At 60.7% G+C, this 57671-nt stretch carries 47 protein-coding genes, 2 tRNA genes and 4 pseudogenes (1 of these 53 running past the window's edge); 33 read left to right on the forward strand and 20 right to left on the reverse strand.

Annotated elements, in window-relative coordinates:
• The 3 genes from AVKW3434_RS21995 to AVKW3434_RS22005 all read left to right on the forward strand — a co-directional run.
• Nucleotides 1-1460: RHS repeat-associated core domain-containing protein (locus tag AVKW3434_RS21995; protein WP_284407511.1), on the forward strand; the 1460-nt coding region annotated here is incomplete at its 5' end.
• The gene (locus AVKW3434_RS22000) at nucleotides 1457-2029 is read left to right on the forward strand and encodes a hypothetical protein (RefSeq protein ID WP_284407512.1); all 573 of its coding nucleotides are present in this window, start codon (nucleotides 1457-1459) and stop codon (nucleotides 2027-2029) included. The genes AVKW3434_RS21995 and AVKW3434_RS22000, both read left to right, overlap by 4 nt.
• A gap of 420 nt (nucleotides 2030-2449) precedes the next feature.
• Nucleotides 2450-2773: a DUF7716 domain-containing protein gene (locus AVKW3434_RS22005; protein ID WP_284407513.1), complete on the forward strand. Its 324-nt coding sequence runs from the start codon at nucleotides 2450-2452 to the stop codon at nucleotides 2771-2773.
• A 192-nt stretch (nucleotides 2774-2965) separates the two neighbouring features.
• On the opposite strand, the gene AVKW3434_RS22010 is transcribed toward AVKW3434_RS22005, so the two are convergent.
• A complete protein-coding gene (locus tag AVKW3434_RS22010; RefSeq protein WP_284407514.1) occupies nucleotides 2966-3214 on the reverse strand; it encodes a hypothetical protein in 249 nt (82 codons plus the stop codon).
• Between the two features lie 15 nt (nucleotides 3215-3229).
• On the opposite strand from AVKW3434_RS22010, the gene AVKW3434_RS22015 reads away from it, so the two are divergent.
• The 11 genes and pseudogenes from AVKW3434_RS22015 to AVKW3434_RS22065 all read left to right on the forward strand — a co-directional run bounded on the left by AVKW3434_RS22015 (nucleotide 3230) and on the right by AVKW3434_RS22065 (nucleotide 13987).
• Nucleotides 3230-4819 carry an RHS repeat-associated core domain-containing protein gene (locus AVKW3434_RS22015; protein ID WP_284407515.1) on the forward strand — a complete coding sequence of 530 codons (1590 nt, stop codon included), beginning with the start codon at nucleotides 3230-3232 and terminating at the stop codon, nucleotides 4817-4819.
• 9 nt (nucleotides 4820-4828) lie between these two features.
• Nucleotides 4829-5257 carry an NTF2 fold immunity protein gene (locus AVKW3434_RS22020; protein WP_284407516.1) on the forward strand — a complete coding sequence of 143 codons (429 nt, stop codon included), beginning with the start codon at nucleotides 4829-4831 and terminating at the stop codon, nucleotides 5255-5257.
• A gap of 114 nt (nucleotides 5258-5371) precedes the next feature.
• Nucleotides 5372-6319 carry an IS5 family transposase gene (locus AVKW3434_RS22025; RefSeq protein ID WP_284407517.1) on the forward strand — a complete coding sequence of 316 codons (948 nt, stop codon included), beginning with the start codon at nucleotides 5372-5374 and terminating at the stop codon, nucleotides 6317-6319.
• A 180-nt stretch (nucleotides 6320-6499) separates the two neighbouring features.
• Nucleotides 6500-7489, forward strand: coding sequence for a Bug family tripartite tricarboxylate transporter substrate binding protein (locus AVKW3434_RS22030; protein ID WP_284407518.1), 990 nt, complete (start codon nucleotides 6500-6502; stop codon nucleotides 7487-7489).
• A 126-nt stretch (nucleotides 7490-7615) separates the two neighbouring features.
• Nucleotides 7616-8386, forward strand: coding sequence for an AP2/ERF family transcription factor (locus AVKW3434_RS22035; RefSeq protein WP_284407519.1), 771 nt, complete (start codon nucleotides 7616-7618; stop codon nucleotides 8384-8386).
• Nucleotides 8387-8576: 190 nt separating this feature from the next.
• Entirely contained in the window at nucleotides 8577-9239 is a 663-nt protein-coding gene (locus AVKW3434_RS22040) for a DsbA family protein (RefSeq protein WP_284407520.1), read from the forward strand.
• A 44-nt stretch (nucleotides 9240-9283) separates the two neighbouring features.
• Nucleotides 9284-9736 carry a TIGR03757 family integrating conjugative element protein gene (locus AVKW3434_RS22045; protein ID WP_284407521.1) on the forward strand — a complete coding sequence of 151 codons (453 nt, stop codon included), beginning with the start codon at nucleotides 9284-9286 and terminating at the stop codon, nucleotides 9734-9736.
• Nucleotides 9737-9801: 65 nt separating this feature from the next.
• Nucleotides 9802-10686 (forward strand): annotated as a pseudogene (locus AVKW3434_RS22050) (TIGR03756 family integrating conjugative element protein); the annotation flags it as partial.
• On the forward strand, nucleotides 10683-12104 hold the full coding sequence (locus tag AVKW3434_RS22055) for an integrating conjugative element protein (RefSeq protein WP_284407523.1): 1422 nt from the start codon (nucleotides 10683-10685) through the stop codon (nucleotides 12102-12104). The pseudogene AVKW3434_RS22050 and the gene AVKW3434_RS22055, both read left to right, overlap by 4 nt.
• Nucleotides 12101-12451, forward strand: a complete 351-nt coding sequence (locus tag AVKW3434_RS22060) for a hypothetical protein (protein WP_284407524.1) — start codon at nucleotides 12101-12103, stop codon at nucleotides 12449-12451. Before AVKW3434_RS22055 ends, AVKW3434_RS22060 begins: the two co-directional genes overlap by 4 nt.
• 18 nt (nucleotides 12452-12469) lie before the next feature.
• On the forward strand, nucleotides 12470-13987 hold the full coding sequence (locus AVKW3434_RS22065; RefSeq protein ID WP_284407525.1) for a conjugal transfer protein TraG N-terminal domain-containing protein: 1518 nt from the start codon (nucleotides 12470-12472) through the stop codon (nucleotides 13985-13987).
• Nucleotides 13988-13999: 12 nt separating this feature from the next.
• Here AVKW3434_RS22065 and AVKW3434_RS22070 read toward each other — a convergent pair whose 3' ends face one another.
• Genes AVKW3434_RS22070 through AVKW3434_RS22080 form a run of 3 tightly spaced genes read right to left on the reverse strand, consistent with a single transcriptional unit; the run spans nucleotide 14000 to nucleotide 15054 of the window.
• Nucleotides 14000-14362, reverse strand: a complete 363-nt coding sequence (locus AVKW3434_RS22070) for a DUF3742 family protein (protein WP_284407526.1) — start codon at nucleotides 14360-14362, stop codon at nucleotides 14000-14002.
• Between the two features lie 27 nt (nucleotides 14363-14389).
• Entirely contained in the window at nucleotides 14390-14809 is a 420-nt protein-coding gene (locus tag AVKW3434_RS22075; RefSeq protein ID WP_284407527.1) for a type II toxin-antitoxin system VapC family toxin, read from the reverse strand.
• Entirely contained in the window at nucleotides 14806-15054 is a 249-nt protein-coding gene (locus AVKW3434_RS22080) for a FitA-like ribbon-helix-helix domain-containing protein (protein ID WP_284407528.1), read from the reverse strand. Before AVKW3434_RS22080 ends, AVKW3434_RS22075 begins: the two co-directional genes overlap by 4 nt.
• A gap of 240 nt (nucleotides 15055-15294) precedes the next feature.
• Here AVKW3434_RS22080 and mobH (AVKW3434_RS22085) point away from each other — a divergent pair, with 240 nt between their 5' ends.
• Nucleotides 15295-17178, forward strand: coding sequence for a MobH family relaxase (gene mobH / locus AVKW3434_RS22085; protein WP_284407529.1), 1884 nt, complete (start codon nucleotides 15295-15297; stop codon nucleotides 17176-17178).
• Here mobH (AVKW3434_RS22085) and AVKW3434_RS22090 read toward each other — a convergent pair.
• From AVKW3434_RS22090 to AVKW3434_RS22105, 4 genes are all read right to left on the reverse strand, one after another.
• On the reverse strand, nucleotides 17175-19016 hold the full coding sequence (locus AVKW3434_RS22090; RefSeq protein ID WP_284407530.1) for a tyrosine-type recombinase/integrase: 1842 nt from the start codon (nucleotides 19014-19016) through the stop codon (nucleotides 17175-17177). The two genes, mobH (AVKW3434_RS22085) and AVKW3434_RS22090, sit on opposite strands and share 4 nt — an antisense overlap.
• A 224-nt stretch (nucleotides 19017-19240) precedes the next feature.
• A tRNA-Gly gene (locus AVKW3434_RS22095) sits at nucleotides 19241-19316 on the reverse strand.
• Nucleotides 19317-19439: 123 nt separating this feature from the next.
• Nucleotides 19440-19513: transfer RNA gene (locus AVKW3434_RS22100), tRNA-Cys, on the reverse strand.
• Nucleotides 19514-19808: 295 nt separating this feature from the next.
• Nucleotides 19809-22421, reverse strand: coding sequence for an AAA family ATPase (locus tag AVKW3434_RS22105; RefSeq protein WP_284407531.1), 2613 nt, complete (start codon nucleotides 22419-22421; stop codon nucleotides 19809-19811).
• A gap of 665 nt (nucleotides 22422-23086) precedes the next feature.
• On the opposite strand from AVKW3434_RS22105, the gene AVKW3434_RS22110 reads away from it, so the two are divergent.
• The 7 genes from AVKW3434_RS22110 (at nucleotide 23087) to AVKW3434_RS24300 (ending at nucleotide 29427) form a co-directional block, all read left to right on the forward strand.
• The gene (locus tag AVKW3434_RS22110) at nucleotides 23087-23830 is read left to right on the forward strand and encodes a hypothetical protein (protein ID WP_284407532.1); all 744 of its coding nucleotides are present in this window, start codon (nucleotides 23087-23089) and stop codon (nucleotides 23828-23830) included.
• A gap of 157 nt (nucleotides 23831-23987) precedes the next feature.
• The gene (locus tag AVKW3434_RS22115) at nucleotides 23988-24200 is read left to right on the forward strand and encodes an AlpA family transcriptional regulator (protein ID WP_284407533.1); all 213 of its coding nucleotides are present in this window, start codon (nucleotides 23988-23990) and stop codon (nucleotides 24198-24200) included.
• 44 nt (nucleotides 24201-24244) lie between these two features.
• Nucleotides 24245-25120, forward strand: a complete 876-nt coding sequence (locus tag AVKW3434_RS22120) for a ParA family protein (protein ID WP_284407534.1) — start codon at nucleotides 24245-24247, stop codon at nucleotides 25118-25120.
• Nucleotides 25104-25364 (forward strand): hypothetical protein, encoded by a 261-nt coding sequence (locus AVKW3434_RS22125; protein WP_284407535.1) that lies wholly within the window; start codon nucleotides 25104-25106, stop codon nucleotides 25362-25364. Before AVKW3434_RS22120 ends, AVKW3434_RS22125 begins: the two co-directional genes overlap by 17 nt.
• Nucleotides 25357-26970, forward strand: a complete 1614-nt coding sequence (locus AVKW3434_RS22130; protein ID WP_284407536.1) for a ParB family protein — start codon at nucleotides 25357-25359, stop codon at nucleotides 26968-26970. The genes AVKW3434_RS22125 and AVKW3434_RS22130 overlap by 8 nt, the downstream gene beginning before the upstream one ends.
• 15 nt (nucleotides 26971-26985) lie before the next feature.
• A complete protein-coding gene (locus AVKW3434_RS22135) occupies nucleotides 26986-27546 on the forward strand; it encodes a DUF2857 domain-containing protein (RefSeq protein ID WP_284407537.1) in 561 nt (186 codons plus the stop codon).
• Nucleotides 27547-27669: 123 nt separating this feature from the next.
• Entirely contained in the window at nucleotides 27670-29427 is a 1758-nt protein-coding gene (locus tag AVKW3434_RS24300; protein WP_502869155.1) for an STY4528 family pathogenicity island replication protein, read from the forward strand.
• 15 nt (nucleotides 29428-29442) lie between these two features.
• Here the strand turns inward: AVKW3434_RS24300 and AVKW3434_RS22155 are convergent, their stop codons facing one another.
• The 3 genes from AVKW3434_RS22155 to AVKW3434_RS22165 all read right to left on the reverse strand — a co-directional run bounded on the left by AVKW3434_RS22155 (nucleotide 29443) and on the right by AVKW3434_RS22165 (nucleotide 31176).
• On the reverse strand, nucleotides 29443-29820 hold the full coding sequence (locus AVKW3434_RS22155) for a DUF3742 family protein (protein ID WP_284407538.1): 378 nt from the start codon (nucleotides 29818-29820) through the stop codon (nucleotides 29443-29445).
• Between the two features lie 84 nt (nucleotides 29821-29904).
• On the reverse strand, nucleotides 29905-30537 hold the full coding sequence (locus AVKW3434_RS22160; RefSeq protein ID WP_284407539.1) for an RES family NAD+ phosphorylase: 633 nt from the start codon (nucleotides 30535-30537) through the stop codon (nucleotides 29905-29907).
• A gap of 12 nt (nucleotides 30538-30549) precedes the next feature.
• Nucleotides 30550-31176: an integrase gene (locus AVKW3434_RS22165; RefSeq protein ID WP_284407540.1), complete on the reverse strand. Its 627-nt coding sequence runs from the start codon at nucleotides 31174-31176 to the stop codon at nucleotides 30550-30552.
• Between the two features lie 316 nt (nucleotides 31177-31492).
• On the opposite strand from AVKW3434_RS22165, the pseudogene mobH (AVKW3434_RS22170) reads away from it, so the two are divergent.
• A pseudogene (gene mobH, locus AVKW3434_RS22170) lies at nucleotides 31493-33093 on the forward strand (MobH family relaxase).
• 592 nt (nucleotides 33094-33685) lie between these two features.
• Here the strand turns inward: mobH (AVKW3434_RS22170) and AVKW3434_RS22175 are convergent.
• Nucleotides 33686-34612: an alpha/beta hydrolase gene (locus AVKW3434_RS22175; protein WP_284407541.1), complete on the reverse strand. Its 927-nt coding sequence runs from the start codon at nucleotides 34610-34612 to the stop codon at nucleotides 33686-33688.
• A gap of 118 nt (nucleotides 34613-34730) precedes the next feature.
• On the opposite strand from AVKW3434_RS22175, the gene AVKW3434_RS22180 reads away from it, so the two are divergent.
• Nucleotides 34731-35627, forward strand: a complete 897-nt coding sequence (locus AVKW3434_RS22180) for a LysR family transcriptional regulator (protein ID WP_284407542.1) — start codon at nucleotides 34731-34733, stop codon at nucleotides 35625-35627.
• Between the two features lie 443 nt (nucleotides 35628-36070).
• Here the strand turns inward: AVKW3434_RS22180 and AVKW3434_RS22185 are convergent, their stop codons facing one another.
• The 6 genes and pseudogenes from AVKW3434_RS22185 to AVKW3434_RS22210 form a co-directional block, all read right to left on the reverse strand.
• Complete coding sequence (locus AVKW3434_RS22185) at nucleotides 36071-37141, reverse strand: lipid A deacylase LpxR family protein (RefSeq protein ID WP_284407543.1); 1071 nt, start codon at nucleotides 37139-37141, stop codon at nucleotides 36071-36073.
• Nucleotides 37142-37157: 16 nt separating this feature from the next.
• Complete coding sequence (locus AVKW3434_RS22190) at nucleotides 37158-37805, reverse strand: universal stress protein (protein ID WP_284407544.1); 648 nt, start codon at nucleotides 37803-37805, stop codon at nucleotides 37158-37160.
• A gap of 280 nt (nucleotides 37806-38085) precedes the next feature.
• Nucleotides 38086-39213 (reverse strand): ABC transporter permease, encoded by a 1128-nt coding sequence (locus tag AVKW3434_RS22195; protein WP_284407545.1) that lies wholly within the window; start codon nucleotides 39211-39213, stop codon nucleotides 38086-38088.
• A 1-nt stretch (nucleotide 39214) separates the two neighbouring features.
• Nucleotides 39215-41962, reverse strand: a complete 2748-nt coding sequence (gene rbbA, locus AVKW3434_RS22200; protein ID WP_284407546.1) for a ribosome-associated ATPase/putative transporter RbbA — start codon at nucleotides 41960-41962, stop codon at nucleotides 39215-39217.
• A gap of 13 nt (nucleotides 41963-41975) precedes the next feature.
• Nucleotides 41976-43061, reverse strand: coding sequence for an HlyD family secretion protein (locus AVKW3434_RS22205; RefSeq protein WP_284407547.1), 1086 nt, complete (start codon nucleotides 43059-43061; stop codon nucleotides 41976-41978).
• 10 nt (nucleotides 43062-43071) lie between these two features.
• Nucleotides 43072-44483: pseudogene (locus tag AVKW3434_RS22210) on the reverse strand (efflux transporter outer membrane subunit).
• Between the two features lie 386 nt (nucleotides 44484-44869).
• On the opposite strand from AVKW3434_RS22210, the gene AVKW3434_RS22215 reads away from it, so the two are divergent.
• On the forward strand, nucleotides 44870-45535 hold the full coding sequence (locus tag AVKW3434_RS22215; RefSeq protein ID WP_284407548.1) for a TetR/AcrR family transcriptional regulator: 666 nt from the start codon (nucleotides 44870-44872) through the stop codon (nucleotides 45533-45535).
• Between the two features lie 511 nt (nucleotides 45536-46046).
• Here AVKW3434_RS22215 and AVKW3434_RS22220 read toward each other — a convergent pair.
• Nucleotides 46047-46205 (reverse strand): annotated as a pseudogene (locus AVKW3434_RS22220) (DUF932 domain-containing protein); the annotation flags it as partial.
• A gap of 483 nt (nucleotides 46206-46688) precedes the next feature.
• Between AVKW3434_RS22220 and AVKW3434_RS22225 the strand changes: the two are divergent.
• The 8 genes from AVKW3434_RS22225 (at nucleotide 46689) to AVKW3434_RS22260 (ending at nucleotide 57184) form a co-directional block, all read left to right on the forward strand.
• Nucleotides 46689-47744 (forward strand): efflux RND transporter periplasmic adaptor subunit, encoded by a 1056-nt coding sequence (locus tag AVKW3434_RS22225; RefSeq protein WP_284407549.1) that lies wholly within the window; start codon nucleotides 46689-46691, stop codon nucleotides 47742-47744.
• Nucleotides 47745-47753: 9 nt separating this feature from the next.
• A complete protein-coding gene (locus tag AVKW3434_RS22230; RefSeq protein ID WP_284407550.1) occupies nucleotides 47754-50900 on the forward strand; it encodes an efflux RND transporter permease subunit in 3147 nt (1048 codons plus the stop codon).
• Complete coding sequence (locus AVKW3434_RS22235; protein ID WP_284407551.1) at nucleotides 50897-52345, forward strand: efflux transporter outer membrane subunit; 1449 nt, start codon at nucleotides 50897-50899, stop codon at nucleotides 52343-52345. Before AVKW3434_RS22230 ends, AVKW3434_RS22235 begins: the two co-directional genes overlap by 4 nt.
• 9 nt (nucleotides 52346-52354) lie before the next feature.
• Entirely contained in the window at nucleotides 52355-53041 is a 687-nt protein-coding gene (locus AVKW3434_RS22240) for a paraquat-inducible protein A (protein WP_284407552.1), read from the forward strand.
• A gap of 127 nt (nucleotides 53042-53168) precedes the next feature.
• On the forward strand, nucleotides 53169-53678 hold the full coding sequence (locus tag AVKW3434_RS22245) for a paraquat-inducible protein A (protein WP_284407553.1): 510 nt from the start codon (nucleotides 53169-53171) through the stop codon (nucleotides 53676-53678).
• 91 nt (nucleotides 53679-53769) lie between these two features.
• Nucleotides 53770-55341, forward strand: coding sequence for a PqiB family protein (locus AVKW3434_RS22250; RefSeq protein WP_284407554.1), 1572 nt, complete (start codon nucleotides 53770-53772; stop codon nucleotides 55339-55341).
• Between the two features lie 253 nt (nucleotides 55342-55594).
• A complete protein-coding gene (locus tag AVKW3434_RS22255; protein ID WP_284407555.1) occupies nucleotides 55595-56386 on the forward strand; it encodes a pilus assembly protein TadG-related protein in 792 nt (263 codons plus the stop codon).
• A 117-nt stretch (nucleotides 56387-56503) separates the two neighbouring features.
• Nucleotides 56504-57184, forward strand: a complete 681-nt coding sequence (locus tag AVKW3434_RS22260) for a hypothetical protein (RefSeq protein ID WP_284407556.1) — start codon at nucleotides 56504-56506, stop codon at nucleotides 57182-57184.
• A gap of 475 nt (nucleotides 57185-57659) precedes the next feature.
• Here AVKW3434_RS22260 and AVKW3434_RS22265 read toward each other — a convergent pair whose 3' ends face one another.
• On the reverse strand, nucleotides 57660-57671 hold the 3' end of the coding sequence (locus AVKW3434_RS22265; RefSeq protein WP_502869157.1) for a DUF2145 domain-containing protein. The gene runs 921 nt beyond the window's last position; 12 of the gene's 933 nt are visible here — the last part of the coding sequence; its start codon lies beyond the right edge, outside the window — the gene reads right to left on this strand; it ends in the stop codon at nucleotides 57660-57662.

Raw genomic sequence — 57671 nt, forward strand, 5'->3', positions numbered from 1 at the left:
GACGGCTGGTGCACCACCGCGCCGGTTACCGTCCCAGCGGCAACGTGCAAAACAGCCGGGCGGGAACGGTACTGGAGCGGGTCTATGCCTACGACCTCTCGGGCCAACTGGTGGCGCGGGGCGACACGCTGCGCGGGCGCCAGGACTTCCGCTACGACCCCACGGGCCGCATCCTGGCCGCCCTGCCGGGTGCCGGCAGCCATCAGCCGCGGGAACTGTTCGCCTTCGATCCGGCGGGCAACCTGCTGGATGGCAATGAGGCGCAGGTCGGGCGGCACAACAGCAGCGAAGCCAGGGCCGGCCTGGGCGTCGTGCGTGATAACCGGCTGCGCTTCTACCAGGACCTGCACTTCGAGTACGACGTGCATGGCAATGTGACCAAGCGGACGCGCGGCAACCGACAGGGCGGCAACGCGAGCGTGACGGCACTGCGCTGGAATGCCGATCACCAACTGGTGGAGGCCAGCACCACGCGCCATGGGGTGACGCAGACCACGCGATATGCCTATGACGCGCTGGGGCGGCGGGTGTCCAAGGCGGACTCCTTCGGTGCCACGCACTTCCTGTGGGATGGCGATCTGATGGTGCTCAGCCAGCGGGGAGGCAAAGAGGCACTGTTCGTGTACGAGCCATCCAGCTTCGTGCCGCTGGCCAGCATCCAAGGCACCGAAGAAAACCGGCAGACCTACTGGTACCAGTGCGATCAGATCGGGGCGCCGCTGGAGTTGACGGATGCCCAGGGGCGCATCGCCTGGGCGGCGGATTACAAGGTCTGGGGGGAAGCCACGCTGCGGCCCGTGGCGAGAACGGGGACCGATGACGGCCCTGCCCGTCGCCGTATCGGACATGGGCCGGATGCCGGTTGGAGCGAGGGTGCCAGCGCCCGTTCATCCGCCCCGCCGCCGATCGAGCAACCCTTCCGATTCCAGGGCCAGCAGTTCGATGAGGAAACCGGGCTGCATTACAACCGGTTCAGGTATTACGATCCGGCTGTGGGAAGGTTTGCTAGCCAAGATCCGATTGGATTAATGGGTGGGTCAAATGCATTCGCATATGCGTCAAATCCGCTTGGGTGGATTGATATTTTTGGACTTCAGCGTTGCCCCAAGAGTTCATATCCAACATGGATGAAGCGAAGAACGGGACAAGAACGCCACCATCTAATCCCGCACGAATTAAAAGATCATTCAATATTCTCGATGTCTGGAATGGATATCAACTCAGCGCACAACATGATATACCTACCAAGGGACGACGATGGCTCTGGAAAGGCCACTCATTCGAGATTCAAGCTGGGAGGCTGCCCTCATAATCAATACAACCAAACAATTGAAGACAAACTCAACAAAATGACTGAAGTAGCAAAAAAAGAAAAATGGGATAAATACAGAATTCAAAAAGAGTTGTTAGATTTGCAAAAAAATCTTCGCGCCACTCTTGGTCAAGGTAATTTGCCATGAAAAGTTTGTACAGAATAGCCCCTAATACGCGGACCACGAAACGCCACGTTATTTTTACTGAAGGCGTTCAAAAAAAACTGGAGGAAATAATATGGGAAAATGTAAACGAAAAAAAAATAGACTCTCGCTGGAAGATAACTGGGGCGGCACAAGAAAGCTACAGTGACTCCAACATCGAAGAAATGGATTACATTCCAGCATTTACATCCATTCCTTTATTTTCTCAGAATTTTGTTACGCAATGTGCTTTAGAAATGTCGGCAGATGTGGATTTTATTCCATGCACCATCATTTCAAGAACAAAGAAAAATCATCAGTATTACATTGCGAGAACTAGAAGATTTCTCTCACTTATAAATCACGACGAGACCGATCTAAAGGAGAAAGAGAACTTACTCTCTCCCGTAATTTTTAACAAAATTCAGGATGATTTTTTTCTAGCGCGAGATACGATACAAAAAACGATGCTGATCGCTTCCGAAGAACTAAAAAAAATGTGTGACCGTAAAAAAATTAACATACTATTTTTTGAGGTTAAATACGAAAAAAATAGCGATGCCAATTCTTAAAATTTCATTCGCAAATGGCCAAGCGCGAAAAGAAATAAAGTTACAGCGTAAAGTACGGGAAATCAGGATATCTTGATAAGTTCCCAAAAGACGTCCGTCCCAACACGGCCGCAGCCAAACTCCGGATCGCGCCAATTCAATCGGCAAAAGAATTCGCCGTGTTTTCCCACTTGCGGCTCAGAAGCAATTGCTATCAATTACGAAGCAACCAGACCAATCAGCACTAGGGCATCGTGAAACCTGGCCCTAAAGGCGGAATTGCAACGACCAGCCCTCCGGGACTAACATGGCACCATAGCGCGCAAGATCCGACACAAATTGATTAATTCCTCGGGGCCAACATCGGTCCCCAGGCCCAGTTCAAGAAACACTTCACCCAAACCAACAAGGCGGCTTTAAAAAGCTTAGCTGCAAATAGTCATGAAAAATCTTATCGAACTAAAAGATGCTCTTGCATCAATAGAAAATCAAAACGGCTGGCTTTATTGCAAAAAAAATAAAGAATTAAAAGAAAATTCGGAGGTTTTCTTTTACATAGCCGATTTAAATCTCTCACCAGATGAGGAAAAAGCTGTAAGGCATGGATACTCAACAGAGGGCTTTTACCCCTACCTTACCAAAGAGGACATCGAAGACGTAATAGAGAATTTGAATGAGCAACTAGAAAAGCCCAGCACCAAGGATTACATAAACGCATTAATTTTCTTCCACGAAAATGATGCATTCATAGAATGCATGAAATAATCATATCTTTTATTTTCAATGCAATGACCGCACCAAAGCAAACCCATCGCAGCCATTGGCAGATTGATTTGCACTGGTCGGCACACTCTCCGTTTGCTATTCATTCAATAGCAACCAAGGCAATCAGAACTAAGGCATCAGGCACTTTTCACTCTTTTCTTTGATGTGTGTGATTCCGTTAATTTGCTTCCGCTACTCAATCGATAGCACTCCAAGCAGGCCCTGATTGCGCTGATGGCTTAAAACACCCTCAACCGCCTTCCTGCCGTTTTCCCCCTTTCCTTCCTTTTCAATGGGCACGCACATCTCCAGCGGCGGCGAAAGCGTGATCACGCAGGTGGCCAGCTGCTGCCCGATGGGCGCACGCTGAACTGGCTGTTCTATGGCTCCGGCCATCTGCACCAGATCAACATCGCGCTGCCCGGACAGGAAGGCGCGCACCAGGTCATCGCCGACATGGAGCGCGACTCGCTGCACCGCGAAGTGGAACGCAGCCAGGGGGCGGTCTCCAGCCAATACGAGTACGACCCTGCGGGACGGCTGGTGCACCACCGCGCCGGTTACCGCCCCAGCGGCAACGTGCAAAACAGCCGGGCGGGGACAGTGCTGGAGCGGGTCTATGCCTACGACCTGACAGGCCAACTGGTGGCGCGCGGCGACACGCTGCGCGGGCGCCAGGACTTCCGCTACGACCCCACGGGCCGCATCCTGGCCGCCCTGCCGGGTGCCGGCAGCCACCAGCCTCGCGAGTTATTCGCCTTCGATCCGGCGGGCAACCTGCTGGATGGCAATGAGGCGCAGGTGGGGCGGCACCATGCCGCCGATGGCCGAGGGGGCCTGGGTGTGGTGGGGGACAACCGCCTGCGCTTCTACCAGGACCTGTACTTCGAGTACGACGTGCATGGCAATGTGACCGAGCGCACGCGGGACAACCAGAAGGCGGGGCACCATGAGGTGGTCCAGTTGCGCTGGAATGCCGATCACCAACTGGTCGAGGCCAGCACCACGCGCCATGGGGTGACTCAGACCACGCGGTATGCCTATGACGCGCTGGGGCGGCGGGTGTCCAAGGCGGACTCCTTCGGCACCACGCACTTCCTGTGGGATGGCGATCTGATGGTGCTCAAGGAACGTGGCGGCAACGGGGCGCTGTTCGTGTACGAGCCCGACAGCTTCGTGCCGCTGGCAACGGTGCAAGGGACGCAGGACGACCGCCAGACCTACTGGTATCAGTGCGACCAGATCGGCGCGCCGCTGGAGTTGACCGATGCCCACGGGCACATCGCCTGGGCGGCGGATTACAAGGTGTGGGGGGAAGCCACGTTGCGGCCCGTGGCGAGGACGGGGACCGACGACGGCCCCACCCGCCGCCGCTTGGGGAATGGACCGGGGGTGGGTTGGAGCGACGGTGCCAGCGCCCGGTCATCCGCGCCGCCGCCGATCGAACAACCCTTCCGATTCCAGGGGCAGCAGTTCGATGAGGAAACCGGGCTGCACTACAACCGCTTCCGGTATTACGATCCGGCTGTGGGCAGGTTTGCTAGCCAAGATCCGATTGGTTTGCAAGGCGGAAGCCATCTTTCAATTTACGCACCTAATCCAATCAGTTGGCTTGATCCTTTTGGGCTCTTCGGCAAAGATGCCCTAGCTAAATACAAACACAATCCAGATGGCACGTTAAAAAGTGCCAGTGCCAAAATAAGACCAGAGGATTTAGGAACGGGATCAGCAACCAATGCATCGTCACGAGCTAGAGCCAGAGGGTTTGGCTGCCCCCACGATGATGCAGGCCACCCCATTGGAAACCAACTTGGGGGTGCAGGCGGAGTTAATGAAGTCTTCCCACAAGCCCCAAGTATTAATCACGGCCAATTCAGAGATTTTGAAAATGGTATCGCCAATGCAGTTAAAGCTGGAGATAACGTCATTGTCCGTGTCGTGCCACAGTATTCAGGCTCCACCCGTCCAGACAGCATTCTTTATCAAGCAAGAATAAATGGGAAAACAATTACCCGAAGTTTTGCTAATCCTTGTTGCTGCCCTTAAGAGGAAACCATGAATCCCAAAGAAACAATTGAAAATTATCTAAAAGAAATGCTTAACTGGGAAAAACGCCGCTATTCAAAAACGCGAGATAGCAGCTACAAAGGTGGCGATTTCGAATTCAAAAAGACAGCCGACCAAGAAGCCAGAAATGAGCTGAAAACAATAATAAATAAATTTTTGACAAGCAATGCGAAGCAAACATTAGGACAATCTACCGAGATCACAATGGCAGTCGGAAATCCGCCGATATATGATCAATCCATTACATCAGTAGAAGAGGAAAAAAATGAGGCGAAGATTATTTGCGATTCCAATAACGGAGCACTACTTGGCGCATCCCTCAAGTACACACTCATCATGGAAAATGGAGCGTGGAAAATTAATTCGCTTCACTCAAGCAGGGACAAAAAAAATTGGCGAAAAAATAACGGCCTTTAAAAAGACCCAATGCTTAAAGCAATTTTTCTCTCCAACAACCAAGAAAAAGCAGCGCTAGTTACAAGAGAGGCTTTGTTGCACAAACAGGCTCCATGACGCTGGTAGCGTTGGGGCATGAATGAAAGCCAAGGGCCAAAGACGCGCTACAAGACCACCAACTGGGCTACGTACAACGCGGCGCTCAAGGCCCGAGGGACGCTGACGATCTGGCTGGACAAAGACATGCAGTGGTACGCCTGCGGCAGTGGCAAGCGGGGTCGCCAGCAGACGTTCACGGATGCGGCCATAGAGTTTTGCCTGAGCATCAAATGCTTGTTCGGTCTGGCACGGCGCCAGGGTCTGGGATTGGTGCAAAGCTTGCTGCAACTGGCCGAGCTCGATTGGCGGGTTCCCGACTTCAGCACCATCAGCCGTCGCCAAAAGACGCTGCAGGTGCGGCTGCCTTATCGGCGCAGCAGCACAGCGCTGGATTTGCTGGTGGATAGCACGGGCATAAAGTTTCTGGGGGAAGGGGAATGGAAAAGAAAGAAGCATGGGGCTGAATACCGCAGGCAGTGGCGCAAGGTGCACTTGGGTATCGATGCCCACACGCTGGAGATTCGGGCCATAGAGGTGACGGACAACAGCGTGGGCGACGCACCCATGCTGCCTGAATTGTTGGCCCAGATACCGCCCGATGAGGCGGTCGCCAGCGTTGGAGGGGATGGCGCGTACGACACCAAGGGGTGCCATGCGGCAATAGCCCAAAGGGGGGCGCAGGCGGTGATTCCCCCGCGCAAGAACGCAAAGCCATGGAAAGAGACTTGGGAGGGAGCGTCTGTGCGCAATGAAGCGCTGCGGGCCTGCCAAAAGCTGGGGCGCGGTATCTGGAAGAAATGGAGCGGCTACCACCGAAGAAGCCTAGCGGAGACCAAGATGCACTGCTTCAAACGCCTGGGCGAACGGGTGATGGCACGCACGTTCGAGCGCCAGGTGACTGAATTGCATGTGCGTGTGGCACTGCTCAATCGCTTCACGCAGTTGGGACGCCCTACAACGGTACCTGCGGCTGCTGTGGCGTAGCTGCGTCTGGGGTAGGGGTTATCTCGGCCTGTTTCTGGTTTATGCAACAAAGCCATTCCAATGAGAAACTTCTCACAAATTGCAACGATTTTTCGGAATCTTTGACACCCTTCAAAAACTCACCCCCTTAAAATTTCATTGGGATTTTCTCAATAAAATTAGGGAGGTAATATGGAGAGAATGAATCAAAGGCCCCATGCCATTTCGCGCCGCGTTGCGCTGGCGCTTTGTCTTGCAAATACCAGATTACCCTTCGCAGCCACCGCGAAGGAAGAATTCCCAAACAAGCCGGTTCGTTTGATTTCCCCGTTCCCGGCCGGTGGCTCCACTGACATTCTGGCGCGCCTGCTTTCCAAACACATGTTTCCCGCCAGCGGACAGGCGCTGGTCGTCGAGAATGTGCCCGGCGCTGGCGGTAATGTGGGAGCGGCCCTGGTCGCCCGCTCACCCGCCGATGGCTACACCCTCGAAATCGGTGCCATGTCCACGCATGCGATGAACGGCAGCATCTACAAGAACCTGTCGTTCGATCCCATGAACGATTTCGACACGGTGGCCTTGCTGGCGTATGCGATCAATGCGGTGGCCGTCTCGGCCAGCGTGCCGGTGCGCACCTTCCCGGAACTGCTGGCCTACATCCGCGCCAATCCGGGCAAGGTCAACTATTCGACCGGGGGCATTGGCACCCACAACCACCTCACGGTCGCGCTGCTGGCCAAGACCGCCGGTCTGGACATCGTTCATGTGCCCTACAAAGGCGGTGGCCCTGCCGTGGCGGCATTGGTTCAGGACGAATGCCAGCTGTATGCCGGCGGGGCCTCGCTGCTGCTGCCCCACGCCCAGGCGGGCAAGGTGCGACTCGTCGCCGTGACCGAGAAGACCCGTTCGGAGCTGCTGCCGGACCTTCCCAGCGTTTCGGAAACGCTCAAGGGGTTCGAGGTGACCAACTGGTACGGCGCGTTCGCACCGCGCGGGCTGGAGGCCAGCCGCCGCGCCCTGCTCAACCAGGAGATCCATCGCGTCATCGCGCTGCCAGAAGTGGCCGAGCGGCTCAAGGGACTGGGCATGGTGCATGCCTCCCTGTCGCCGCTGCAAGTGCGCGACGTGCTGCAGGCCGATCACGACCTCTGGTCACGCACCATCCAGTCGCTGCGGATCGCCAGCGAGTGAGGTGCCGCGTTCATGCGGTGGGCATGGGTCACGTCACGATCCTGTCCCGCTCAGCGTTATGAACAGAGCGCCCGTTCCAGGAAACGCATGGGGAGCAGCGCGTGTAGCTCCTGCAATTTTTTATCCATGACGCAAGCTGTTTACCCAAAGATTTACGCCCTCACGCCACGGTTTTATAAAGGGGTCCTGGTGCGCTGGTCTGTCATGCTGGTGCGGCAGGGCCAGCGCTATCAACGCGAGTTCGCGGTCACAGATCACGGCGGCGTAGAAGACGCCAGGGCCGCAGCACTTGTCTACCGCGATGAATTGCTGCGAACCGTCCGCCCCTTGAGCTGGCGGGAGTTCAGCGCCATCGTCCGCAAGAACAACACCTCCGGGGTGCCAGGCGTGTCTCGGAAGGTTGAGCCGGGAGGGGTTCGCTGGTCGGCCACGGTGTATCTGGCCAACGGTAAATCACAGCGCCGATCCTTTGCAGTGAAGAAGTTCGGCGAGGAGCGTGCCAAGGAACTGGCGATCGAGGCCAGGCACCAGATGCTCCAAACCTTGGATGGGTGGATGGTTCGCCATCCTGACGGTGAACCCCGCCGAGGCCATGAACTCCCCGACATGGATCGTTCGGCCATTCCCCGCCTTCGCAAGGACCGCAGCGAGCGGTTGCCAACACCACATTCCCCAGAGCGTCGTGTGTACCGCTATCGGTGGACCCGGACGATGCGCCGCGGCGGGGTGTGGACCGGCGAATACTGGATTGCGGAGTATTCGACGTCCGACGGCAAGGTCCGGCGCAAGTGCTTTTCCGTGGGACGCCATGGCGAGGAGGAGGCCATGCGGCTTGCGCTGGAGCAACGTCGGCAATGGGTGCTGAACCCGCCCCCGCCACAGAACCGGACCCGATAGCGCAAGGCCCGCCAATCGGGAGACCCGCCAGTTCGCTTTGTTGGTACATGGTGGGGGGACCGTGTGTTTGACTGGGTTTTCGGGCGCGATCTCAGCGCCGGGAAGATCGGAACGCACCATGCCGCACCCCCGCCTTGCTCGCTATCGGCGCCCCGCCCTCGCCCTTGTGGCCGGAACGCTGCTGGCTTCCTTGACGCTCTACATCGGGCTTCACCGTGGCGGCTCAGACGAGCGCCGGGTTGCAGAAGACGCGAACAGTGCCGCCCCGCTGGAGGCCAGCGGCGGCCCCTGGGTGCATGGGCCCATGCAGGCGCGGTTCGCGCTCACCCTCTATGCGGACCTCGAGTGCCCGTTTTGCAAGACCTACTATCCGGCACTGAAGGACTGGATCGACCGGCATCCCGACACCCGCCTGCAATGGCACCACCTTCCCTTGCCGACACACGAACCGGCGGCATCGAACCTGGCCGCGCTGGCGGAATGCGTGGGACAGGCCCACGGCCACAGCGGCTATTGGGACGCCGTGGCGTGGATCTACCGCAACACCCGTGGCGGCGGCCAGGGTCTGGAGGACGGCCTGCGCTATCCAGGCACCACGCCTGACGTTCAGGAATGCCTGGACAGCGGCCGGGGCCGCGCCGCCGTTCAGGCGCAAGCGGCTGCAGGGGCGCGCGAGGGCGTGGTCGCCACCCCGACCGTACGGGTGACCGACACCCTTAGCGGGCAGACTTTGCTGCTGCAGGGACAGGTCGAGGGCGACGCGCTGCTGTCGGCCCTGGATTTGATGGGCAGCGGCAATCCGGTTGCCTCGGGCTCCCGATTGTTGGCTGACCCCGCCGCCGATTCGGAGTGAACTGCACGGTGCCATCCGAGGCGTCCGTTGTGCGGGAGTTCACCATGCCCAGTGTTTTTGTTCGGCCAAGTTCAAGCCTGCGGGGAGGTCCGTTGCTCACGGCGGCCATCGCTCTGGCCGGTGCCTTGGCATCGACCTTCGCCCAGGCCGCGGAGGTCAAGGTCTTCACGCTGCAGGCGATCCCTCTGATCGGCGTTTCCCCGGAGGTGGCCGTTGTCCACCTCGATGCGGCCAGCCAGATCGAATCCCGCATCGGCGCCCAACTGCCGGCCGATCCAGCACACGCGCAGGCCATTGCGCGAGAACGCCTGGACCGAGGTGGCGAGGCGTTGCAGCGGGAACTGGCAGCGGCCTACCAGGGCGTGGCCGATGCCTGGAGCCTGGGGATCACCACCCTGCCCGCCGTGGTCGTGGACCGGCGCTACGTCGTCTATGGCGAGCCCGATGTGGCGAAGGCGTCCGCCCGTATCGCGGCCTACCGAAAGGCCCCCCCATGAAACACCGACCTGCATGGCGCGTCGGGATCGTTGCCGCCCTCATGGGCATGGCTTCGACCGCCTTGGCGCTCGACACCGCCACCATCGCCGCGTCCGCACTGTCGCCGGATTGCCTGGAGTACCGGGTGGTGGGCATCTGCTACTGGCTGCGCTGCTCGAAGTCGGGCTGCTCGGTACGCACCTCGGTGAAGGTCCGTCACTACGTGCCGGATGCCGTCGTGTCGAGCTATGCCAACACGGGCGAGAACCCGTGGGTCGAGGTGCGTGCGATGGGCATGCCCAATCCCACCGCAGTCGCGGGCGGCGACGGCACGACCAACCAGAGCAACGAGAACAATCTCTCCAGATTCAAGAACGCCGATGTGATCGGCCATCCGGGCGGATCGCTGTTCGGCCGCTTTGCCAGCGCCTCCGGGTATAGCTGCGAGGGCGCGGGCACGGCCTTCATGCCCTATCTGATCAGCACGCTCGATACCGTGGCCTGGCGCTACAACGTGCCCGAAGCGGTCTATCCCGAAGCACTGATCCCCGGCATGCGGGAGATCGGCGCTCGCACCACCCTCAATCTATGGGGTGCGGTCTATCCGCGGGGCGGCTTCCTGCACCAGACGGACGACCACAAGAGCGGAGCCGTGGTGGCCCAGCGGGCCGGCGATGTCGTCACGCGGCGCGGACAGCCGCATGTCTATCAGCCGATGCTCTCCACGCCGCGCGCCGGCTACTGGCCTGCCGGTGAGCTCATCGAAGGGAATGCCTCCACGGGCAAGTGGCAGGAACTGACCCCTGTCCTGTCGCCCACCTGTGCGGTGTTCCCTCACTCGAATACCCGGGTGCAGGCCCCGCGTGGCGACTACGCCTGGGCGCTGTGGCGCCCCTACAGCTGCTGCCAGCGGCGGGGCCAGGTGTTCCTGGGCAGCGTGGATTTCAACGGTGGAGGCTTGCGGCCATGACGGTTTCTTATTCGACGCGCACGTTCGCCCTGTTCACGGCGATGGCGGTGGCATCTCTGCATGTCGGCGCGGTGGCCCAGAGCGCCGATAAGACCGGCGAGAAGGCTGGCGACAAGGTCAGCGATTACGGCTTGCAGCGCCAGGGCAGCGTGATCGGGGACGATGTGCTCTACAGCATCGGCGGGGGGCGCGCAGTGTCCATGACCAGTGCCGCCCAGATGCGCTCGATCGGGGTCGGGGTCGGCTGGAACAGCAATCTCATTTGCGGCGACATGAACATCGCGACCACGATCCAGAACCAGCTCAATGGGGTCACCAACGGGTTCCAGACCATCATGTCGTCGGTGATCCAGAACGCCAGCAGCGCGGTGGCGTCGCTGCCGGCGCTGATCATCCAGCGTGCCGATCCGGGCCTGTACAACCTCCTGACCAACGGGGTGCTGCAGGCGCGGCTGGATTTCGACCGCTCGAAGGCGACGTGCCGCGGGATCGCGAACCGGATGGCGGACATGGCGGGCGGCCAGTTGGGCTGGGGCCAGCTGGCCGAAGGCATGGCCCTCAAGAAGGCCGTGGCCAGCACCGATGCGGTTTCGGCCATCGACGAGGCGGAACGCCATCGGGGCAAGGACGGCGTGCCCTGGGTGGGCGGGCGCAATGCCGGCGGTGCCGGCCAGGCACCCATCCGGGTGGTCGCGGACGTGACGCGCGCGGGCTACAACCTGATGAACGGGCGCGGGGTCGAGGACACCTCGCCCATCGATGCCGCCGGGTGTGGCAACCGGCTGGCCTGCGAGACCTGGTCGTCTCCGCAAGCGGCGGTCGAATGGGCCACCCGGGTGCTGGGCGAGCAGGAACAGCGCACTTGCGACAGCTGCACCAAGACCCAGACCGTGCCCGGCGTCGGCCTGACGCCCCTCATTCAGGAGGAATACGACACCAAGCTGCAGGTGCTGCAGGAATTGATTGCCGGTCGCCAGCCGACGAGCTTCGAGAACCTGCAAGCCGCGAGCAGCGGCTCGCTGCCCGTGACGCGGGGGGTGATCGAGGCGCTGCGCGACGAACCGGACCAGGACGTTCTGGCCCGGCGACTGGCCTCCGAAGTGGCCTTGGCGAGCGTGCTGGAGAAGGCGTTGCTGCTCCAGCGCACGTTGCTGACCGGGCGGATGGAGCCCAACGTGGCCGCCAACGAACTGGCCCAGCAGGCGGTAGGCCAGGACAGCGACCTTTTGGACCGCGAGATCCGCAATCTCAAGACGGAACTGGAGTTGCGCCGCGAGCTCGCCAACAACGCGCCCATGGCCATCATCCAGCGCCACGGCACGCGTGCAGCGGGATCGCGCGGCATCTATCAGGGCGACCCGACGCGCAACCGGCTCGATCAACTGCAACAGCCACCCCCGCGTGGGGCCACGCCATGATGCCCGCGTGGCTGCGACTGCGCTGGCTGCCGGGTCGGCGGGCCGCAGTGGCGCTGCTGTGGGCGGCGGCAGTGATCGCGGTCGCCGTCGTCGCCAATCTGGTGGGCATCCGGATGCTCGGCAGCATCAGCCAATGGGACCGCTGGCTCCAGGAGCAGGCGGTGTGGTTTTTCGCATGGCGGCTGGCGCTGTATGCGGTGTCCGGCTGGGGATGGGTGTGGATGCGCAGGCGTCTGTGCGCCCGCGAGCCGGACGGCAACGCGCACCAGCGGTTCCTGCGTGCCGAAATCGCCGCGGCCATGGCGCTGGTGGCACTGGAATGCAGCCTGCTGCTGCAGGCACGCTGACACCGGAGGGATCGGCCGATGACGCTCTACACGACGGACTATCTGGAGTATTACCTGACCCTGGTGGGCTGGCTGGTCCACAACGGGATCTGGAACGTGCTGGTCGCCAGCGGCGTGTTCGCGATCCCGTTCCTGACCATCGTGATCCAGGAGTGGCTCAAGGCACGCTCCGAAGGAGCCGACGAGGGCAACAAGGGGGTGTTGAGCGCCCTGCGGATCGAGAACCGGGTGTTCGTGGCGATCGTGGTGGTGCTGTTCGGGGGCATCCCGTTCATCGATGTGGATCTGTCCACGATCCGCTTCGACGCATCGCGCTCCACCCAGTGCCAGACGACGGTGCCCACGCCTGCGCAGACGGGTTGGAGCCAGTCGTTCACGACGCTGAACGACCAGTCGGCGAAGGTGCCGGTGTGGTGGTTCTTCCTGCATTCGATGAGCAAGGCAGTGACGGGCGCGGCGGTGGCGGCGATTCCCTGCGGCACGGATTTGCGGCAGATGCGGATGGAAGTGGATGCCACGCGCATCGACGATCCGGTGCTGGCCCAGGAGGTGGCGGATTTCTCGAAGGATTGCTACGGGCCGGCGCGGGCGCGGTTGTTCATGCAGCGGCCCGATCTGGACGCGGCGCAGGGCAACGAGGTGACCTGGATCGGTTCGCGGTTCTTCGTGGACACGGCGGGGTATTACGACCGCTATCGGTCGCGCACGCCGCGCGAGGCATGGCCCTACGAGGCCGAGCGGGATGCGGGCCTGGCCGAAGTCGCCAGCGGCGGGGGCTACCCGACGTGCCGCCAGTGGTGGTCGGATGGCCAGGTGGGTCTGCGGGCGCGGCTCCTGGCCCAGGTGAGCCCGAGCCTGCTCACGCGTCTGGCCAATTACGCGGGGTTCGTGTCGCGCAGCGAGCTGGACGATTCGGTGATCCGGGCGATTGCGGCACCGCGCCAGCAGAAGCTGAACCAGGGGGAGGTGTACACGGACTATGGCGGGCAGATCGACAAGACGTTCTTCAACGATCTGGCGCGCGGGGCGGGCAACGTGGGGCTGGCCCTGGGTGCGCCGGGCTTCTTCCCGGCGATGGATGTGCTGCGCCAGGCCCTGCCCATGGTGCTGTCGCTGCTCAAGATGGCGCTGGTGATCTGCATCCCGATGGTGCTGGTGATCGGCACCTACGATCTCAAGGTGCTGATGACGAGCAGTTGCGTGTTCTTCGCGCTGTACTTCGTGGATTTCTGGTTCCAGCTGGCACGGTGGATCGACAGCACGATCCTGGATGCGCTCTATGGCTGGGGCTGGGGGTGGAACCGCCCGATGACGAACTTCAATCTCGCGATGGGGCTGGACAATGCGTTCGGCGACATGCTGCTGAACTTCGTGATGGCGACGATGTTCGTCGTGCTGCCGGGGGTTTGGATCACCGCTTTGACTTGGGCGGGCGTTCGCGTCGGTGGTATGGCACAGTACCTGGCGACAGGAGCCAAAGACGCACAGGCAGCAGGGAGCAAAACAGGCGACACATTGGTGAAAACGGTCTTGTAGACGAGGAAGCGCCTAACCATCATCGTCTGGATCGTAAGGATCAATTCGTGATCCATCCCGATGATAGAGGCCGAACCCAAAAATACCATCGCGCAGTTCTGGCGCTTTTTGTTCGTCGTCAGAGCTTCCGGCACTCCAAGCAACCGCAACGAGGCATCCAAGCAGCAAAGCGAGCCAGAAGGATAGGTAGGCGATGCCGCCAACCGTCAGTAACCTCAGCATCCAAACCACCGCCCTGGTGCCACCGGCTGGAATGCCATGTTCAACCAACCATATTGCTGCCCCATGCTCTTTGCGGGCATAGCTGCGCCAGGCATGAGACACACCTCTGCCCAGCCGGTAGGTCCATCCAAAAGTGTGTGACTGCGTGGTCATGGTCATCCTCCTTCGCCGTCCGAACCGTCAGCTTCCCCACGGATTGATCACCTGGATGCCACAGTCCAGGAAGTCCTTGACGTTGCGTGTCGCCAAACTGGCTCCCCGCGATTTTGTGATTGCCGCGATCATGGCGTCAAACTGGCTGATAGGCCTTCCTGCCGCTTTGCGTGATGCGGAGATTTCCGCATAGGCATCAGCGGCATCGTCGTCGAAGCCGAGGATCTGACCAGCCATGTCCGTGACGAAAATTCCTTTGACGGCCTCCAACAAAGCCGTCTTTCGTTGCCCATCCGGCAATACCTGCACACCATAGAGTAGTTCTGCACGCGATATGGTGGTCGTGAAGAGTGCAGAGCGGCGCTGCCGGTCGAGCCAGGCCATAGGCACATCTTCCGGAGCCGCCCGCAGAGTCTCCGACAGGACGTTGGTATCGAGAACGATCATGCGCCGAACTCTGGCGGCACGCGGATGGCTTCACGTGCTGGCAATTCTATTTCCACACCTCCGAGAGCCTCCACACGTGCCCTGATGGCTTGCACCAGAGAAGGCGCGCGTTCCGGCTCCTTGGACAGAGCGGCACGCAGGATGTCCCGGGCTTCTTCCTCCATGGAGCGGCCATGGATGGCGGCCTGGATACGGAGCCGTCCCTTGAGCTGCTCATCGATGTTCCGAATGGTCATCGTTGTCATCATTGCATCACCTCGTTAGTCAATGACTGCAATTTAGTCGTTGATTGAAATGAACGCAACCGGCTGACGTGTTCGAGACCAGTTCGTGGGTTGACCGCAAGCCGCTTTCTTCAAAGATTTGCACGGGACGACGCGATATACCAAAAGGATGAGGGCAAAAGGCAAGGGAATGGGGCCGAAGGGGAATGGCCCTACCTGCAAAAGGAAAAGGCCCATCCCGCCCCGAACTCAAGGGATCGCATGTTCGCGCTGTTCCAACGAAAACGCCCTCCGCCACCCGCACAGGCCCCGCACCAGGACGCTGCGCCAAAAGGAAATGGGCTGACCCGCCCCGAGCCCGCCGCGTCGCTGCTCGCCACCCCGCGCCGGCAAAAGCTGCTGGAACACATCTGGCAGCGCACTTCGCTCTCACGAAAGCAGTTCGCCACGCTGTACCAGGGCCCCTTGGAGCGCTATGCCGAGCTGGTCCAGCAGTTCCCCGCGTCGGAAAGCCATCACCACGCGTACCCCGGCGGCATGCTCGATCATGGCTTGGAGATCGTCGCCTACACGCTCAAGCTGCGGCAATCGCACCTGATGCCAGCGGGTGCGACACCCGAGGACCAGGCAGCACAGGCCGAAGCCTGGACGGCCGCCACCGCCTACGCGGCCCTGTTGCATGACATCGGCAAGATCGCCGTCGATCTGGACGTCGAGCATGCGGACGGCAGCGCTTGGCATCCCTGGCATGGTCCGTTGCGCAAACCCTACCGCTTCCGGTATCGCAAGGACCGGGAATACCGACTGCACACCGCCGCGGCGGGCCTGCTCTATCGCCAGCTGCTGGACCGCGAAATCCTTGACTGGCTCAGCGGATATCCGACCCTGTGGGCCGCGCTGCTGTATGTGCTGGCAGGCCAGTACGAGCATGCCGGCGTGCTGGGGGAAATCGTGACGCAGGCTGATCGCGCTTCGGTCGCCCAAGAGCTTGGCGGCGATCCCGGCAAGGCGATGGCCGCACCGAAACACGCGCTGCAGCGCAAGCTACTGGACGGCCTGCGTTACCTGCTCAAGGAGGAACTCCGGCTGAACCAGCCCCAGGCTTCGGACGGGTGGCTGACGCAGGAGGCGTTATGGCTGGTCAGCAAAACCGTGTCGGACAAGCTGCGCGCGCACTTGCTGTCGCAGGGCATCGATGGCATTCCGGCCAACAACACCGCCGTCTTCAACGTCCTCCAGGACCACGGCATGCTGCAGCCCACCGCGGATGGCAAAGCCATCTGGAAAGCGACGGTGACCAGCGATACGGGGTGGTCTCATGCCTTCACGCTCCTGCGGCTTGCGCCGACGCTGATCTGGGAGGGTCACGAACGACCCGAGCCGTTCGCGGGCTCGGTGGAGGTGGTGCTGGAGGAAGCGGCGACGTGCCAGGAAACGCCCGCCGCAGAGCCGGAAAACTCGCACGCCGTTGCCTTCTCCGGTCCATCGCCATCAATCGCTGCAGCGTCATCCCTGACGAAAGTCCCGCCTGTGCTGCAAATGCCAAGCGACGGCGTGGATGCGCTCCTGGCCTTGATGGAACCCCCGGCAGTCGAACCCGCTGCAACCGAGGCGACGAAGGCACTGTCGCAACCGACCCCAAGGAACCCGCCCACGGACAGCAACCCCGTGCCGTCACGCAGCACAGGAACAGCCGACCAGGCACCATCGGGCGAGGACTTCATGGGCTGGCTTCGTCGGCACATCGAGCGACGCACGCTCATCATCAATGATGCCAAGGCCCTGGTGCACACGGTCGCTGGGACCGCTTACCTGGTCAGCCCGGGCGTTTTCCAGCGCTATGCGCAGGAGCACCCGCACGTCGCAGTCCTGGCCAAGCAGGACCAGGTGGCCGATTGGCTGTGGGTGCAAAAACGCTTCGAGAAACTGCAGCTCCATCGCAAGCAGGACAGCGGCCTGAACATCTGGACTTGCGAGGTCACGGGGCCACGCAAGTCCCGGCGCTTGCATGGCTACATGCTGACGGAGCCGAAGCGGTTGTTCGAGGACGTGCCGCCCGACAACCCCTATCTGTCCAATCCCGTGAGCGAAGCGGCGCCGGATGGCAGCGCCCGGAAGGAATTGGCGGGAAAGTCCGTCACCTAAGCCGACCATTGCGCGTTGGGCGCTTTCTCCTTCAAAGTGAAGCACACGGCCATGACGGCTTCATGGAAGTTGTGCGGTGTCACGCCCTCCACGGGGGCCAGCCCATCCAACAGGTCGTGCGGCTGTGAAAGCACCCGGTAAATCTCCCAGGGGTCGGCATCACCGGCATGCTTGAGAACCGCCTGGATGAGCCTGTGTTTGAGCGGGTCGAAATGCCAATCGGGAACCCGCTGGCCCAGGTTGCCCATGCTCAACGCGAGGATCTTCTTGTTGCTGATTTCGTAGCTGATCCAGCGTCGGGACTTGCCCGCCATTTTGGCGAACTCCGCAGCGGACAGGACATGCGGCGCATTGAAGATGTCCACCATGTCGTTGCGCTGGCGCTGGGCCTCGGACAACACGGACTGCTCCCTCGGTCCCGCGATGGCCGACAAGCGACGCACCGTGTCCGGCACGGCTGGCGCGGTCTGAGGCGTACTGCTCACCAGCCGTACCGGTGTTGATGCGATCGCCCCGCGCGCATCGTGGTGCGAGCGTTCATGCAGAACTTCCGGGACGCCCTCCAAGTGCAGGGTCAGGCGCATGCTGCCCGCTTCGACCTGATGCTGTTCGAACAGATCGAGCCGGTCCGCCCAGTCCTGCATCATGTGCCGACGTTGCTCCACATATTCCGCATGGTTGTAGGCGGCACTCACCTGATCCGGGTCGGTGTGGGAAAGCTGGGCATCGATCCAAACCTTTGGGTAACCGATTTCGTGCAGGGCCGTGGACATGGTTCCCCGGATACCGTGGCCGGTCAGTTGGTCGGTGTAGCCCATGCGCTTGAGTGCGGCATTCAGCGTGTTTTCGCTGATGCGTTTTTTCAGGTCGCTGTAGTGGCAGAACAGGTACTTTTGCGCGGGCTTGAACTTCGCCAGCATGTGCCGGACGATCTCCATGGCTTGGACGGACAACGGCACGATGTAGGGGGGAATGTCGGCGGGACGCTTGCCCTCCTTGCGCATCTCCAACTGCAATTGCTTCACGACCTCGGGCGGGATGATCCACAGGCCCTGATCGAGGTGGAACTGGTCCGGGGTCGCCAAGCGCAATTCCCCCGTCCGCACCCCGGTCAGCATCAGCAATCGCAGTCCGAGCTGGGTTTGCAGTCTGCCGTGGTATCTGCGCAGACGCTGCAGCATCGCGGGCAACTCAGCCATGCGCAGGAACGGGTTATGGCGAACCGGAGGCTGCGGCATGGCCACGACATCCAGATCGAACGCCGGGTTCTGTTGCAGCCCAGGCACGACGATCAGGGCGTAGCGAAACAACTGGCGCAGCCATGTGCGCACTTTCTCGGCAACGCTCAGGGCCCTGCGCCGCTCGATCTTGGCAACGACCTCCAACAGGTCAGGCCGCTGGATTTCGTAGATGGGCGTTTTTCCGAGGGTGGGCAGAACATCGTTGTCGAAAACCCGTTTGATCTGCGAAAGCGTCGTTTGACGGCCTTCCTTGAGGCTCAAAGAACGATGGATGACCCACTTATCAAAGACAGCCTTGAAGGTGTTCTCGTCTGCCAGGCGCACGGCCTGCCGCTTTTGCTTTCGATCCGAGCGGGGATTGATCCCCTTGGCCAGCAGGGCACGGGCTGCGTCGCGCAATGCACGGGCTTCTCGCAGCCCCACTTCCGGGTAGGTTCCGAGCGACATGCGTTTTTGCTTGCCGACCCAGTAGTAACGGTAGTGCCATGCCTTGCCCCCGGTCGGAGAGACTGCGAGGCAAAGCCCGTCGATATCGCTGAGTGTGTAGGGTTTGCCGTTCGGCTTTGCGTTGCGGACGGCCATATCCGAGAGTGCCATGCTATCTCCTGAGCTTCGCGTCAGGGCTACATGCTTGTCTCTTTGGCCTCGCTCCTCCAGCAACAATCCGGTCTGCGCCGCGTCCGTATTGATGGACTTAAAAATGGACTTAAAAGTCCTGGATGCAGGCGGAATTCAATGGACGTCACTGGAATGAAAAAAGGGGCAAAAGCCCCTGTTTTCAACGACTTACAGACGTCAGTGGAAGTCTGTAGATCATAAATTGGAGCGGGAAAAGAGTCTCGAACTCTCGACCTCAACCTTGGCAAGGTTGCGCTCTACCAACTGAGCTATTCCCGCATGTCACTGGATTGATTTACACCAACCTAGCAAGACTCAAATTATAGCACCACTTTTAACCACTCAACCAGAACAACCGAATGTTCTTGTTCCGTGCATCAAAACCGCTTTCGCGATCAGTGCTGGAGGCGCGGGCCGGAGTCGAACCGACCTACACGGATTTGCAATCCGGTGCATAACCGCTTTGCTACCGCGCCAAACCTGCTTCCCTTGGCAAAAAGGGGAAGCTGTGCTTCCCCTTTTTTGGAAATTGGAGCGGGAAACGAGACAAGCACTAGAGCACTAAGTCATTGATTTCCAACGCTTTCCTTCCACTGCATGAATCAGTGAAGCCACGATTGTAGCCTTGTTTTCTCACATCGTCAACGAAGTCAGTCCAAAAATTTCTACCAACGTCCAGTGACTGCTACCAAGGTGGCGAGGGACCGCACTGGAAAACTGTTGCGCCACCTGAGCACCGAGGTGGCCAATGATGACGCAAGCCTACGGCCGTCAGCCCCTGGATTTGGCCGTTTCACCCAACCGCTTGTTGACGGCATCGCGCCACAAGGAAAGCCTCGCTATGTCCTGATCCAGTTCATCCGGATCCGGGATAGGAAGTCTTCCTACGGCCATCGCAGCGTCATGTTCGAACTTGGAGCTCTTGGTCATCCCAGCGTCGACCTCCCGATAGTCATCATCGGTCACCACGACAGACTTCAGCTTCTGGGTCGAGACACCCTCGCCGAATCGCTGCACTGCTCCATTCAGAAGAACTTCCTCAATGCATCGCTCCCATGCCAGCCGAAGCTTCCCGTAGCACACGGAAGTCAACCTGCGATGTTCGTCATCGTTGCCGTCTTTCTGAGCCTTGCGGACCTCGACTGCCATTTGCTTGAGCCGCCCCAGTCGATCCTTAGTACCAAGAACATCGAAAGGAAGATCCTGGGAATGAACCCCAAAACCTTGAGCCGTCCTCCGGATGTAGTTTTTAGTCAGGGTGGTACCAAGCTCCTCCGTCTTCTGCTCCAGGATGCACAGGAAGTAGATGTCATGTGTGAACACGATCACCTGCCGAGTCAAGCACTCTTCCGCCAAACGTTCCGCGACTTCCCAACGACGGCGATGGTCTAGAGACGAAACCGGGTCATCGAACACGATGCCGCCACGCCCCTTGCCAAGCTTGATCTCAGCAAGAAAAGAAGCAATTGCAATGGCCCGCTGCTCCCCTTCGCTCAAAATCGTCGCTGGGGTTCCGCCTCCTGGCAACTGGAGGACCAGCTTGAACTGGGTCTTTCCACCAAGTGACTCGGGCTTCATGATTACTTGTAGATGATGAACCTTTAGCCGCTTCAATTCTTCATTGAGTGCATCCGCAAGATCTTGGCTGGCGATCGTCCGAGAGAGCTCGGTTGACTTCCTGGAGATGCCCCGGGTATCTAAGCCATCGATGCACAGCTGAAGTTTCCTACAGATCTCGTGCTTGTCGATGGCCTCAAGAACGGCCTCCTTTACTTTACCTAAACGTACGCGGGCATCGAGTTCAAGCTTCTCTGCCACCATGCCGGCGCGAACCTTCTCGTCAGTGGTAGCGTCCAGAGCTTTGGCTTGCTGCTGCAAGCCATCAATTAATTTGAGAATCTGGCTCTGAGGATCATCGGAAAGAGCACTCACGTTCTCCCATGAAACTTCAGCGGCAGCTGCTTTGAGCGCGGAGGCCTTGCGCGCGACCAACGCTTCTTGCATCACATTGACGGCAGAGGCAAGTTGCGCATCGACTTCGTTCAGCTCTTCGAACAGTGCATCGACAAACATCACGTCCACAGGTGCCTGCTGCAATGTTCGGTATTCCGTTGTCGCAAGATCCCGGGCGTGCTTCGCTGACTTTTCTGCGGCGTGCTTGATGAACGTGTCGAACCGGACAAGCCGTTGCGCTCCCGCTGGACCCAGAACGTTTTGACATAGTGGACAGAGAGATGCATCTGAGAGTGCAGGAAAAACATGCTTGGCGTGTGAAGTCTCCGCAAATTCTCTGGCGGCCTCGAAAAGTATCTTCCACTCCTCTCCCCCGGTACCTGTCAACTGGCCAGGCGTCTGCCGGAACTCAGTTGCGGCTACCTCAGCAGCTGCCTTGGCATCCTTCGACTTCTGGATAAGCGACCGAAGCTGAGTGATTTTCTCGTCACTAACGACAGCGGCTGCAGCCACGAGGCGATCATTCAGACCAGTGAAGCGCGCCGCCTTCTGGCGTAACGTCTTGGCTTTCTGCTTGGGATCGGTCTCGGCTAAAGTTCTGGCTAGGAGAACAAGTCTGCTCTCTTCTTCATCGGTAAGAACAGAAAGCGGAGCGACCTGCTCCGCTTTGGTTTTCGCAGGGATGCCGAGAAGCAGTGCCGCTACCGCTGTGTTCTCTTTGGTGAGGGCAACGTAGGCCGCATCACTCGGCGCATTGGCTGCCTTCTCCTGCGCAGCGCGTGTTTTGAGCTTGTTGCAAGCGCCAACCAACCCTTCAAGGATATCCAGACCATACGGGGCATAGGCGAAGTCCCCATGGTTGTCGATGTAGGCACGAGCACAATGGGTGTCGAAAATTGATATGTCCGACAACGGTTCTGGTGAAGCTTGCCCATAAAGCCAGGGAAGATCTGCTGCCTTCCCATTGATCAAGACCTCGAATACAGCCTGCGCCTTACCAGCAGCCCGCGGGTCAATATTCGCGTTGGGAAGAATTGGCTCGCGGCGATCTCGCGCACGGCAGGCGTGTTTGAAGACTCTCGAATACCCCGACTTGCCCGCCCCATTTTCACCATAGATGACTGTCAACCCATGTTGGGCGATCGGTACGCTACCTCCATGGACCAACGCGTTCACATGGACAAGATCCTTGACGCGAAGGAGTTGCACCACGCGTGCTGGATCTGTCGGCAGCGCTACCTCCGCATCCTGAAGTGCCCTGGGTTGCCGCCCTGAGGGGTCAGGAATGCCCGCTTCAGCCTTGGCCAGAGAGAGAAGTTCGTCTAGATCATCATCTCCCAGCCCTCGCTCTGCATACAACCGAGCGATGGCATCTTGCTGCCAAGCGGGAAGCCCCTTGGACCATCTATAAATTTCTTGAATTATTGTCATTAGCCCCCTCCATGTGCACGAGAGATCCAAGGCGAAAGGAAGACCGCCCCGCTTCGATTGCTACACGCATGCTATATCGAACCTGATCGAAGAACTATTCTCGCACTCTCTAATGCCCGAGGCAGGATTCTTCGCATGCAGGCGGCTCAAGAGATTGATCGTCCGGTGAAATCACTGCGTGCCGACACCCTTAGATCCCACTCCTTCCCCCATGTGCGTTGAAACGAGCGTCTGCTCACTAAGGCGCAATTGCCGTGTCCAACTTCCATCGCGAAGGCTTTGCTGTATCGATTTCGGTCTATCAGCATTCTTCTGTAGTCTCACCCAAGCTCCTCAGGCACTGCCCAACTGTTCCGCAGCCGCCACTCGGCCTACTTAGACCTGCAGGCGCACAGAAGATACCAAACGGGTCTTGCTCAGCCCGATGCCTTCCATGACGCTGACATGTGCAGAGGCGCACCGCGTGTGGCCGTGCGTTGTACGCTGGCTGAGGGCACGATTTCTCACCGAAGGCCCACCAGCCATCCATCGAATGCGACGTGCTCATCCCGCTGATCAGCAATAAGCGCGGGCACGGCAACATCAACTAGCCATCATCAACGGGCCGGCGTCGCGCCGGCAGCAGAGGAGTCAGTGATGTAGCACTCCCTAAAGGAGCTGGATGCATGGATAAGGATCCGCCAAGGTCGAAGGTGTTTTATCGTCCCATCGAAGCCGCCATTCGATGGGCAGGTCTTCTGCGATACAAGCAAGCCATCTTGTCCGCGATTTCATCCCTTCGATACCTTCCCATCAAAATCGAATGCCCTCGCTGGGAAGAGTTGAGGCTGTGCAACGACAGGATCTACGACGGCATCATCAACGGTGATCTTGCATACGGCCGCGACGGCATCACGCTTAATGACAAGGCGTTACTTGACTCCGACCACCTAACTATCACACATATCGACCTCAAGCGCTGGATGCAAGCGCACTATCCGGAGCACCGCCCAGGATTTCTGTTTAGTCGTTCGGAGCGGATCGCCCATCCCGTGATAACGCTGCAAGCCGGTCAAGCGATGTTGATCGAGCGGCAGGCATTGAAGGCCGAATTAGACCATTGCCATCGCCAGCAAAAAGTGCTGCAAGAGCGCTATGACAGTCTTCTGAAACGATCGTCAGAAATCCTAGCCTGCAACCAATACCCAATCACCGAACGGGCCGAGTCCACGTACTTAAATATAGTCGGGAGCATGCTTGACTTGATGCTGGGTCATTCGCCCGCGGGAACTGCCTACTCCTGTTTCAGAACTCAGGAAGCCGTCGTGTCAGCGCTCATCGCTCATTACAGCGGCGTCATGGGCATCACGGAGCGGACACTGAATGGTAAGTTCGCTCTTGCGCGCAAAAAGCTCCGAAACTTCACCTAGTAGACTCGGCACACCAAGACCGACGCGGCATGTATGCCAGTTTGGCAAGCTTGTATCTGCAACTCCGGAAACTGCATTTGCAATGTACTTCGCCTGTCATGTCTATTGAATAGAGGTCACGCCAACAAACGCCACTGAGCGTTCAGGAGTGACCGTCATGTCGCAAACACCTGTACTGCTGCCCAACGAGCGCCGCATCCTGCGGCTAGATGAAGTCGAAGCGAAATCCGGCTTCAAACGTGCCCACATCTACGCCTTGATGAGGAAGCGCCAGTTTCCCCAGGCATTACGCCTGGGCGTTCGAGCGGTGGGCTGGGACTCGATCGAGATCGACCAGTGGATCGCCGAACGTCTCAACAATCGCGCTTGAGCCGCTCTCACCCGGATTACCCCATCCCCAAGACGGAGAGCGCCATGCAGGTTGTATCCATCATCTCGACAAAGGGTGGCGTTGGCAAAACGACCACCGCAGCCAATCTCGGCGGCCTCGCCGCCGACGCAGGCCTGCGCGTGCTTCTACTCGATCTCGACGTCCAGCCCACCTTGTCCTCGTACTACGAGCTAGGCCACCGCGCACCCGGCGGCATTTACGAATTGCTGGCCTTCAACGAGCGCGACCTCGGGCAGCTCGTGTCCCGCACGACCATCGCGGGCCTGGACTTGGTGCTCTCCAACGACCACCGAGGCGAGCTGAACACCTTGCTGCTGCATGCGCCGGATGGGCGCCTGCGGTTGCGCCACCTCTTGCCGATCCTGGCGCCTCTCTATGACCTGGTGCTGATCGACACCCAAGGCGCGCGCTCGGTGCTGCTGGAGATAGCGGTGCTCGCCTCCAACGTCGCGCTGTCACCCGTGACCCCGGAAATCCTCGCGGCGCGCGAGCTGCGGCGCGGCACCATGCAGTTGCTCGAAGACATTGCGCCGTACCGGCACCTGGGCATCGAGCCTCCACCGCTGCATCTTCTCATCAATCGCGTCCACCCTGTGTCCGCCAATGCACGGCTGATCCAGCAGGCCCTACACGATCTTTTCCAGGACCACGCCAGCATCCGCGTGCTGGCCACCGACGTGCCGGCCATCGAGGCGTATCCGCGTGCAGCTACGCGGGGACTGCCGGTGCATCGGGTTGAATACCGGCAGCCGCCGGGAAGAGTCGCCCCCGCCGCACTCAACACCATGCGCGGCCTCGCAGACGAACTATTTCCGCAATGGCGGCACCGATTTTCAATGGTGTCCGGTCGTCCGCCACACCCTCTTGAAACCGGGAGGCCCCATGGCGAACGGACATGAACTGGCCCGCGGGCACAAGCGGCTGCGCGCCTTGATCGAGTTCGCGGTCGGCGAAGGCTGGCACGTCAAGCGCACGCGCGGCGGGCACCTCAAGTTCACCAAGGCCGGCTGCGCCGCGATCTACACCAGCTCGACCGCGAGTGACTACCGGGCCGAACTGAATGCGCGTGCGCAGATCCGACGCGCCGAGCGAGAGGCCCGCATGGCACAGGCCGGCGGCTTCGGGGGATGCGGTCATGTCTGACATGACCTCGCAGGACATGGCCGGCAAGCTGCTCGCAGCCGGGTTCGAGCGCAGCGGCCCAACGGCAACGGCGTTGAGCGATCCGATCGCTGATACTCCCATGGTCGTGACTCTGGACCAGTTGCGCCCCTACGACCACGACCCGCGCAAGAAGCGCAATCCGGCCTATGAAGAAATCAAGGCATCGATCCGCGAGCGCGGTCTGGATGCGGCACCGGCCATCACCCGGCGTCCAGGCGAGGACCACTACATCATCCGCAACGGTGGCAACACACGGCTGGCGATCCTGCGGGAACTGTGGTCGGAGAGCAAGGAGGAACGCTTTTTCCGCATATCGTGCCTATTCCGCCCGTGGCCCGAGCGCGGCGAGATCGTGGCGCTGACCGGCCATCTCGCGGAGAACGAACTGCGCGGCGGCCTCACCTTCATCGAACGAGCCCTGGGCGTGGAGAAGGCGCGCGAGTTCTACGAGATGGAATGCGGCCTCTCACTGAGCCAGTCCGAACTGGCCCGCCGCCTGGCCGCCGACGGATACCCTGTGCAGCAGTCGCACATCAGCAGGATGGCCGACGCCGTGCGCTACCTGCTGCCCGCGATCCCGACCGTGCTCTATGCCGGACTGGGGCGTCACCAGGTCGAACGGCTGTCGGTCATGCGCAAGGCCAGCGAGCGCACCTGGGAGCACTACTCCAACGGCCGCTCCCTGGCTCAGGACTTCGACGACTTCTTCCAAGAGTTGCTGTCGCAGTTTGACGTTCAGGCCAACGAGTTCTCCGCACAGCGAGTGCAGGACGAGCTAATCGGGCAGATGGCCGAGCTGCTGGGCATCGACTACGACGTGCTCGCTCTGGACATGACCGAATCCGAGAGCCGCCAACGAGCCTTGGTCAGCGACCCGACGCCGATCTCAAAGCCACCTGCCTTGCCTGATCCGGGAGCCGTCGCGCGTCCACCTGCCGAAGCCGCGCCAGCGGCAACCAAATCGACGGGCGAGAGCGACGTGGATGCCAGCCAGGCGGGCACGGCCAGCCCCGCGGCGGCTGGTGATCTGCTTCAGGAGCACATCGTCTCGCCGGCACCGACCACCGAACGGCTTCAGTCCATCCAGCGCATGCTCGCCGATCAGTTGGGCGATGCGCTGCCGCCGGATTTCTCGGGGAGCGTCTTGCAGTCCATCCCGGTGCAGGCCGGAGGGCTCTATCCAATCTCCGATGTCTGGTACATCGATCCCGGCTTGGACACGCCTGACCGCTTGCGCATCCACATCGCGCAGTTCGCCCGCGAGATCGCGAACGAGGCGGACCTGGGCGAATGCATCGATGACCATCCAGACGGCATCGGCTTCGCATGCAATACCCACACCCAGTCGCCGGCGCCGCGAGGCCGTGCCGTCCTCACGCTGCTGGCCTGCCTGGCCGGTCAGCAGCCCGCCGACATCGGCCTGGACAACGGGCAAGTCATCATCGACCTACCGGCGTTGCTGCACGGCCAGGGCGATACATCCCGGCGATTGAGCGACACCGCGCTGGTCAAACTGTTCCGACTGCTGCGGCTGGCCCGGCGCCTGCTCGACCTGGAAGCCGACGCCACGGGTTCTGGAACCTGAGCAAGGGAGGCCAGCATGTCCGCACCACACCCGCTCAACCAGGCCGTCATCGCCCAGGCCCTCTATGACCTGCGCAATGGGCAACTGCGCCGCTGCAAGCTGATGGGGTTTGGCGAGGAAGACCTGGACGCCCTCAAGCATCCTGCACTGATCAGCGTGCTGGCCAACGCCAACGTCTCCTGGTGCTCGGTGACCGTCAACCGCGAAGTGCTCCGGCGGCTGCTCAAGCAGGCGCAAGACGTGGAGAAGGAAATCGCCACGGTCGATCGCATGTTGCGCCTAGGTGCCAGCACGGAGATGGTCAGCCGCTTCTATGGCCTGACCCATCAGGAAGTCGCCTTGCGACGGGAAATCCTCGGCCTGCCCAAACGCAAGGGGCGCCACCCCGTCCTGGACGAACCCCAGGATACGGAACTGTGGCGACAGTGGAAGGCCGTGACCAGCAGCAGGAACGTCGATCTGGAGGACGAGACCTCGATTCTCGATGCGGCCATGGACTTGGCCGAGGGCATGTCACTGCCGCTCTCGGTGGTCTGGGCCGCGATCAAGAACTGGGTCGATCAGGGGTTGGGTTGAGCCATGGCCGTGGACGACGCCGCACCGCGAGCCCAACGCCCTGGTCCCGTCTCACTCGCAGACTTGTTCGACGCTGCGCTGAAGGACCTCGCGCCCAGGCCCAGCCCCAGTGCGCCATCGCCCATGCAGACGCCGATACCGACACCAACGCCCCCCGCATCCGGCGATGCCTTCCTGTTCAGCGGCAATCGGCACGAGACCGTTCCCCGACGGCTGTTCCTCGACCGCCGCCTGACACCGCTAGAGCGCAACGCCTGGCAGGTATTCCGGCTGATGCTCAACGACGACGGCGTGACGGCGTTCCCCACCTATGAGCAGTTACGTCCCTGGCTGGCGTCCATGCCCTGCGCGGGACAGGCCTCCCATGAGACTGTCGCGCGGGCGCTGACGCTGTTGCGTCTGACACGGTGGCTGAGCCTCGTGCGACGACGGCGCGACCCCAAGACCGGCCGCATCCTCGGCAACCTCTACGTCCTGCACGACGAGCCCTTGACGCCGTTCGAGGCGATGCAGCTCGACGCCGACTACCTCGCGCTGGTCAGCCAGTCCTTGGGCCATTCGGCCAGGGCCGTCCAGATGGTCGGCTTGAACACGCTCAAGGAGATCGCGGAAGACCCACTGCTGTCCGGCCGCACGCTGCCGTCGCGGTTGCAGGTCCTGGCGGAACGCCTCGCCAGCCAAGGTGTCGCGGCCAGCCAGTGCTTCGCCATGCGCGACGAGTTGATTGCCCTGGCGCAGCGACAGGTGCTGCCACAGGCGTGCGGGCATCCCTTCCACCTGCTTCCCGTCGAGCTGGCCCAGCAGACCACTGGCGCAGGCACGACCTTTCTTCGCTGGCGCAGACACGACCGATCGGCCATGGGCGTGGCCCTGTGGCAGGAGCTGGTCGCCAGCACTAGCACGCCGATCAACCTGCTGACCGATCTGCACGTGATCGAGTTGCAGCGCATCACGCTGAACATGCAGATCAGCCTGCTGCACACCTTGGGCAGGCAGGCGCAGGAATGCGCCAGCAAGGCGGCCGAGGCGGACGACGCCTACCGTTCCAGCACGCCGCGCGATGGCTGGCCCTACGACAGCAACCGCGATGCCGGGCTGGCGCAGGTGGCAAGCGGCGGCGGCTATCCGACCTGCAGGCAATGGTGGGCCGACGGCAGCAATGGCCTGCGGGCGCGGCTGTTGGGCCAGGTGGACCCGAGCCTGCTGAATCGCCTGGCGGGCTGGGCTGGCTTCCTGAGCCGGGCCGAGGTGGACGATTCGGTGATCCGCGCGATCGCGTCACCGCGGCAGCAGAAATTGAACCAAGGCAGCGTCTATACGGACTACGGTGGCCAGATCGACAAGACCTTGCCGAACATCGTGACGCGGGCCACGGGCGATGTTGGGATGGCAGTCGGCGCGATTGCCGCGTTTCCAGCCATGGACGTCGCGAGGCAGGCCCTGCCCATGGCGCTTGCATTGCTCAAAATGGCGCTGGTCATCTGCATTCCGCTCGTGTTGGTTGTGGGCACCTACGACCTGAAGACGGTTGTGACCGTCAGCGTCGTGCAGTTCGCACTCTTCTTCGTAGATTTCTGGTTCCAGCTAGCACGCTGGATCGACAGCACGATCCTCGATGCGCTCTATGGGTGGGGTTTCGGCTGGAACCGGCCACACACCAACTTCGACCCGCTGGTGGGCCTGAACAACGCCTTCGGCGACATGCTCTTGAACTTCGTAACGGGGACGATGTTTCTGGTACTGCCGACCTTCTGGGTCGCGGCCCTGGGGTGGGTCGGAGTTAAGGCTGGGGTGATTGCTCAGAACCTTGCTGTCGGCTCTAAGGAAGCGCGTGATAGTGCCGGGTTGGGTGTAAACAAGGTAGCCGGCAAGGTTCTGTGACGGACCGACCAAACTTCAGTCATTGAACGGGTCGTGAGGGTCGTGAGGGTCGAGTCGCTGGCCGCTGGACGAATACAGGCCAAAGCCTGCCTCGCCATTGCGCAGCTCATCCTGCTGCGCCCAGCGGTCGTCATCTCCAGCCGAATTGCCAGCCATCCATGCCGCCGCAATTCCCAGCAGGAGAAACACCGCCAGCCAGGAAGCAGCGTAGAACAGCAGGCCGATCACAGTCAGCTTAACCACCCATAGGAGCGCAGCGGCGCCGCCCGGTGGTACACCCTTGGAGGTGAGCCAGCGCGACAACCGCCGCTCGCCGCGCACATAGGCGCGCCATCCGCGGCCAAAGGTGCGGCCGAGGCGTTCTGCGGTGCTGGTGCGGGTCGTGGTGTCCATGGTCGTCTCCTGCTGCAGAGGAATGCCTAATCCAGTTTGCTCTACTTCATTCGGTTTGAGGCTTCAATGTATTTGCTTGCTGCTTCAGGACGCTTCGTCATCTGGCTGCACCGGGCCGGGGTCGGGTTCCACGCCGATGCGGTAGGTGGCAACGAAACGCGACCAGTCCACATGATCAACCAGGTCGATGTCCTCGATGACGCTGACCTTCGCTCTCGCCCGCTCGAACAGAGCGATGCTCTTGGCGGGATAGTTGTTGCGCGACGGATAGAGCACCCCGTCGAACAGCGGCTGGCCGTCGTCGCCGAGCATCGCATGTACCTGGGCGGACACCTGCTGCGTGTGCGTGTAGTCGCGGCTGGCCAACTGCTCCAGGTTCAGGCCGAAGTAGCCCGCCATGACGCCCGGTGCCGTAAGGTCGCCCAGGAGCACGTCGGCCATCACCCCTACGGCGCGCACCATCCGGCCCTGGACTTCTTTCAGCGCGATCGAGCGTTTCGTTTCCGTAAGCCACTGGTGCTTGTGAAACACCGACTCCATCAGCGCCGTCGGCAGGTCGCGCCCCAAGTAGAGCACCCCGTAGGCCCGCGCCGGATCATCGTAGCGATTGGTGCTGCTGCGGCCATAGTGCAGCGGGCTGTCCCGATAGACGACGCGGCTCACATGCTGAAGCAATTCACCGGCTTCGATCAGGAACGAAGGCAGCTCGTGGTTCATGGTGATCTCGCTTCAATGCACCTGAACGCCCAGCACGTTGAACACGGACTCCGCCACGTCATTGATCGTGCCATGCGTCACCGCATCTACCGGCGAGCGGCCGCCCAAACCTTCAAGCGGTTGGGACAGCGCGCGGTAGATCGTCCAGTGGTCGATGCCCTCGACCTCCTGAAGCACGGTTTGGGTCAACTGCTGCTTCACCGGGTCGAGCTGCCAGTCGGGCAGCTTCTGGCCGCGCGGCCCCACATTCAGCGCCAGCAGCCGACGGGCGAGAATGTCCTTGTAGATCTGCTGGCGCGACTTGTCCGCCAGCTTGGCGAACTCGGGGATCGGCAGGTTGTGCGGCTGGTTGAAGGCTTCCAGCAGCACGGCGCGGCCTCGCTGGACGTCGGTTTCATTCGGTGCCCAGCGCGTCTCGGCGCGCAGCGCAGCCGTCTTGCGCTTCAAGGCCTGCTCCACCGTTTCGCCTTCGAGGTTGGCTGGCAGTTTTACTGCCTCCACGCGCTCGTGAATGAACGCTTGCAACTCGGCCGCGAAAGCCGGCGCATCCCGGATTTCGACGGTATCCGCGAAGCGGCGCACATCCTCCACAGTGACACGCGGCAGCCGGTCGGCAATGAATTCAATGGCGGTGGACATGGTCATCTCCCAGGTAGGTTTGAGACAGGATTCACCCTACTCTCCTTTGTCGCACTTGTCAACTTCGACACCCAGAGAGCAACCTACCTGGCGAAAACAGCGTTCCCGTAGCATAGGTCCAGGCCAGCCGCTGGTTGCCACCCAATCCATTCGTGCGGGTTCCGCATTGACGCTGGAGCCGCAACCCAGGTCCCGGTATACCGAAACGGTTAAAGGCCAAAGGGCCGAAACGGCAAGGGAATGGGGCGCAAGGGGAAAGGCCCTACCTGGAAAAGGCTAAAAGGCCTCCCGACCGGCCCACCATCAGGACACCGACATGCTCTCCCTGTTCCAGCGAAAAAGGCCTCCGGTCACTGCCACTCCGACGCCACCACCCGCCACCAACCTCCCAAAAGGGTTGATGCGGCCGGAGTCGGCCGCATCGCTGCTGGCCACCCCGCTCCGGCAAAAGCTGCTGGAGCATATCTGGCAGCGCACCTCGCTCTCACGCAGGCAATTCGCCACCCTGTACCGCACGCCCCTAGAGCGCTACGCCGAGCTGGTCCAGGCCTTCCCGGCCTCCGAGGCGCATCACCATGCTTATCCGGGCGGCATGCTTGACCACGGCCTTGAAATCGTCGCCTACAGCCTGAAACTGCGGCAGTCCCATCTGCTGCCCATCGGTGCCAGCCCCGAAGACCAGGCGGCGCAGTCCGAAGCCTGGACCGCCGCCGTCGCCTACGCGGCGCTGCTGCATGACATCGGCAAACTCGCCGTCGATCTGCACGTCGAATTGGCCGACGGTAGCACTTGGCACCCGTGGCACGGCCCCCTGGGCCAGCCGTATCGCTTCCGCCACCGCGAGGATCGCGAGTACCGCCTGCACAGTGCCGCGACGGGCTTGCTCTATAGGCAACTGTTGGATGCCCAGATCCTGGACTGGCTTAGTGGCTACCCCGCCTTGTGGGGGCCACTGCTCTACGTCCTGGCCGGACAGTACGAGCATGCCGGCATGCTGGGCGAGCTTGTGGTCAGGGCAGATCAGGCGTCGGTAGCCCAGGAATTGGGTGGGGACCCCCACAAGGCGATGGCCGTGCCGAAACACGCGCTGCAGCGCAAGCTGCTTGACGGCTTGCGCTACCTTTTACGCTGTTGAAGCTCTCCCCGGTATTGATCTGGGAACCGGCCGAGCGGCCCGGCCCATTCGCTGGAACGGTGACGGTCGAAGTCAACCAGTGCGACAGCAGCAACTCGATGCCAGCTGTCACTGAATCAGCAGCACTCCCCGCCTTCACAGCACCCGACCCTTGGTCAGCGCCGGTTCCCACCCTGACCAACACGGTGAGGCCCTCCCCCGCTCCCCGCGATGCCATGGAAGACATACTTGCAATGCTGACACCAGCGAAAGCCCCTCGCGGTGTATTGCCAGCCAAGACACCAAGCGCCGCGCAACGCTCACCCTCGCTCCCCGAGAATGCTGATATACCGACATCGGTACAGGCCTTGTATACGCCTTCACAACCTGAGCCAGCCAAACAGCCTTCGGCCGAGCATTTCATTGCCTGGCTGAGAGAGGGGATTCAATCACGCAAGATCATCATCAATGATGCAAAAGCGTTGGTACATACGGTTGCTGGCACCGCATACCTGGTGAGTCCTGGAATTCTACAGCGCTACGTTCAGGAAAACCCGCAAAGTGCCGTGCTCGCCAGGCGAGAAGGCCTGGCGGATTGGCAGTGGATACAGAAGCGGTTTGAGATGCTGCAGTTGCACCGCAAGCAGAGCAGCGGCCTGAACATCTGGACATGCGAAGTAACTGGTCCGCGTAAAACAAAGAAGCTGCACGGCTATCTTTTGAATGATCCCTCTGGCCTATTCCAAGAGGTGCCGCCGAACAACCCGTACCTAACTATAGTGTCAGCATCTAAACCACGTTAATTGAGGGCCCAGTGAAGGACCAGGCGATCCTTTGCGCTTGAGGGCATGGTAAGTATCGAAGCACTGTATAAAGCTGAGTGCAGGCACCAAAGGCAGTGGCGGGATACTTACTTCCATTGCTTCGTGGTCCCGCTGCCATGACCGTTCACTTGCCCTAGGTTTAGCTGGTCGATTCCGCTCAGGCCAGCCTCGTCGAAATCAAACTGGCGCATATAGACATTCAACGCAGCGAATGCCGGTGGCTCTGGATCGAATACAACGGGTGGCACTGCTGCACCCCGCCCCGCCACTGAAGGCATGCCCACGCTATATGTGTTCGAGGGTGCTGTGCTGACGCGCAACAGGCAGTGAAGGGCGAACTGCGCTGGTACAACGAGCGGTAAACTGCACCACTGGCTGATTCCTGTGTCTCGATCCGCCCCGAGATCCGGCGACTCGTTCATCAGCACTCGAATTCACGCCTCAAACTGCTCGACGCCGATCGCGCACCATTATCAGTGGGTCGCCGGAGGCATTGACGGGATCGACATCGAGGCAGTCGGCATGCGTAAGGGCGAATCCGCCTCTCAGAGCAACTACGCTGGCAATCTCCTTAAAGATTCTCGCTATAAAAATCTTTTAGTCTGGCCATAGCCTGCTCTACTGCGGCAGGCTGATCGTACAGATCGTAGTGCGTAACGCCCGGGACGACCAAGATTGCCTTCTTCTCGGAGCGAGCCTTATTAAACAACTCGAAGCCATCGCGATATGAGCCGAAAACGCCTGTCTGCCCTCCTGCGACGATGATCTGCAGCGGTTGGGTCAACAGTTGGTCCGCGAGGTGGAACGCGTCCCAGCTGAACGCAGCGCCAGTGCTGGTGACATTCAGCTTGTTCGGCGAGCCTGGCTTCTTGCCCCGCGTCGTGGTGTAGTAGTCCACCGCCTCGGCTACATCAACATCCGTGATGCCATAAGCCGCAAGCTGATCCTTGGACTGAGGGATGTATGTCGTGAGTGTCGACTCTTCACCACGCGCCTCCGCCGTGCGCAGCGCACTGATACCCTCCATGGCCTTAATCGCAGCGCCGCTTGATAGGTCGCCCTCACGCACCAGGCGGCCGTAGTTGGCTCCCACGACCGTGCCAACAGCCTTGAAACGGCGCTCAGTCATCGCCGCATTTACCGCATAGCCACCGCCGCCGCAGATACCAAGCACGCCGATACGGTTCTCATCCACGAAATCCAGCGTGACCAAGTGATCGACCGCGCAGCGAAAATCTTCGACCCTTGTGGCCGGATCTTCCAAAAATTGACCAACGCCGCCGCTTGCGCCTTGCGTCGATGCATCAAATGTGAGCGCAACGTAGCCTATCTCCGCCAATTTCGATGCATATATGGCCGCCGTCTGCTCCTTGCAACTGCTAATAGGGTGAGCCACAACGATGGCGGGGTATTTCTCGCCTTGATCGAACCCTTTCGGAAGATGCAACTCAGCGGCAACTTGCCAAGACTTGTTCTTGAAATTCGTGGACTGGGGCATTTCGTTCTCCTAGAAGATTAGTGATCGGAGTAATTTGGTACGAAAGCCAATAGTAGGGGTGGTCAGACTCGGTGATAATACAGAAAAATCCGATTTCAGTCATAAGGGGCGCTTCTGAATGAGTGGCAACGACTTCAAGGACTTGACCGCATTTCTGATGGTGGCCGAGGAATCCAGTTTCACCCGGGCTGCAGCAAGACTGGGCCTATCGCAGTCTGCGCTAAGCCAGACCATCCGGGGTTTGGAGGCAAGATTGGAGCTACGGCTTTTCTGGCGTACGACTCGCAGCGTGTCGCTTACCGAGGCCGGAGAGCGTTTGCTTAGCCGTATTGGTCCGGCAGTAAGCGAGATCCATTCAGGACTGGCAGAGCTGGGTGAAATGAACAAAAGACCCGTTGGAACCATCCGACTGACTGCGGACGAGTATGCCGTGCACAGCGTGCTGCAGCCAGCCATTGCCCACTTCCTTCCCGCCTACCCGGGTATACGAGTCGAAGTTACTACTGACTACGGTTTAACGGACATCGTCAGCGGCCGATACGACGCCGGAGTGCGCCGAGGCGGTCTAATCGCCGAAGATATGATCGCGGTGCGCATTGGCCCCGACGTCCCTATGGCCGTGGTTGGCTCACCCTCCTACTTCGCACGGCACACGCCACCCAAAGGTCCTCACGACCTAGTGGCACAAGACTGCCTCAATCTGCGTCTTCCCACGCATGGCGAGCTCTTCGCGTGGTCGTTCATGAAGGCAGGCAAAGAACACCGCGTCAAAGTTGATGGGCCTGCAGTGTTCAATAGCATCGCACCGATACGCGATGCGGCTCTTTCCGGCCTCGGACTGGCATACCTGCCAGAGGCTTATGTGCGCGGGCTGATCGCGGCAGGGCAGTTGGTTGAAGTCTTGAGCACTTGGCGCAGGACTTTTGAGGGCTACCATCTTTACTACGCAAATCGCCGTCATTCATCGGCAGCATTCTTACTGCTCGTCGAAGCGTTAAGGTGCAAAAATCAGTAATTCTTTTGGACTTCCCCTAGCATTTACGGAGACCATATTGTTCGCAAGAAGCTGCTATTTTGTGGATTGGAACAGGTAAGCGGGCCACCTTCAATCGTGGACGATAGCTTGGGGTGCGCTGCATCGCAGCCCACATTTCTGCTATTGCAGGGATTTCGACTGTCATTGCGAGCACACAAATGCAACCATGATGAAGCTCAGCTCTGGCTGCAGCTCTCGTAGGCACAATCCCATCAGGGCCATCCTCAGAAACAGGCCTACGCAGATATCGGATATGCCAGTCACGTAGAACGGTGCGCGCAGCAGTATGGCGCACGTCACGCCGCCCACCAGCGCCTCCAGCAAGCCATACCTACGTAACTACGCCACACGTGCCGTCAGCCCCTTGCCGAGAAACAACAGGAGGATGGGCAAGGTGCCGGCCTGTAACGCATCGCCCTGCATCAGAACCTTCGCCCAATCGTGAAGGTGCCATAGACCGGAACGTCGCGCTGTCCGTCGAACTCGCGCGTGCGGTAGTACCGCGCAAGAGCGAACTTCCACGCCCCCTTCGTGACGGCCACGCCAAAGGCGACATCCGCGACGAATGGGCGTTTGTCGACGCTGTGGCTAGACCTGAAGGTGTTGCCGTCCAATGTAATGTCGTGCAGAACCCAACGGCCATCGAGGGCAACGAACAAATGCCCCGCCAGGCCGTCGTATCGGCTCGCCTCGGCGCTGATCGGCGACGTGTTCTCCCCAGCGGGGCGCAGCGGCGCCGTGCCAAAATCGTCGGGCAACTGGTAACCAAAGCGCCATTCCGCACCGGTACTGCCATAGGTGGCGAAGTTGCCGAGACTGCCGCCCAGGTGACCGGTTGAGTCCCATCCCCAGCCATCGGAGTTAACGCGGCGAGCCCAGCGCTGCCGATGCTCGTGGATCACTTGGAATACAGGCTCGTCTCGCAGCTGATTCTTCCAGCCCTCGAACGGATCCTGTCCAAACAGTCGGTGCGCCCCATTCTGCACCTGCTTGCCAAGCGCGGAGGGGCCCACGATGCCCGCACGGATTTGCGACGTTCGCAGGTGATCGCCACTTCTGGCGTTGTACCCCATGCTGAACAGCAGGGCAGCGGCATAGGGGCGATCGTCCTCGATTAGATCCGTGCGCCTGCGATCCGTCGGTGTGAACAGGACTTGGCCGAAGCCGATGGTCATGTTCTGCTCGTCGTAGCCACTTGGTTGCAGCCACGCCAGATATCGATTCAGACGTTTCACACTGCCAGGCAGGCAGGGGTCGTCCTGGTAGTCCACCAGGTTGGGCGAGACAGAGGAGATCAGAAAGCCGTTGGAGTAGCCCTGATCCTGTCCCGCACCACCCAGCAGATCGTTGTCGATGCGCACATTGATGGTCGACGCTGCTGCAAGACGCCCCCGCCCGCCTTCGCAGCGCTCTTGCGCAGCGGCCTGAGAGCTGGCCAGCATGAACGCGACGAGGGAACAAAGTGGGACGAACGACTGGCGAGCCGTTGGCATTACGTGGGCTCCTCGCTTATGCATCGTTGCCAGCCTTTGCCTGGTAGCCCGTGCGCACATCCAAATCTCTACCCCTGCTGCGTACCAGCATGACGGGTACGGTCGCAATCCTTGCAACTTGCTCCGCATCGCTCCCCAGCAGGAACCGATTGACGCCGCGCCGGCCGTGCGTCCCCAGAATGACGATGTCCGCCTCGCTCAACGTCGCCTGCAACGCGATGAGTTCAGACACGCGAACGCCCTTACTCTCCAGCAGCACGGTCTCGGCCGGCACGCCAAGTGCTGCCAGCTCGTCCTTGGCGTGGTCCAGAATCTTCTGGCCATTCGCGAAAAAGAGTGGGCGCACCTCGTTGATGTAGACCGATGGTCGCTCGAAGCCGTTGGAGTGCTCTGCTTCTTCAATCACATGAACCAGCACGACTGTTGCGCCGCAAAGACCGGCTAATTCCGCCGCCTCATTGATCGCAAGTCGGCCTGTCGCACTTCCATCAATGGGAACAAGCAATCGCGCGTACATACGACATCCTTCGTCATTGAACTTGTGGGAATCGGAATGCTCACGACCGACTTGGTCGTACCTATCTTCGTACAGCCTTCCAGTAGAACGGCAGTGCGTCGACCGCGCACTACCAAGATCGGGCATCACGATCACGATCTCGGTCACGTTCGCGCTGCCGCTCGCGTTCCCGCGCTCTTTCGTACTCGCGCGCGCGCTCCCGTTCACGCACCCGCTCCATCTCACGGGCATGTTCGGCTTGCCGGATTCGATCGCGCTCACGCGCCTGTTCAATCTGTCTGCTACGTTCAATCTCGCGAGCCCGCTCACGGCTGTAGTGGTCGGATGGATGGTGGACGCACGCTGTGAGCAAGCTGGCGAGAACCAGAAGCATGGAAAAGTAGAGCTTTCTTGTGAACATCATCGTTTCCTCGTGATTGATAACAGTTCAAGCCATGTCGGCGATGGTTTTGCGAAACCGCGTGAGCGAGAAGGCGAACAGGGCCACGCCAATGACCAGCAGCGCCAGGAATTGCTTCCATACCACCTCCAGGCCGGCACCTCGGAACAGGATCGCCTGCCCCAGTTCGACGAAGTGCGTCGTGGGTGCGGCCAGCATCACGGTCTGCACCAGCTCCGGCATGCTCTCGCGCGGCGTACTGCCACCCGAGAGCATCTGCAGCGGCAGAAGTACCAGGACCACCAACATGCCGAACTGCGGCATGTTGCGGGCAATGGTGGCCATGAAAATTCCCAGCGAGGTGGTAGCGAACAGGTGCAGCGCGGCAACCGCGAAGAACATTACGACCGAGCCCTGTACCGGGACATCGAGCAGGCCGCGCACCACGAACTGGAGCGACAGCGCGGCGGAGGTCAGGACCACGAGTCCCATCGCCAAGACCTTGGCCATCATGATCTCCAACGGCGTCACCGGCATCACCAGCAGGTGCTCGATGGTCCCGTGCTCGCGTTCGCGAATGAGCGCCGCGCCGGTCAGAATGATCGAAAGCATGGTGATCTGGTCGATGATCTGCGCCAGGCTGCCGAACCAGGACTTGTCCAGGGCTGGATTGAAACGCGCGCGCAGTTCCAGTTCGACCGGCAATGCACCCGACCCGCGATAGCGGTTGGCGAACTCATTGATTTCGCCCATCACCACCTGCTGCACGAAGCCGCTGCCCGTGAACGCCTGGGTCATGCGGGTAGCGTCCGTGTTGAGCTGGATCTCTGCGGGCCGCCCGGCCAGGACGTCGCTCTGGAAGTTCGGCGGAATGACAAGCACGAAGGTGTAGATACCCGCGTCCATGCCCGGATCGACCTCGGCTTGCGTGATCATGGCCGGGGGTGTGAACTGGGGCGCATAGAAGGCCGAGGCGATGCGCTGGGACAGCTGCGAGCTGTCCTCGTCGACGATGGCGATGGGCGCGTTGTTCAAGGTCTCGGGCATGGACGATGCCGACGAATAGACCGCGAAGGTGAAGGTAAACACGATTAGGATCAGCATGATCGGATCGCGCCACAGGCTCCACAGCTCCTTGATGCCCAGACGGTAGATGTTCGAGAGCTTCTGCCGCATGTCAACGCTCCTGCTTCTTGAGCAGCGCGATGGCTGCGCCGAGGATCACCGGGACGGACAACAGCAACGGCCAGAACGATCCGGCGAGGTCACCGAAGCCCAGCGCCTTGTTGAAGACGCCACGGCTGATGGTGAACATGTGGCTGGCCGGATACATCTCCCCGATCACGCGGCCGGCGCCTTGCAATGCGGAGACCGGGTCGGTCATGCCACCGAACTGCACCGCCGGCATCAGCGTGCCGACCATGGCAAAGAACAACGCTGCAATCTGGCTCTTGGTCACCGACGAGGCCAACAGGCCCATGCCGGTGGCCGCGAAGCAGTAGATGAGCGCTGCCAATGCCAGAGCGAAGAAACTGCCGGTGATGGGAACCCCGAACAAAGTCACGGCCAGCAGCGTCATCAGGGCGAAGTTGACCATGGCCAGCGCGACATACGGCAGTTGCTTTCCGAGCAAGAACTCGGTGCGCGTGACCGGCGTGACGTAGAGATTGATGATCGAGCCCATCTCCTTCTCTCGCACCACCGCCAGCGCGGTGAGCATGGCCATCAACATCAGCAACAACAGCGGGATCACCGTCGGCACCATGGCCGGCAGGCTCTTGACGTCTGGGTTGTAGCGGAACCGGTTCTGCACGGAGATCTCGCCACTGGCGGCGGAGGACAAGCGCAACCGGCTCTGCTCGGTCAGCCAGTGCTGGTGCATGCCCTGCAGGTAGCCCTGCACGGTCTCGGCGCGCTGGGGCATGGCGCCGTCGAACCAGGCACCGATGGCGACGGTATTGCCGCGCAGCACATCGCGGCCAAATCCTGGAGGGATCTCAATCGCGAGCGCCAGTTCACCACTGCGCATGCGCCGGTCCATGTCCTCGTAGTCCTGGATCGGCGGCTGCTCGATGAAGTAGCGCGAGCCGGAGATGTCGAGCTGGTAGTTGTTGCTCAGCGTGCTCTGGTCGCGGTCGAGCACCGCATAGCGCAGGTCGTTGACGTCGGTGCTGATGCCAAAGCCCATCACCAGCATCAGGATCAATGAACCGCCCAAGGCCATGGTGGCGCGCACAGGATCGCGACGCAGTTCCAGCGTCTCGCGCCACATGTAGCTGAACATGCGCTGCAAGCTGAAGCCCTTGCGCGCATGCGCCGGTACGTGCACCGCTGGAGGTTCGGTCGGCCCTGCCGCCGCGTCACGGGAAGGGTTGCCACCGCCTGCCTCAATGAGATAGCCGATGAAGGCCTCTTCCAGCGTCTTCGCACCCCGCTTCTTCACCAACGCAGAGGGCGCATCGCTGTCGAGCACCTTGCCCGCATGCATCATCGACATGCGGTCACAGCGCTCGGCTTCGTTCATGAAGTGGGTGGAGATGAAGATCGTCACTTTGTCGCGCCGTGACAACTCGACCAGCAGCCGCCAGAAGGCGTCGCGCGCGACCGGGTCGACGCCCGAGGTCGGCTCGTCGAGGATCAGCAGCTCGGGCTTGTGGACCATCGCCACCGCCAATGACAGGCGCTGGCGCATGCCCAACGGCATCGACTCGGGCAGCGTATCGAGCACCGGCGCCAGCCCGAAGCGCGCCACCATCTCATCGACGCGGGCGGGAATGTCCTGGACAGGCACGTGGAACAGGCGCGCGTGCAGCTCCAGGTTCTGGCGCACGGTCAATTCGCTGTAGAGCGAGAACGCCTGCGACATGTAGCCCACCCGGCGGCGTGTGCCGATGTCGTGTGGATCGACCTCGTGGCCGAACAGCCAGGCCCTGCCCTCACTGGCCGGCAACAGGCCGGTCAGCATCTTCATCGTGGTGGACTTGCCGCAGCCGTTGCTGCCGAGGAAACCGAAGATCTCGCCGCGGCGGATGCGAAAGCTCACGTGGTCCACAGCCACGAAGTCGCCAAAGCGCATGGTCAGGTCCTGCGCCTCGATCGCGATGTCGTCGTCGGCACTGTCCAGCGGCGGGATCACCACCGGTGCGTGGCCGCGCTTCTTTTCCTCGGGCAGCAGCACGACGAAGGCCGTTTCCAGCGAATCGCTGCAGGTGCGCTGGAGCAACTCTTGCGGCGTGCCGGTCGCCAGCACCCGGCCATCGTCCATCGCCACCAGCCAGTCGAAGCCCTGGGCCTCGTCCATGTAGGCGGTCGCGACGATCACGCTCATTCCAGGCCGGTCCTTGCGGATGCCGGCGATCAGATCCCAGAACTGGGCACGGGCCAACGGATCGACACCGGTGGTGGGCTCATCCAGGATCAGCAGGTCCGGGTCATGGATCAACGCACAGCACAGCCCAAGCTTCTGCTTCATGCCGCCAGACAGCTTGCCGGCCGGCCGATCCAAAAACTTCTGCAACCCGGTGGCCCGGGTCAGCTCGTCGATGCGGCGGCGGCGTTCAGCCGCACCATGGCCGAACAGCCGCGCGAAGAACTGCAAGTTCTCCCCTACCGACAACGTGGGGTACAGGTTCTTGCCCAAGCCCTGCGGCATGTATGCGATGCGCGGGCACACGGCACTGCGATGCCGACGGCTGGCCATGTCGCCACCCAGCACCTCGATCGAGCCCTCCTGCAGGGCGCGGGCACCAGCCAACAGCGAAAGCAAGCTGGACTTACCTACGCCATCCGGCCCGATCAGCCCGACCATCCGACCCGCCGGGATCTCGAGGTCCAGGCCCTGGAGCGCGGCGGTCTTGCCATAGCTCAAGCGCACCGCTTCAATGCGAGCCACGGAGCCATGCGAGTCGAAGATTGGAAGTGCCATCGGTCAGTCCCTGCTATCGCGCAGTGAGCGAGCCGTTCAGGCTCGCGGGCCATGACGCGTCCCGATCCAGCTTCACCCAGGCCACACCGGGCAGACCGGTCTTGACCTGTTCCAGGTGTTCCTTGAGGAGTTCAGGCGCAATCTGGGCTCGCACCCGGAACATCAGCTTTTGTCGCTCGGAGGCGGTCTCCACCGTCTTGGGCGTGAACTGCGCGCTACTAGAGACAAAGGACACCGTGGCCGGAATAGGCGTCTGCGGCGCAACATCCAGCACGATGCGCACCTCGCTGCCCAGCGCCACGCGGCCGGCAATGGTCTCTGGCAGGAAGAAGGTCATGTAGACCTCGGACAGGTCAACCATGTTGAGCAGGCGCCCGCCGCCGGCGAGTACCTCGCCGGGCTGCGCGACGCGGAACTGCACGCGACCATCGCGTGGTGATTTCAGCTCGCTATCGGTGATGTCGACCGCGATCCGCGCCACCGAGGCCTGCGCAGCTACCAGCCGGGCCTGTGCACCGGTGTGTTGAGCCTTGGCGGCATCGACAGCGGCTTGCAGCGCCACCACCTGCGCCCGTGCCGCTACCAAGGCCGCATCGGTACTGCGCATGCTCGCGCGGTCGTCATCGAGTTCCTGCAGCGACGCGGCCCCCTCCTTGGACAAGGTTTCCGAACGCGCCAAGCGCCGCTTGGAGGCTTCAAGTTCCGCCAGGCGTTGCGACACGACCGCCTGCTGGGCCGCGACATCACTTTGCCGCTGCGCGACCTGCGCCTGCGCCGCGGCGATCGCGTGTCGGGCCTCCTCTTGAGCGGCGACTGCTTCGTCATGTTGGGCTTGCAGCGTCTCCACCTGCATGCGGGCCAGAGGCTGCCCTTTGATAACGAAGTCGCCCTCGCGCACGAGAATGCCCGAGACGCGGCCAGCGAGTTTGGTGGCAATGTCGATCTCGGTGGCCTCGATACGGCCATTGCCACTCACGAAGCCCTCTCCAAATCCGTGATCCTTGGACTGCGTCCAGAGATACCAGCTCGGTACTACCGCACAAATCAGGGCGATTGCGACGATAAGCTTCTTCCGGTTAGTGATCGCCGTTTTGCTCATGGGGGCTGCCTCAGGGAATGGATGGGGACGGTTTGGTGTCAAGAGCGCCTCCACCCAGCGCTGCATACAGCGCAATATGGTTGGCGCGCAGCGCGCTGCGCGCCTGGATGAGTTGCTGCCGTGTGTCAAGTAGCTCCCGTTGCGCATCAAGAACTTCCAGGTACGCGGCCGCACCGCTATCAAAGCGCAAGTTCGCCAGTCGCGCGCGCTCGACCTGGACATCGGTGGCGTCACGCTGAATCGCAACCTGCTCGAACAGCCAATGTCGCGCTGAAAGCGCGTCAGCAGCCTCGCGGAACGCCACCTGGATCGCTTTCTCATAGTTGGCCACAGCTATGTCTTGGCGAACCTCAGCCAAATCGAGGCTAGCGCGACGGCTACCGCCATCGAAGATCGGCAATGAAATCGTCGGCGCAAACGACCAAGCCCGGCTGCCGGAACCGAACAACCCATCGAGTTCGGCACTCGCCGTCCCGAAGCTGCCAGTGAGCGCGATGCGAGGGAAAAATGCGGCGCGGGCGGCGCCGATGTTGGCACTGGCGCCGCGCAATCGGTGCTCGGCCGCTGCAACATCCGGACGAGCTATCAGCAGATCCGACGGCAAGCCGGGGGCAAGTTCAACCAACGTTTCTTCTGTGCGCAATGTGTGCCGCGGTGGCTCAGACAGATCAAGAGGAACACCCACCAACAGCACAAGCGCCTGGGCCTGGGCCGCCCGCTGCTGCTCCAATTGAGCCCCCATGCTTCTCGCCTGATACAGCAGAGTTTGAACCTGGGTCAGCTCAAGCCGCGAGGAGGAGCCGACTGCGTTGCGGCGTCTGAAGATGCGAAACGACTCTTCTCGACTGTCAATCGTCTCTCGCACCACAGCCACTCGCTCATCGAGAGAGCGCAATGCCTCGTAGGTACTTGCTACCTCGGCGATCAACGTCACACGGGCGGCACGCTGTGCTTCCTGGGTCGCCAAGTACTCTTGCAAAGCCCCGTCCTTGAGCTACGCACACGACCCCACAGGTCAATTTCCCAACTGTTCATCCCGACGTAGGCGGTGTACTCCGCCCCCACGACGGGCCGACCAATGAGGCTTAGATCGCCAGGCGTGCGTGCACGCGCGCCCTGTGCATCTAGGCCGAGGGACGGGAACTGCTCTGCACGCTGGATGCCATACAACGCCCGTGCTTCCTCGACGCGCAGTAAGGCCAGGCGCAGATCGCGGCTATTGGCGAGAGCGGCCTCGATCACCGAAATCACGCCGGGATCTATGAAGTAATCGCGCCAATGCAAAGCGTGAGCTTCTGCCACGCCTACATTGGGGTCACCATTTACCGCCCACTCTTGCGCAACTGGCAACGCAGGCAGGTCCAACCGGGGCGTGACACTAGAGCAGCCCGCAAGCACGAGCGCTAGTAACGCAACGCTCATGACTTCTTGCGGCCGATGGCAGCACCTTCGGAGACGATCGCAACTTGTTAGGTGTTCGCTGTACATTGAATAACTTGCCCACACGATGAGAAGTTCATCCGCCCCAATGGAAAAAAACGCATTCCGCTAGCGGCCAACCAGCACCCCGAACCAGGCACTAGGCGCGATTGGTCTGGTAGCGCGAAATCCTTTTCCCGCAATGGCTGGAAAGGGATACCCTGAACCAGCGCGCCATCTATAATGATCAAGCGGTCACTAGATGATACACTACTAATGACCGATTCGTTCACTTCATTGTTGGGCAAGTTTGCGACCGGCCCGCGTCGCATTGATAAGCGGAACTCCGCAGCCCTAACCCTCGCCATTCCCGACAAGACGAGACACGCATGACCACCCGTTCAGCCAAGAAGAATCAACCCGTCAGGGAAAAAGAAGAGGAACCAAAGCCACCACAGAAGCGTCAGCGCTTGACGCCCGAGGTGCGCCGCCAGCAAATCTTGGACGCGGCCCTCATCGAATTCGGAGCCCTGGGCTTCACCGCCGCGAGCATTGCCAAGATTGCCAGCCGCGCCGGCACGTCCAAGGCCAACCTCTATGTGCACTTCGCGAACAAGGACGAGATCTTCGAGACCCTGCTACGGGATCTGCTAGTACCAGCCAACACTGTCTGGAACCCGGCGCAGCCGGGCGAGGACGTGGCACAGCGGATCGACGCCTTCATCGACAAGACCTACGGCGAGCTCACGCCCAAGGTGATCTCGGTCATTCGGCTGCTGGTCTCGGAGAGTCATCGCATCCCCGAACTGATTCAGCGGTGGTACGAGGAAACCATGGTGCCGGCACGCATCGCGCAGCAGAGGCAAATCGACGATTACGTATCCGCAGGCTTACTGCGCGCATCGCCCCTGACTGAGAATTTCCAGTTCATTACGGCGCCGCTTCTCTATGCGGCAATCACGAAGATGATCTACCGCCAAGATGTGGCAGACGCGGAGTTCAAGAGGATCAGGGAAACCCATCGCCAGATGCTGCATTTCGTCTTGAAACCGTAAAAGATCCCCACAAAAATTCGGCGCGAGCCATGTGCCGGTTTGCTTGGGCGGGACTATCTGCGGCGCACCGGGACGCCCGGACGACCCGAAGACCTGCACAAGCACCGGCGCCTAGGCTTCCACTACGCCCGGCACGTGGATGCCTGGCTCTTCATCGACGACGGCGCGCGGATCGCCATCGCACCGTCGGGCGACCTGCGCCTGTGCGATGGCGAGAGCATGCGCCAGATGGCGCTTGCCGGTGGTCGGTGCGCCTCGGCTGGCGCGCTACCACGTCGGGGCCGATGTCGGCGCTGGCAGGCTGGTGGCCTTGCTGGAAAATTACGATGCTGGCGCCGTGGAAGACATCCTTGCGGTCTTCGTCGACCCTGGTCGCCATGTGCCCGCAAGAGTCAGTGTTCTGCTCGATTTCCTGGCCGAACGTGTCGCGCAGGACTTGGCTTGCCCCCTCAGCAGGGCGGCCATCCGCCCACAGTCAGAACTTGGGCGGATTCTTCAGCAGCGTATAGGGCATGGTGTCGCCACAGGCAAAACCATTGCTGCATACAAAGCGGAACATTACGGCCAGCATCTGATAGTTGCTGGTGCCGTCGTGCGAATTCAGCATCACGATTTCATTGGCCTACGTGCCATCGATCTGGCGGGAGTGGCGCAGACGAGTCATGTGTTGGTGCGCTGCCGCTTGCCTAGCCTTGCCCTGCGCGAAGTACATCGTTACTCACACAACATTAATGAACGATCGGTCGCTAGTGATGCTACACTTCTAATGACCGATCGTTCATTTTTGCCATCGAAAAGTTGTGATCAGTCCGCGACGGCCCCGGGCAGCGGACTGTCGCAGCCTGGGCGCCCGGCAAAAAGGTTCGTAAGACCACTGCATGGGCGCTTGACCGGCCACAAGTGACCGTTAGGGGGGGATCACAGCCAACTCGTCGCACGACCACCTTCGAAACCATATGGGCGGGGGTGTGGAGCATCGAAGACTCTCATCATCAGGACAGCACGAATGACATTGCCCTTCCTCCCGACCCAAAGCACCGCACGTATGCGGAGCTCAGCACGCCCCGCCACAGTTCTTGCTGGAGCATCCCTTTGCATCCTACTCGCGGCGTGCTCGGAAGCACCTGCCCCCGCTCCCAGCCCTGTCGAGGTCGTGGTCGAAGAGGTCAAGCCGCAGAGGATCTCGCTCACCAACGAACTGCCTGGGCGCACAACGGCATTTCAAAGCTCCCCGGTGCGCCCTCAGGTGGGAGGCATTCTGAGAAAACGCCTGTTCACCGAAGGCGAGAACGTCAAGCAAGGCGAGGTGCTCTACGAGGTGGAGCCCGCTCCCTATCAAGCCGCATACGACCAGGCCCAGGGCGATTTGGTGCGAGCCCGCGCAGAAGTGCTGGCTGCGCGACCGAAAGCCGAGCGATATAGCGAGTTGGTTGCCCTGGACGCAATCAGCAAGCAGGACGGTGAGGATGCAGTGGCGGCGTTGCGTCAGAGCGAGGCTGCGGTGGTCAGTGCCGAAGGTGCATTGCGCTCCGCGCGCATCAACTTGAACAACACGTCGATCAGAGCGCCGATCTCCGGACGCATCGGTACGTCCAACTACACCGCGGGGGCGCTGGTGTCTGCAGAACAGGCCGAAGCTCTGGTCACGATCAATCAACTCGACCCGATCCACGTCGACGTCGTGCAGTCCAGCGCGCAGTGGCTCGCCCTGCGCCGCAGGATCGACAGCGGTGAAGTGGCCTCTGTCGATGGTAAGCCGCAGGTCAAACTGGTCATGGAAGACGGCGTGAGCTACGGGCACGCGGGTACGCTGGAAGTCGTGGATGCCACCGTCAAGGAAACCACCGGTAGCGTCAAGCTTCGCGCGGTGTTCCCCAACCCGGATGGTCTGCTGCTTCCCGGGATGTATGTCAGGGCCGTGCTTTCCATGGCCACTAATCCCCAGGGCATCCTGGCACCACAACAAGCCATCACGCGAAACAACAAAGGGGAGGCGCTTGCCATGGTGGTCGGTGGCGACGGCAAGGTCGAACAACGCGTCGTACAAACCGCCGACGCGATGGGGGATCACTGGGTGATCACTTCGGGACTGCAGGCCGGCGATCAGATCATCATCGAAGGAGCACAGCGAACCAGACCCGGGCAATCGGTCAAGGTGGTGCCTGCGGCAAACGCGCCGCAAGAGCCCAGCCGCAACCCGGCAAACTGAGGACGACACATGGCACGCTTCTTCATCGACCGACCCATCTTTGCCTGGGTCATTGCCATCGTCATCAGCCTTGCCGGCTTGATGTCGATCTTCAACCTGCCACTGGAGCAGTATCCCAGCATCGCCCCGCCATCCATCTCCGTAAATGCTACGTACACCGGCGCATCCGCGGAGACGGTGCAGAACTCCGTCACACAAGTCATCGAGCAACAGATGACCGGACTGGATAATTTGCTTTATATGACCTCCAGCAGCAGTTCGGCTGGAATGGCCACGATTACGCTCACCTTTGACACTGGCACCAACCCGGATACCGCTCAAGTTCAGGTGCAGAACAAGGTCGCTCAGGCTGAGGCGATGCTGCCCGATGCCGTCAAGGCCAACGGCGTCACCGTGACCAAGGCAGCCAGCGGCAGCATGTTCATGGTGCTGGCGTTCACGTCCGAAGACGGGAGCATGGACGGCACCGACATTGGCGACTACATGGTGTCCGCGCTCCAGGATCCGATCAGCCGCGTCAATGGTGTGGGCGGCCTCAGTGTGTTCGGCTCCAAGTACGCCATGCGTATCTGGCTCGATCCAGAGCGGTTGAGCTACTACGGCCTGATGCCCTCCGATGCCATCGCAGCCATCCGTGCACAGAATGCTGACGTCTCCTCAGGCGCGCTGGGCGCATTGCCGTCGCGCAAGGGCCAGCAGTTGAACGCGACGGTAAATTCACGCAGCAAGCTGCAAACGGTCTCCGAGTTTGAAGAGATCGTTCTGAGGTCGGACACCGGCGGCGACATGGTATTGCTCAAGGACGTGGCCCAGGTGGAAATCGGCTCCGAATCCTACGCATCGCTCTCCCAGTTCAACGGCAAGGCGGCGTCCGGTATGGGTCTGCAGTTGGCGACTGGCGCCAATGCACTGGACGTCTCGAAGGCGGTCAACACCAAGCTGGAGGAGCTTCGCGCCAACTTCCCGACCGGCCTGAGCTATCAGGTTGCCTACGACACCACGCCCTTCGTCCGCATCTCGATCAAGGAAGTGGTCAAAACGCTGCTGGAGGCCGTCGCTCTGGTGGTGCTGGTCATGTACCTGTTCCTGCAGAACTGGCGCGCGACGTTGATTCCCGTCATTGCGGTGCCTGTGGTGCTGTTGGGGACGTTTGGCGTGTTGACGCTGTTCGGTTTCTCCATCAACACGCTGACTATGTTCGCCATGGTTCTGGCAATCGGCCTGCTCGTGGACGATGCCATCGTGGTGGTGGAGAACGTCGAGCGTGTGATGTCGGAGGAAGGTGCTTCGCCCAAGGAGGCCACGCGCAAGTCGATGTCGCAGATCTCCAGCGCATTGGTTGGCATCACACTCGTCTTGACAGCGGTGTTCGTCCCCATGGGGTTCTTTGGCGGAGCGACCGGCGCCATCTACCGCCAGTTCTCCATCACCATCGCTGCGTCCATGGTGCTCTCACTGGTCGTGGCCTTGACCCTGAGTCCGGCGCTGTGCGCCACCATGCTGCGTCCCGTGGAGAAGGGTGGTCACGGTTCCAGCAAAGGGCCGCTCGGCCGCTTCTTCGCCTGGTTCAACAAACGCTTCGATCGCGGGTCGGGGCGCTATGCCCGAGGCGTCGAGGGCATCGTGCAGCGCCCCAAGACGGGGGGACTCGCCTACTTCGTCATGGTCGCCATCATGGGCGGCATCTTCTACATCCTGCCCAGCTCGTTCCTGCCCGAGGAAGACCAGGGCATGCTGATGGTGATGTTCACCGCGCCCGCCGGGGCTACCCAGGAACGCACGGTCGCATCCATAGAAAAAGCCGCGGCATTCATCCAGGAGCAGCCCGAGGTCGAGGGGATCATGAGCGTGGGCGGCTTCAGTCTCACCGGCAGCAGCCAGAACTCCGGCATGGGGTTTGTGCGCCTAAAGGACTGGGGTGATCGCGATGCATCCGCGCAGCAGATCGCGACGCGGATCAACGCAGCCATGGCCCAACAGCTCAAGGACATCCAGGTGCATGCGCTGACCCCGCCAGCCATCGCCGGGCTGGGAACGAGTTCCGGCTTCACCCTGCAACTCCAGGATGTCGCCGGTAGCGGGCACGACGCATTGACCCAGGCACGGCAGAAGCTTCTGGGCGCTGCGAATCAAAGCCCTCAGCTGAGCCAAGTCCGCTTCAACAGCCTGGAAGATGCCCCCATCTACCGCGTCAGAATCAACGACAAGCAGGCTGGCGCGCTGGGAGTGGACTCGGCCGACATCAACGCCGCGCTGTCCACGGTGATGGGGGGCACTTACGTCAACGACTTCATCAATAACGGTCGTGTCAAGCGCGTGTATGTTCAAGGCGACGCTTCGGCGCGCATGCTGCCGACCGATATCGACCGATGGTTCGTCCGCAATGGCAGCGATGAAATGGTGTCCTTCTCTTCCTTCTCGAGCAGTGGCTGGGAGTATGGGCCGCAGATCCTGACACGCTTCAATGGCGTGGAATCGATGGAAATCACGGGCAACGCGCCACCGGGCGTCAGCTCGGGCACTGCGATGCAGGAGATCTCGGGCATGGTCAGGGAACTGGGGCCTGACGTCGGCTTCGCCTGGTCGGGGATGTCCTATCAGGAGCAGGCCGCCGGTGCACAGACATGGATGCTCTACGGCCTGTCGCTGGTCTTCGTGTTCTTATGCCTGGCGGCACTGTACGAAAGCTGGACCATTCCAGTGTCGGTGATGCTGGCGGTCCCCGTGGGCATCGTCGGTGCGCTGCTGGCCACCTGGTTGCGCGGCCAGTCCAACGATATCTACTTCCAAGTCGGCCTGCTGGCCACGATGGGCCTGGCCGCCAAGAACGGCATTCTGATCGTCGAATTTGCCAAGGAGCTGGAAGACAAGGGCATGGAGCTGGTCAAGGCCACCGTGCAGGCCGCGCACATGCGCCTGCGTCCGATCCTGATGACCTCACTGGCCTTCCTGCTGGGCGTGCTACCGATGGCTATCAGCAGTGGGGCTGGCTCTGGCGGGCGCCACTCACTGGGCACGGGCGTGCTCGGCGGAACCCTGTTCTCCACCGTGCTGGGCATCTTCTTCGTGCCGCTCTTCTACGTCATCGTGCGCCGCCTGTTCCCCGCAGGCCCAAAGGGCAGAGCCGCTAAGTCGGACCAGGAGGTCAAGGCATGACCGCGATATCCACTTATCTACGCGTCGGGGCTCTGAGCGCTGTGTGCCTGATGGCAGGCTGCACCAGCCTCGCCCCCCACTACGCTCAACCGGCCCTTCCTGTGCCGGCCAGCATTGGCGCCCCTTTGAACGGAACCGGGCAAGCCATCTCAGTGAACATGGCCGAGATGGGTTGGCGCGACGTGTTCGTCGATCCCCGGCTGCAGCAGGTGATTGCCTCGGCACTGGACCACAACCGCGACCTGCGCATCGCTGTGTTGAATATCGACAAGGCGCGCGCCCAGTACAGGATCCAGCGTGCGGCGCTGTTTCCTGCAGTCGACGTGGGTGGCGGACTCAATGCCTCGCGCTCCAGTGCCTCAACCAGCATCACCGGGCGCTCGCAGGTCGCACGTGTGTATTCGGCTGACATCGGGCTGAGCAGTTGGGAGCTGGATCTTTTCGGACGCATCCGCAGCTTGAACAATCAGGCGTTGGAGACCTTTCTCTCCACTGAGCAGGCGCAACGTGCGGCACGACTGAGCCTGGTGGCCGAGACGGCTGATGCCTGGTTGACCGTCGGGGCTTATCAAGCCCGGCTCGATCTAGCCACACAGACGCTTACGAACCAGCAGAGGGCCTTGGCGCTTACCCAGCACCTGCACGAGCGAGGCGTTGTCTCAGGTCTGGATCTGTCACAGGTACAGTCTAGCGTCGAAAGCGCACGCACTGAGGTTGCCAGCTTCCGGAGCGAACTCGCCCGGGCCCGGAATGCGCTCGATCTGGTCGTCGGTGCATCGGTGCCCGAGGCACTACTGGCGCCAGCCTTGGACACCGGACAGGCCGGCGTTGCCCTGGTCGCTCTGCCCGACGCGCTCGAGTCAAGCGTCCTGCTGCTGCGCCCCGACGTGCTGGCCGCGGAGCATAGCCTGAAGGCCGCGACGGCGGACATCGGCGCCGCCAGGGCTGCGTTCTTCCCGTCCATTTCCCTCACGGCCTCGACCGGACGCAGCAGTACCGAGCTGGACAATCTATTTCGCAGCGGCAACAGGACATGGTCTTTCGTCCCCAGCATCAACATCCCGATCTTCCAGGGCGGGGCGCTGCGGGCGCAACTGGACGTGGCCAGGATCCAGGCCAACATCCAGATCGCCGAGTACGAGAAATCGATCCAGACCGCGTTCCGGGAAGTGGCAGACGGACTGGCAGAACGGCAGCATCTGCAGGAGCAACTGGATGCTCAAGGTGCGCTCGTAGCCGCGAGCGGACGCAGCTATCGCTTGGCAGACGCGCGCTACCGCAATGGCGCTGTCAGCTATCTCGAAGCACTCGATGCCCAGCGATCATTGTACACATCTCAACAGACCCTTATCGGATTGCAGTTGACCGAGGCGAGCAACCGCGTCTTGCTGTACAAGACGCTCGGGGGCGGTGCCGATGCCGACGCAGTCGCGGTGACTGAATAAGGACATGCGATGCCCACGACAGCGGCGACGCAAGCTAAAGCCACACCTTCCTTCACTCCATGGCGCGTCTTTCCATCGCTGGTTGCTTGCGAGCACTGCGATGTGATTTACGTCCGGAAGGCGGTCGCGCCGGGTGAGGTCGCGCATTGCGGCCGTTGTTCCGCTGTCCTCTACCGCGGCAGCCGCATTGAACTGGATGGTTGGCTGGGGCTGACGGTCACCGCGGCAATCGTGTTCCTGATTGCGAACCTGAATCCAGTCGTGCGAATCAGCATCCAAGGATTGCAGAGCGAGGCCACGCTATGGCAAGCGGGCGCCGCACTCATGCACGGTGCGTCAGCCCTAATCGCGATACCCACTGTGCTGTCCGTGATCCTTATTCCGTTCCTGCAGATCTCCGTCCTGTTGTGGGTACTCGGCTACGCCAAGCGCGGTCGGCGCGCGCCTGGCTTCAGGCAGTCCATGCGCCTTTTAGCGGCGATGCGCCCGTGGAGCATGGTGGAGGTCTGCCTGCTCGGCGTCCTGATCGCGGTTATCAAGTTGTCGGGATTCATGAACGTCTGGCCGGGGCCAGGCGTTTGGGCAACGGCAGTTCTGATGGTTCTCCTGACCCTGATCACGCAGCGCGACATTCATTACCTCTGGAAGCTCCTACCCGACGAACCAGCGGAAAGCGAGACAACAAATGAGCGCTAATACGGCAGGCTCTTCACATTCGACCGCGCGCCATCTGCGCGTCATCGCATGCCACGTGTGCGGGCTAGTCTGCGATGACAGTCATCCCCAGTGCACGCCTTTGCGCTGTCAACGCTGCGGGGCTGCGATGCACCGCCGCCAGCCCAACAGCATCGCACGGTCCTGGGCACTGCTGCTGGCAGCGGTGGTGTTCTACATCCCCGCCAACGTGTTGCCGGTGATGTACCGGCACACCATGGGCATTGGAGGATCGGAGAGCACCGTTATCGGCGGAGTGATCGAGTTCTGGGAAATGCAATCCTACGGCATCGCGCTCGTCATCTTCGTCGCAAGCGTGGTCGTACCGTGCACAAAATTCATCGTCCTGGGACTCTTGCTGGTGACGGCACAGCGCCGCAGCACTTGGGCGATGCAGGAGCGCGCACGACTGTATCGCCTGGTCGAGGTCATCGGCTACTGGTCCATGCTGGACGTCATGGTTGTGGCCGTTATCGCTGCCCTGGTCAAATTTCAGGCGCTGAGCTTCGTCGAACCTCGCATCGGCATCCTCTTCTTCGGGGCGGTCGTCATTCTCACGATGCTGTCATCCATGCAGTTCGATCCACGCTTGATATGGGACGGGCAGGACAATGAGTAAACCAACTTCGCATGCTTCACTGCCCCCCCCCAAGATCAGCCGATCGCGGGTGCACGTGTCTCTTGTGTGGATCACTCCTCTGGTGGCGTGCGTGGTTGGCATCTCGATGCTCGCTCATACCTGGTACGCGCGAGGTCCCGATATCCAGATCCGATTCAAGACAGCCGCGGGCTTGGAAGCAGGTAAAACCCAGGTCAGGTTCAAGGATGTAGTCGTGGGCGGTGTCTCCGACGTCACGCTCAGCGATGACCACTCCAGCGTCATCGCCACCGTCTCCCTGAAGAAAAGCGCCGCCGGACTTGCGCGCGAGGACTCCCGCTTTTGGGTAGTTCGACCGCGCGTCGGCATGGGCGGCATCTCAGGCATCGATACCTTGCTCTCGGGCGCCTATATCGGCGTGGATCTGGGCAGCTCAAGAACTTCCGGCAAGCACTTTGATGGCCTTGAACTACCACCACCAGTCCTTGGAGGCATGCAGGGTCGCAGCTTTTCGATTACTGCTGACGACATGGGCTCACTCGATATCGGATCCCCCGTCTATTTCCGGCGCCTCGAAGTCGGGCGAGTAACGTCCTACAGCCTGAATGACGACGGCACTGGCATCCTCCTCCAGGTGTTCGTCGATGCGCCTTACCACCGGTTTGTCGGCGCCGATACCCGTTTCTGGAACGCCAGCGGGGTGGATCTCTCGCTCAGTGCAAGTGGGCTCAAGGTGAACACCCAAGCACTGTCTACTGTCCTCGCGGGTGGTATCGCATTCGCCACGCCAGATGGTGAGAACGTGGAGCCTGCACCGGACGACGTGATTTTTCCTCTCAGGCCAGATCGGCAGACTGCAATGGCACCCCCCGACTCCGCGCCGCAGAACATTCGTCTGCTTTTCGATCAACCCGTACGCGGACTAGTGGTGGGAGCGCCTGTTTTCTTCGCTGGTGTCGAGGTTGGCAACGTCTCCGCGATCCAGCTTGACTACACCCCCTGGAACCGTCGCTTCATCACGATCGTAGACACCCGGGTGTACGCAAGCCGGTTGGGACAAGCACTGCAGAAACTGCCGCAACTGAAAGGCACGACCGAAGACCAAGGCGCTCAGTTCCTCAAAATGATGGTGGCAGACGGACTGCGCGCGCAGGTAAGGACAGCGAACTTGCTGACCGGACAGCTCTATGTCTCTTTAGACTTCATTCGAAATGCCGCGCCCGCACGATTTGACGTGGCCGCTCGCCCGTTGACGTTGCCGACTGTGCGAGGCGATTTCGACAGGCTGCAGGAGCAATTGGGGAGCATCGTCACCAAGCTCGAGAAAATCCCTCTGGACTCCATCGGCCGCAATCTCGACACGTCACTGACGACGCTCAACCAGACAATGGGCCGCTTGGATACAACATTGGAGCAGCTCAACCAAGAGGTTCTGCCCGAAGCGACTCAAACCATGGGTGAAATGCGTGAGACGATGACAACCGCCCGGAACCTGGTCGGAGAGGACGCCCCGTTGCGTCAGGACATACACCAGACACTGCTGGAAGTGCAAAGGACATCGCGGTCTGTGCGCAATCTGACGGACCTGCTTGGCGAGCATCCCCAGTCACTCATTTGGGGGCGTCCGAGAAGCGACCGCAATACTCGGCCCGAGCAACGGGGCAACAATGATCCATCGCCTTAAGCGAGAGGAAATCAAGCGGAACGTAGCTGTTCGACCTAGACTCACGTACCAGACAAAGACAGCCCGGAGCGCCCACCGGGATGAATGATTTAGGGCGTGAAACTGTACAACCAAGGGCTTTCGATCATGAAGAATTCTTAATGAATACTCTGGCTCCCCAGCTTTAAAATTTCGCAGTTATGTACTGCAGCCGCCAACGTCCACGAGAAAGCGAAGGGCGGGGCTGCGTGATCGCTACCCGAACTGCTCCGCTTTGAAACTTGCACGACAACCCTCCGCCTTTAAAATGTCTGCGCATGCCACTCAGCGTGGTGCGGCCGCTGTCCTCCTTCTGATTCTCATCGGTGCCATAGTGGCTCTCGCCGCATTTGTATCCGACGGCACCCGACTGACATCCAGTGCGGCGCAACTCAAGCGAGCGACTGATGCTGCGGCAATGGCGGCAGCACAGGCCTATGCTGGTGACGAAGATGCTGACATCCAAGTGATCGCCGAGCGATACGTCAACGTTAACTTAGGCATGGATACAGCACAAACCGGCAATGAGCTTGTCGTCAGCGCCAACGCTATCGAGTTTGCAGGTGATCCAGGCGTCCGGGTAACAGCCTCGTTTCAAGCACTCGCCCTGCTTCACGGGAGCGACTCAACTAAGGCGACAGTCGCGTCTACCGCAGTGGCGCGCACAGGGTCACTTGAAGTTGCGCTTGCGTTGCCCAATGCAGTGAACTCTGACGCAAGAAGCCTAGCTGCACTGCGCCGACTGGGAAATGACTTCGCTGAAACGCTGATCGGCAACCGCGACAACACTTGGCTGTCGCTTGTCCCCTACAGCCAATCGGTGAACGTCTATGATGCTCGTCATGCCAACCGCGTACGAGATTGGGCCGCGCCAGCAGCCCTCAGGCCTGTCGAGCTTACCTCGCTGTTTAGGTCGCGCTACGGCAGTTTAGCCGACGCCCGAATGCCTGATCGGCGAGCCCGCCTGCTGTGCATGTTTCGCGGACTGGATCGGGGTGAGAACTATTTCTGGGACGAAGCACCATAGGGGCAGTTCGGTATCTACTATCGGGCCGACCTTCCCTCCAATGACAGCGACTTTGGCATTGCCCCGTTGACCATCACTTGGATAGGACCCAATCCCGCCTTCGGCCGAGCCACAGGCGTGAACGCCGAGCGCACCCTGATCGTGGACCGAGGTTGCCCCAGCGCTGCACTGCTGCCACTGACCAATAATTTAGACGAGATAAATCTAAGGCTTTCAGAGATGTCCCGGCGTCACAACATCAATTACTCGATCGCCATGGGCTGGGCTGCCATGGCCTTGGCACCGAACTTTCGCGGTGATAGCGGCTGGGGCCTCGGCGACGATCTCCCTAAAGAATTTGACGAGGGGACAGGAAGCAGAGTGAAGGCAATCGTATTTCTGGTGAATACGTCCGACACACTTTGGTTCGACAACGATGCCTACAATCGGTATGTGGGTGAAAGCACCGATGGGTGCGTAGCATCGGGCACTGGAAGCGGTTGTTCAAACTACGATGGAATTATCGCCGAGCGCATTGCGCGCTTATGCAGAAGCTTCCGAGAGAAAAACCTTAAGTTTCACCTCATCGTTACTGGTAACGATGAGGCGGTGAGTGCATCGGATGGCACCAAGATCGCTAGTGCGACAAAGTTTCGTCAGATAGCTGGATCCAGCATGGAAATATGTACCGAAGGCACAAACCAACTTTACCTTTCCGGTGCCGACTTCGTTGATTCAGAAGAGGATATCCAACACAGGCTTGAGGAAATCGCGAAGAGTCTTCACAACGCCAGCAGCTACGTCAAACTGGTCGAGTGACGACAGGCCATCGCCTCTCCTCTTGCGCTGGACCGCCGCAACGCCAGGCGATGAATGCATCAGCGATCTCATCGCGTGATGGCGATTGAGTCTCCTTCCACGACGCATGGACGCCTGGGCGTGAAGATCAATTCGCTTTGGCGCTGATAAGTATCGTGATCGACTAATTGAATGCGCCAATTCGGTACAGAATGACGCTCAGCGCCGTGGCCCAGCATAGGATTACGAAGATTGCGCTGCCTATGCCAACAGTCAACGCTGGCTGTTTCCGGCGCCAGATGCGTCCTCCGAGCACTATTAGCACCGGAGCTACGAGGAGTACCAGCACGAGGATCCAGATCATGTCATTTATAGGCATCACGCCCCCAAACTTCCGAAGTGATTGTTCCCAGCAGGGGCATGCACCGAGCTGGGAACACATATTGGAGCGGGTAAATCCAGAGGCCAACCGCCCCAGTTTTTTCCAGCATTTGCATCAAGTGTTCAG

This window comes from Acidovorax sp. SUPP3434 (assembly GCF_030159015.1).
Classification (GTDB): domain Bacteria; phylum Pseudomonadota; class Gammaproteobacteria; order Burkholderiales; family Burkholderiaceae_C; genus Paracidovorax.

Coding starts and splice junctions, on each gene's coding strand:
- AVKW3434_RS22090 (WP_284407530.1), bottom strand. CDS start 19,016: ATGGCACTCTCGGATATGGCCGTCCGCAACGCAAAGCCGAACGGCAAA.
- AVKW3434_RS22180 (WP_284407542.1), top strand. CDS start 34,731: ATGAGTGGCAACGACTTCAAGGACTTGACCGCATTTCTGATGGTGGCC.
- AVKW3434_RS22230 (WP_284407550.1), top strand. CDS start 47,754: ATGGCACGCTTCTTCATCGACCGACCCATCTTTGCCTGGGTCATTGCC.
- AVKW3434_RS22055 (WP_284407523.1), top strand. CDS start 10,683: ATGACGGTTTCTTATTCGACGCGCACGTTCGCCCTGTTCACGGCGATG.
- rbbA (WP_284407546.1), bottom strand. CDS start 41,962: ATGGCACTTCCAATCTTCGACTCGCATGGCTCCGTGGCTCGCATTGAA.
- mobH (WP_284407529.1), top strand. CDS start 15,295: ATGTTCGCGCTGTTCCAACGAAAACGCCCTCCGCCACCCGCACAGGCC.
- AVKW3434_RS22080 (WP_284407528.1), bottom strand. CDS start 15,054: ATGACAACGATGACCATTCGGAACATCGATGAGCAGCTCAAGGGACGG.
- AVKW3434_RS22035 (WP_284407519.1), top strand. CDS start 7,616: ATGACGCAAGCTGTTTACCCAAAGATTTACGCCCTCACGCCACGGTTT.
- AVKW3434_RS22205 (WP_284407547.1), bottom strand. CDS start 43,061: ATGAGCAAAACGGCGATCACTAACCGGAAGAAGCTTATCGTCGCAATC.
- AVKW3434_RS22165 (WP_284407540.1), bottom strand. CDS start 31,176: ATGTCCACCGCCATTGAATTCATTGCCGACCGGCTGCCGCGTGTCACT.
- AVKW3434_RS22005 (WP_284407513.1), top strand. CDS start 2,450: ATGAAAAATCTTATCGAACTAAAAGATGCTCTTGCATCAATAGAAAAT.
- AVKW3434_RS22020 (WP_284407516.1), top strand. CDS start 4,829: ATGAATCCCAAAGAAACAATTGAAAATTATCTAAAAGAAATGCTTAAC.
- AVKW3434_RS22240 (WP_284407552.1), top strand. CDS start 52,355: ATGCCCACGACAGCGGCGACGCAAGCTAAAGCCACACCTTCCTTCACT.
- AVKW3434_RS22030 (WP_284407518.1), top strand. CDS start 6,500: ATGAATCAAAGGCCCCATGCCATTTCGCGCCGCGTTGCGCTGGCGCTT.
- AVKW3434_RS22065 (WP_284407525.1), top strand. CDS start 12,470: ATGACGCTCTACACGACGGACTATCTGGAGTATTACCTGACCCTGGTG.
- AVKW3434_RS24300 (WP_502869155.1), top strand. CDS start 27,670: ATGCAGACGCCGATACCGACACCAACGCCCCCCGCATCCGGCGATGCC.
- AVKW3434_RS22135 (WP_284407537.1), top strand. CDS start 26,986: ATGTCCGCACCACACCCGCTCAACCAGGCCGTCATCGCCCAGGCCCTC.
- AVKW3434_RS22075 (WP_284407527.1), bottom strand. CDS start 14,809: ATGATCGTTCTCGATACCAACGTCCTGTCGGAGACTCTGCGGGCGGCT.
- AVKW3434_RS22155 (WP_284407538.1), bottom strand. CDS start 29,820: ATGGACACCACGACCCGCACCAGCACCGCAGAACGCCTCGGCCGCACC.
- AVKW3434_RS22000 (WP_284407512.1), top strand. CDS start 1,457: ATGAAAAGTTTGTACAGAATAGCCCCTAATACGCGGACCACGAAACGC.
- AVKW3434_RS22110 (WP_284407532.1), top strand. CDS start 23,087: ATGGATAAGGATCCGCCAAGGTCGAAGGTGTTTTATCGTCCCATCGAA.
- AVKW3434_RS22130 (WP_284407536.1), top strand. CDS start 25,357: ATGTCTGACATGACCTCGCAGGACATGGCCGGCAAGCTGCTCGCAGCC.
- AVKW3434_RS22105 (WP_284407531.1), bottom strand. CDS start 22,421: ATGACAATAATTCAAGAAATTTATAGATGGTCCAAGGGGCTTCCCGCT.
- AVKW3434_RS22125 (WP_284407535.1), top strand. CDS start 25,104: ATGGCGAACGGACATGAACTGGCCCGCGGGCACAAGCGGCTGCGCGCC.
- AVKW3434_RS22045 (WP_284407521.1), top strand. CDS start 9,284: ATGCCCAGTGTTTTTGTTCGGCCAAGTTCAAGCCTGCGGGGAGGTCCG.
- AVKW3434_RS22235 (WP_284407551.1), top strand. CDS start 50,897: ATGACCGCGATATCCACTTATCTACGCGTCGGGGCTCTGAGCGCTGTG.
- AVKW3434_RS22185 (WP_284407543.1), bottom strand. CDS start 37,141: ATGCCAACGGCTCGCCAGTCGTTCGTCCCACTTTGTTCCCTCGTCGCG.
- AVKW3434_RS22215 (WP_284407548.1), top strand. CDS start 44,870: ATGACCACCCGTTCAGCCAAGAAGAATCAACCCGTCAGGGAAAAAGAA.
- AVKW3434_RS22070 (WP_284407526.1), bottom strand. CDS start 14,362: ATGACCACGCAGTCACACACTTTTGGATGGACCTACCGGCTGGGCAGA.
- AVKW3434_RS22160 (WP_284407539.1), bottom strand. CDS start 30,537: ATGAACCACGAGCTGCCTTCGTTCCTGATCGAAGCCGGTGAATTGCTT.
- AVKW3434_RS22115 (WP_284407533.1), top strand. CDS start 23,988: ATGTCGCAAACACCTGTACTGCTGCCCAACGAGCGCCGCATCCTGCGG.
- AVKW3434_RS22015 (WP_284407515.1), top strand. CDS start 3,230: ATGGAGCGCGACTCGCTGCACCGCGAAGTGGAACGCAGCCAGGGGGCG.
- AVKW3434_RS22245 (WP_284407553.1), top strand. CDS start 53,169: ATGCACCGCCGCCAGCCCAACAGCATCGCACGGTCCTGGGCACTGCTG.
- AVKW3434_RS22120 (WP_284407534.1), top strand. CDS start 24,245: ATGCAGGTTGTATCCATCATCTCGACAAAGGGTGGCGTTGGCAAAACG.
- AVKW3434_RS22060 (WP_284407524.1), top strand. CDS start 12,101: ATGATGCCCGCGTGGCTGCGACTGCGCTGGCTGCCGGGTCGGCGGGCC.
- AVKW3434_RS22195 (WP_284407545.1), bottom strand. CDS start 39,213: ATGCGGCAGAAGCTCTCGAACATCTACCGTCTGGGCATCAAGGAGCTG.
- AVKW3434_RS22025 (WP_284407517.1), top strand. CDS start 5,372: ATGAATGAAAGCCAAGGGCCAAAGACGCGCTACAAGACCACCAACTGG.
- AVKW3434_RS22175 (WP_284407541.1), bottom strand. CDS start 34,612: ATGCCCCAGTCCACGAATTTCAAGAACAAGTCTTGGCAAGTTGCCGCT.